This window comes from Pseudomonas sp. KCJK9000, assembly GCF_046230725.1.
Classification (GTDB): domain Bacteria; phylum Pseudomonadota; class Gammaproteobacteria; order Pseudomonadales; family Pseudomonadaceae; genus Aquipseudomonas; species Aquipseudomonas promysalinigenes.
Map to the genome: position 1 here is coordinate 1 of NZ_JBJJLN010000007.1, position 56090 is coordinate 56090.

Genomic DNA, 56090 nt, shown 5'->3' on the forward strand with positions numbered 1-56090 from the left:
TTCGGCGTTCGCTGAACTACCGCGCGCTCAAAAGCAAAAGCAAAAGCAAAAGCAAAAGCAAAAGCAAAAGCAAAAGCAGAGGAGGGCAAAAGCAATGCAACAGCAGGGCAAAACAAGGACAAATGCCTATGCAGGAGCGTGGGCGATAGTTGACCACCTGCCACCCCCCGCGTAGCCTTGCTGCTTCGAGGTTCTTCGGCCAGGCCGAAGCTAAGACGGGAACGCGGTTGAAGCCGCGGCTGCCCCCGCAACTGTAGGCACCAACAATGGATCGACACAGCCACTGCGCCAATGCGCGGGAAGGCGTCCATCCACCACTAAGCCGTTCGCACGGCAATGGTACGGTGCAAGCCAGGAGACCTGCCTCGTTCACGATTTCGACTTTCAACCGGGCGGGGTGATCCGGTGGCGAACGAGCCCGGCCAGCCTGGCCTGCGGCTATCGTCCCGTGTGCCCGCGCTAACCTGCCAAGGGCAACACGACATGAAAACACTGGCCAAGCTCCCCGTCACTATCGTTACAGGCTTCCTCGGCTCGGGCAAAACCACGCTGCTGCGCCACATGCTCGATAACGCCCAAGGCCGCCGCATCGCGGTCATCGTCAACGAGTTCGGTGAGCTGGGCATCGACGGCGAAATCCTCAAACAGTGCAGTATCGGTTGCACCGAAGAAGAAGCCAGCGGCCGCGTTTATGAGCTTGCAAACGGCTGCCTGTGCTGCACGGTCCAAGAAGAATTCTTCCCCGTCATGCGTGAGCTCGTGGCGCGTCGCGGTGACCTTGATCACATCCTCATCGAAACCAGCGGCCTGGCCCTGCCAAAGCCGTTGGTACAAGCCTTCCAGTGGCCAGAAATTCGCAATGCCTGCACCGTCGACGCGGTCATCACTGTGGTCGATAGCCCAGCCGTGGCCGCTGGCACCTTCGCTGCCTACCCAGAACAAGTCGATGCGCAACGCAAGCTCGACCCCAACCTCGATCATGAGTCGCCCCTGCACGAATTGTTCGCCGACCAGCTGGCCAGCGCTGATCTGGTGGTGCTCAACAAAGCCGACCTGATCGATGCCCAAGGCCTGGCCAAGGTCCGTGCCGAAGTGGCCGAGGAGCTGCCGCCAGCGGTCAAGGTCATCGAGGCCAGCAGCGGCCGCCTGCCGCTGGACGTGTTGCTGGGCATCGGTGCGCAGTCAGAAGTGCATATCGATGGCCGCCGCACGCATCACGACTCGCACCATGACGGCGACGACCATGATGACCACGATCACGACGCTTTCGATTCGATCTCCATCGACCTGCCCGAGGCGGACGAAAGCTTGCTTCTCGATGCCTTGACCCAACTGGTAGTCGAGTTCGGCATCCTGCGTGCCAAAGGCTTCGCGGCCATCCCTGGCAAGCCAATGCGCCTGCTGGTGCAAGGGGTCGGTACACGCTTCGACAAACATTTCGACCGTGCCTGGCGCGCCGACGAGCCCCGCATCACGCGTTTGGTATTGATCGGTCAGGACCTCGACGCAGGGCAGCTTGAAGCTCGCCTGCGCAAGGCGCTGGGCGCCTGACCCATGCACCTGCTGCGGACCCAGCCCGGTGGTTTCGTACCGGACGACAGCATCGCCGATCTCGGCCAGACGCCCGCTGAGCTGGTGATTCTCTGTAGCGGTGATTCGCACTTGGCATTGCTTGCCGAAACCGCTGAGCAGCTACCTGACGACTTTCCAAGCATGCGTCTGGCCAATCCGATGCAGGTGCAGAACCATGCTTCGGTCGACCTGTATGTGGATCGGGTGCTGCGGCATGCCAAGCTGATCCTGGTATCGCTGCACGGAGGCGTCGGTTACTGGCGCTATGGTGTAGAGCAGTTGGTGGAACTTGCCTCGCGCGGCGTGCAATTGATTCTGGTGCCTGGCGATGATCGCCCGGACCCAGAGTTGACCGGCCTGGGTACGGTCACCGGCGAGGCGGCAGAGCGCCTGTGGCACTATTTGCGTCAAGGCGGCAAAAGCAATGCGGTTAACTTGTTCCACTGCTTGGCCAGCCAGTGGCTGGGGCGCGATTATTCATGGGACGAACCCCAGCCTTTGCCGCGCACTTCGGTGTATCACCCAGGCAAACCAAATGCCCGGCTGGAAGACTGGTACAGCCACTGGGCCACGGACTACCCGGTGGCACCATTGTTGTTCTATCGCTCGCACCTGCAAGCTGCCAATACCGCATTCATCGACGTGTTCTGCGAACGTTTGCAGGCGGCAGGCCTGAATCCGTTGCCCATCGCGGTGGCCAGCCTGAAGGACAGTGCCTGCCTGGAGCAGGTCGAAGCCTGGCTGGACGAAGTGGCCGCCGAGGTGTTGATCAACACCACAGGTTTTGCGCTGTCCAGCCCGGAGCGCCCCAATCTGCGCCCGTTACGTCGAGATATTCCGGTGCTGCAAGCCATCTGCGCCCAGGACAACCAGCCTGGCTGGGAAGCCAGCGAGCAAGGGCTGGGTGCCCGCGACCTGGCCATGCACATTGCTTTGCCGGAACTGGACGGGCGCATCATCACGCGCCCGGTGAGTTTCAAGGACATGGCCTGGCGCAGTGAGCGCAGTCAATCCGATGTGGTCTGTTACCGTGCCCACCCCGAGCGCATGGACTTCGTTGCCGAACTGGCGCGCCGCTGGGTAGAACTGGCGCGCTTGCCCAACGGGCAGAAGCGGGTGGCCCTGGTGTTGGCCAATTACCCTACACGTGATGGCCGCATTGGCAACGGCGTTGGCCTGGACACCCCGGCAGCCGCCCTGAACATCCTTAAAGCACTGCAAGCCGAGGGTTACCCTGTCGCAGCGCTGCCCGACAGCGGTACGCAACTGATTCATCAGTTGCTCGGCGGGGTGACCAATGATCTTGAGCATATCGACCAGCGCCCTTGCGCCCAGAGCCTGAGCCTGGCGGACTACCAGGCGGCGTTCGCGCGCCTGCCCGAGGCCAACCGCCAAGCAGTGCTGCAGCGTTGGGGAACACCCGAGCAGGACCCCATGTACCGTGGCGGACGCCTGATGGTGGCCGGCTTGCGCTTCGGGCTGACGTTCGTGGGCATTCAGCCTGCTCGCGGCTACCAGGTCGACCCAAGCGCCGTTTACCACGACCCGGACCTGGTGCCACCGCACGGCTACCTGGCGTTTCACTTCTGGTTGCGCCATGCCTTCGCCGCCGATGCGGTCATCCATGTCGGCAAGCATGGCAACCTGGAATGGCTGCCAGGCAAGGGCGTCGGCCTGTCCGCCCAATGTTGGCCAGACGCCTTGCTCGGGCCGCTGCCGAACATTTATCCGTTCATCGTCAACGATCCGGGCGAGGGTGCGCAGGCCAAACGTCGAACGCAGGCGGTGATCATCGATCACCTGATGCCGCCGCTGACCCGTGCTGAAACCTATGGTCCACTTCGGCATCTGGAACAGCTCGCGGACGAGTTCTACGAAGCGCAATTGCTTGACCCGCGTCGGGCGCGTGAACTGCAGCGGGACATTCTTGAATTGGTCAAAGCCAACCATATTGACCGCGAGTTGCAGCTCGAAGGCCAATTGGACGATGCCGCGCTGTGGCTACCACGCCTGGATACCTACCTGTGCGACCTGAAAGAGTCGCAGATTCGCGATGGCCTGCATATCTTCGGGCAGTCGCCCCAGGCGCGTCTGCGCATCGATACCTTGCTGGCCCTGTTGCGCGTCGAGCGTGGCGATGGCCGGGGCGGCAATGCCAGTTTGTTACGTGCGCTGGCCAAAGCTTTTGAGTTGGGCTTCGACCCTCTGGACAGCGACCTGGGGCAAGCCTGGTCCGGCCCACGCCCGGCATCGCTGCAGGCTTTGCTCCAGGGCGTGTGGCGTACCTGCGGCGACACCCGTGAGCGCCTTGAGCTGTTTGCCCTGCAGATCATCGAGCAGGCACTGCACGGCAGCGTTGCACTGCCCGCTGGGGACCAGTGGCAGTGCGTGAAGCAGGTGATTGCAACCCTGCAGGCGCAGGTCGCACCGCAACTCGATGGGTGTGGCGCGGCCGAGATGAACGGCCTGCTGGCTGCACTTAGCGGGCGCTTTGTCCCTGCAGGCCCCAGCGGCGCGCCAAGCCGCGGTCGCTTGGACGTGTTGCCCACCGGGCGCAATTTCTACACGGTCGACGTGCGCAACCTGCCAACCGCGACAGCTTGGCGCCTGGGGTTCGCCTCGGCCAATCTGATACTGGAGCGGCACCTGCAGGACCATGGCGATCATCTGCGCCAGCTGGGGTTATCGGTGTGGGGTACGGCGACCATGCGAACAGGCGGTGATGACATTGCCCAGGCCATGGCCTTGATGGGCGTGCGCCCGGTCTGGGCGTCGGGCAGTCAACGCGTGGACGACTTCGAAATTTTGCCGATAAGCCTACTGGACCGGCCACGCGTGGACGTTACCCTGCGGGTTTCAGGCTTTTTCCGCGATGCCTTTGGCAACCTCATACGGCTCTTCGATGCAGCAGTGCAAGCGGTGGCGGCACTGGACGAACCCGATGATCTGAACCCGTTGGCCGCCCGCGTGCGTCTCGAGCGCGCCAGCTTGCAGGCCCAGGGGCTAGATGCCGAGCAGGCAGCGCGCCAGGCGGGTTGGCGCGTGTTCGGGGCCAAACCAGGCGCCTACGGTGCCGGTGTACAGAACGCCATCGATGGCCGCCTGTGGCACGGCCGTGAGGACCTCGCCGAGGTTTACCTCAATCACGGTGGCTACGCATACGGGGGCAGTGATGAGGGCACCCCGGCGCGTGCCGAGTTCGCCCGTCGCCTGAGCCAGGTTCAGGCGGTATTGCAGAACCAGGACAATCACGAACACGACCTGCTTGACTCCAACGATTACTATCAATTCCAAGGTGGCATGCTGGCAGCCTCGGAAACCCTCGCTGGGTCAACAGTCGCAAGCTACCACGGTGATCACAGCCAGGTTGATCGCCCTCGTATTCGCACCCTCAAGGAAGAACTCAACCGCGTGATCCGTGCCCGTGCACTGAACCCGAAATGGATCGACGGGGCCAAACGTCATGGTTACAAAGGGGCATTCGAAATGGCCGCGACCGTTGATAATCTGTTCGCCTTTGATGCCACCACCCACCTGATCGACGACCATCATTACCAGTCGCTGGCCGATGCTTATGTGCTAGACCCAGCGACCCGCGATTTCATGCGTGAGCACAACCCTGAGGCGCTGCGCGACCTCACCGAGCGTTTGCTCGAAGCCCAGCAGCGCGGGCTTTGGCACGACCCAGGTGAGTATCGCGAGGCCCTTGAGGAGCAATTGCTCGACGGCGAGGAACAAGCTTGAAATGAGTGACCCCCAACAATTTCCATTGGCAGCCGTAGTTGGTGCCGACGCGCTCAAGCTGGCCCTGTGCCTGACTGCTATCGACCCCAAGATTGGCGGCGTGCTTATCGAGGGGCCGCGCGGTATGGCCAAAAGCACGCTTGCCCGCGGCCTGGCCGACCTGCTCGATGAAGGGCCGTTTGTCACCTTGCCCCTTGGGGCGACGGAAGAGCGGCTGGTCGGTACCCTGGACCTCAACGCTGCGCTTGGCCAAGGCCAGGCGCAGTTCTCGCCCGGCGTGTTGGCACATGCCGATGGTGGTGTGCTGTATGTCGATGAGGTCAACCTGCTGCCCGATAACCTGGTGGACCTGTTGCTGGATGTGGCTGCCAGTGGCACCAACCGCGTCGAGCGCGACGGGATTTCTCACCGGCACAGTGCCCGTTTCGTGCTGATCGGGACCATGAACCCAGAGGAAGGGGAGTTGCGCCCACAGTTGCTCGATCGCTTCGGGCTGAATGTGGCGCTGCAAGGCCTGCCAGCGCCGCAAGAGCGTCAACAGATCATTCGTCGGCGGCTGGCCTTCGACAATGACCCGAAGGCGTTTTGCGAGCAATGGGCTAGCGCCCAAGGTCAATTGCGCAGTCGCTGCCAGGCGGCGCGCCAGGCCCTGGCAGCGATCGCCTTGGATGATCAGGCATTGGCCTGGATCACCGAGCGCTGCTTTGCAGCTGGCGTGGATGGCCTGCGTGCCGACCTGGTCTGGCTGCGTGCAGCCCGAGCCCATTGCGCCTGGCGCGGCGGGCAGGTGATCGAGCAAGCCGATATTGACGCTGTGGCCGAGTTCGCTCTGCGTCATCGGCGCCGCACGCCGCCTGATGCGCCGGCGGCCTCAGGCGCGGCGCAGCCGGGCGGTGACAGTGTCGGCGAGGGTGGTCAAGGGGACTGGGGGGCGATGCCTGCGCAACCGGTGAGCAGTGGAGCGCGGCGAGAGGTGCCTAATTGGGCAAAAAAGCCCTAAGCATCCGCCAACCTGCTGTGGCAGTGGCGGATGCCATGCCAGGCACCGGTAAACTTTCAGGCGCTAGAGGCGGACGAACGCGACAGGCCGGGTCAGGTCGGGTGGCTTGGTTACCAACATTGCTCAGGGGGCGCCCCACCTCACGCCAGGACATTGTCTGGCAACAGCGCCTGGGCCGCACCAATGAGTTGTGGTTAGTGATCGTCGATGCCTCGGCATCGACCCGGCGCCATCAGGCCCTGGCGCAGGGCAAAGGCCTACTGGCCGAACTGTTCGACCAGGCTTACCGTCAACGTGCCCGTCTGGCTCTACTGACTGTCAGTGGGGGGGCTGCGCAATGGCAGCGTCACGGCCTCAAGGCGTCAGCGAGCCTGCAGCCATGGTTGCAGGCCCTCGGCGCCGGAGGCGGCACGCCGTTGATCGCAGCCTTGGAGACAGGCCGGCTCTGGCTGCTGGCCCGGCAAAAAGCCCATGGCCATGAACTGCAGCGTTGCATCATCCTTACCGATGGCCGGCTCAAGCGCTGGAATACCTTGCAACCCATGCCGTGCGCGACTGTGTTGGTGGACATGGAATTGGCGCCTGTGCGGGTGGGCCGCGGGCGGCAGATGGCCACGGAACTTCACGCCGACTATCAGCACATCGAGCAATTCAAGGTGCTGGTAAGTGTTAAGTGATTGGCGCGTGTGCGGCACTTTGTCGCAATAAGGAAGTTGCCAGAACGGCAGTTGGGAAGTTAGACAAGTGCGTGCAGGGCACGCACTTGTGCTCAAAGCGCGAAATTACTTCGGCATCGACCAAGGCTGCAGGTCGTAACCTTTTTGTGACAGCTCTGCACGCACTTCCTCAATCAAGCTGGCCCATTGGGCAGGGTCAGAATAGATACGCGATGGAACTTGCTTACTGCCAATTCGGGTGCTGGTGCGGTCGATGACCGCCAAGCTCAGCTCACCGGTTCCGTTGGGCGCATCCCAGGCTACACAGTGGAAGGGCTCGAAAGCATGGTCGGCAATCAGCAGTGCTTCGTTGACACGGAGCGGGGCATTCATGGTTCGGTCTCTCTATGGTCCCAAACATCTAAATAGGGCCGCGTGACTGCTACGTCGCTACCGGTTTATCGCGATCCGCAGTGCGGGGTTATTTGTACTGATGCTCCAAGTTGGGGGTGGAGTCACACAGGCGGTGTAAATTTTTTTGAGTCCTGCGCAATTTCTTGCCTGCGCCGCCTGTGACGCTGATGAATTTGAAAAATTCCCGAACCCACCCGGTGTGGTGCAAATCTGCAGACAGACGGTCGTTGGCACTTTCAGGTTCGTTGCTACTGTTAAATCGGCGCCGCAACTTGCTGTTTTCACATATAAAACCAACAATTGGCGCCAAGGAACGGTCATGCACGAGACTGCCGCTCTTCGTCGCCTGCTCATCGTCGACCCCTGTGACGACTGCCACCGTTTGCTACCAGCCCTGGAAAGTGCCGGTTGGGTAGTGCACACCTGCAGCCTGGACCAGGCGCTCGAGCACCGATGCGATATCGGCCTGCTGCGCCTTCAGGGCTCGCACCTGCAGCATTCGGACGCGGTCAAGGACATGATCAAACGCAGCAACACCGAGTGGATCGCCGTGCTCGATGCCCAGCAGCTGCGCATGCCAAACGTTGGGGATTTCGTCTGCGAATGGTTCTTCGATTTTCATACCTTGCCTTTTGACTTCTCCCGCGTGTTGGTAACGCTCGGCCGGGCGTTTGGCATGGCGCGTCTGCGCGGCCAAGGCACTTCAAGGGTGGATGCGTTGGAGCATGAACTGCTCGGTGACAGCCGCCCGATTCTGGAATTGCGCAAGTTGCTCGGCAAACTGGCACCAACCGAATCGCCAGTGCTGATCCGTGGCGAGAGCGGCACAGGCAAAGAATTGGTTGCGCGGACACTGCACCGGCAATCCCAGCGTAGCGAAAAGCCGTTCATCGCCATCAACTGCGGCGCGATCCCTGAGCATTTGATCCAGTCCGAGCTGTTCGGGCATGAAAAAGGTGCTTTCACAGGTGCACACCAGCGCAAGGTGGGGCGTATCGAGGCGGCGCACGGGGGGACGTTGTTCCTCGACGAAATTGGCGACCTGCCGTTGGAATTACAGGCCAATCTGCTGCGTTTTCTCCAGGAAAAGAACATTGAGCGTGTGGGCGGCAGCCAGCCAATACCGGTCGATGTTCGCGTGCTGGCAGCAACCCATGTGGACCTGGAAAAGGCCATTGAGCAGGGGCGTTTTCGTGAAGACCTCTATTACCGGCTCAATGTCTTGCAGGTGGTGACTGCCCCGTTGCGTGATCGGCATGGTGACTTGCCCATGCTGGCCAACCACTTTTCGCATTTCTACAGTTTGGAAACAGGCCGCAGGCCACGGACGTTCAGCGATCACGCCCTGGCAGCGATGGGGCGGCACACCTGGCCGGGGAACGTTCGCGAGCTCGCCAACCGGGTCAGGCGCGGGCTGGTGCTGGCTGAAGGGCGCCAGATAGAGGCTCAGGACCTGGGGCTGGAGGGCCTGACGCATGACGACCAGCCTCTGGGTACCTTGGAGGATTACAAGCACCGGGCCGAGCGCCAAGCGCTGTGCGACGTCTTGGACCGGCACAGCAACAACATGAGCATCGCTGCCAAGGTGCTTGGAGTATCACGGCCAACGTTCTATCGGCTGTTGCACAAGCACCAGATTCGGTGATCAGCTCGATTGCGCAACCTGCCCGTCGTTCATTTCCTCCAGGGCTGCGTCCTCACCAGGTAACGCGGTGATCACGCTGAAATCACTCACCTCGACTTTGCCGTCACCATAACCCAGCAAATGGAAGGAAAACGCATTGCGTTTGATTGGGTTGTCAAAGCCAAATTCGATCTCCAGCGGCTTGTCGGCCGTGACCTCGATTGCCTCAGGCAAACCCAGCTGCACATCCTGTTCCCGTTCCTTGGCTTTGAGCTGGATGTACGCCGCGTGCTGCCGGTCCAATGCGCGTACCTTGACCTTTACTCGGGTATGCGAGCCCTGGGGCATTTCCAGGTATTGAGCGCCAATCAGGTTATCTGCCCAGTCGTTGGGAATGTGCGCCTGTAGTTGGATGGCAGTGGGGCCACCAAATTGATAGCTAAGGTTCTGCGGCGTCTGCAACAACGAATGATCGAGCACATCGGCCAGCGCACTTACCTGTGCACCGAGGGTGCTGTCGCCGAGCCCAAGGTATTTGGCCTGATCAGCGATGAAGCCCGAGCTTTGATAACGACGGCAGCGCTGCTGAAAATCGCACTCGGTCAAGACACCCTTGCCATCGTGATAGCGCAGCATGGCATTGGTGTAGGCAATCATCTCTCGACCGCTGTCGTAGTCGCGGAACAACGAGCGCCCGCCAAGGGCGACGGGGATTGGCAGAGCAAAATAATCGAGCAATGAAGTGGCCAAGTCGATGTGGCCATAGGTCCCGCGCTTGATAGGTGGCAAGAGCGACTGCTCGGGGGCCAGGGTCAAGTTGAAGCCCCACGAAGAAGCCAGGCGCACGCCATCGATCCCGTGGGATTCATCCGAGGTCACTACCACCAGTGTGTCCTTGAGTACGCCCTGCTGCTCGAGCTTGTCGAGAAACGCCCCCACCGCGTCATCCAGGTAAGCGACAGCAGCTTGTTTAGGGTCAGGGTAGCGCTGCAGGTAGTGATCAGGGGCTGAATAGGGCTGGTGAGTACCCACCGTCAGCAGGGTGAGCATCCAGGGGCGGGCCTGTTGACGCAGCTGGCCCACATAATCCAGGGCGCCTTCGAAGAAGGCTCGGTCATCCTTGCCCCAGAGGAATTTCAGGTAATTCTTGTTGCTGAACCACTCCACCCCATGCACCGCATCGAAGCCGATATGCGGCATGATGCGGTCCTTGGCCATGAAGCGCAGGCCTGCGCCCTGCAAGTAGTGGGTAGTGAAGCCGGCCTGGCGCAGCTGCGCAGGCAGGCAGGCCTGGTTGCGCTGATGCAGGGTAAGCAGCTCGACACCTTTGGGTGTGCCATTGGCCAGTTTGTCGTAGTCGCCGCATAACATTGCATACAGGCCGCGAATGGTCTGGTGCGAGTGCAGCACGTAGTCTGGGGTGTTCATGCCGCGTTCGGCCCACTGGCTGAGCTTGGGCATCAAGTCGTGGTCGAACCGACTGTGCAGCGCCTGGCGGTTGGGACGCACATACGCGCCGGGGATGCCTTCGAGCGTGATGACTAAAAGGTTGCGGGCCTGCCCAGGCGTTGCCAGCAGTTTCTGCCCACTCAAGTCGTGTTCGGTTAGCCCGGCGCTGGGTAGCGGTGTAACGCTTGGGGCGTTGCCTGCCCAGCGCTCGGCATGTCGCTGTAGGTTGCCGGCGGCGGCCGATAGCAGTTGATGAGGCAGGTTGTATTGGCGCCACTGGTCGGCATCGCTGGGCACCATGCGTTCGCCAGCCCAATGAATGGCGAACAGCAGTGCAGGGATGGCCCAAGCCCGTCGCGGCAGGTTGCTGCTCGGTTGCCCACGGCTGTGCCAGACACTCGCCAGCCAGAGCAGCACGCCACCGGCCAGTAACACGGCAACCCAGGAATGGGCCAGACCGCTACCCGTGGAGTTTTCCATGAACTGCGGATCGAACAGATAACCCAAGTCAGCAGTGGTCGGCAGCCTGCCAACAGCGCTGACCAGCTCGGAAGAAGCCACCCACAGTGCGCACCATGCCAACAGAACCGGCAGCGCTAGCCACCATCGGCGGCGATGCAGTAGCAACACCAGCGCACTGCCCAGGGCCAAGTCCGAGAGGAAGCCATACACGCTCGACCAGCCCAGCAGAGCGCGTATCAGCAATGGGATCACCAGCACCAGTGTGGCCAGGGCGACGAGCCGAGTGCGTGGTGGGCCTTGCAGGTTTTTCACGAAAACTTTCCTTATTGACATGAAATCGTCACGTATTTGTGCGCGATGATAACAGGCCGATAACGGCAAAGCCGTGGGCTACAAAGTTGGTAACCATTTGGGGCGCGATGCGCCCCAGTTCTCAGAAGTAGTACGGGAATTTCAGGCTGAAGGAAAAGTCCGGGGCGTCATCGGTCAGGCCAATCGACAAGTTCGGCACGATCGTGAGGTTATTGGACGCAGCAAAGGTCAGGCCGACGTTGAAGTTGGCCGCGTTGTAGTCGCTGTTGGTGATCGATTGCCAGTCTCCACCGTCGGGTTTGATCTTGCTCTTGCGGGCGAATTGATCGGTCACCGAGAACGACATGCTCATCTTCTCGTTGAGGGCAAAGGCGATACCGCCGCCGATTTGCCATGAATCGCCCAGTTTCACATCACCCGGCACCTTGGTATTGACCTGTGGGCTTATATCGCTGAACGAGTCCTGCATGTTGTAGGTGTACGAAAGGCTACCGAAAAGCACGGCCGGGTCGAACGTCTTGATCAGCGAGATACCCGGGGTAATGGCCCACACACCGTTACCGGTAGGCAGGTCATCAGGTACCGACAAGTTGTCGTTGCCCGGCACCGGCTTGAGTTTGATGCCATAAGGGTCTTTGCCGGTTGGCGCCTTCACCCGCAACGTGGCAACGGCGTCTGGCCAGCTCTCAGACTCGTCGATGAATTTGTAGGCGATACCAAAGTTCACATCGCCGATGGTCGGATCACGCGTGACCGAAGCATCGGACGTGACTCCGGCCGCACCACCCGCGCCACCGGAGGAGTAAGTGGAGTCGCGGTAGACGACGGGCACGTTTATATCGAACTGCCAGCGCTGGTCGACGTTGTACCGCGCGGTCAGGTCAAGGGTCCAGTTGTCAGCCTTGATGCGGTCGATGTTGATATTGCCGAGAAAAATGGAATCCAGTGCCAAGAAGCCGTTGAGCACCAGCGCGCGGGTATCGTAATGGGTGTAGGTGAGCCCGGTTTCGACGCTGAACTTTCCACCGCCGAAGAAGCCACTGGCCTCGTCATACAGGTTGGACACGCTTTGAGCCGGTTCGGAATTGTCTTGCAACGACTGCCCATAGGAGCTCCCGCTGTTGCCAGGGGTGCCGGTGGCCACGGTCTGGCCGCCCTTGACGCCCTCGGCAGGGGACTTGGTCAGGCGCCTAGGTGCTGGCTGGGCGGGAGCTTCTTCGACCTGTTTGAGCCGCTGCTCCAGCACCATCAGTGCATTCTGCTGCGCTTCGTAGCGCTGTTTGAGCGCAATGAGTTCCTGTTTGAGTGCTTCGACCTGAGGGTCGGTTGCCGCCTGTAGCAGAGTGGCCGGAGCCAATGTTGTCAAACAAACGATAACTCTGAACTTCGACATGCGGTGCATGGATTAGCCGTCCCTTATGACTACATAACGATGAGACTTGAGCGTAGTTCAGTATCCGAGATTGCGAAGGCCTTTGAGTTGATCCAAGTTGGTATTTATCGAACCTGCCACTGGCGCATTGTCACGTAACACGACGTTGAGTGAAGTCAAGTTGCTGACACGGTTGCTCACGCCCAGCAGCGTGGTGTTCTGCATCAATCCCCCTTGGCCAAGGCTTTGCATAGAGCTGCCTTGGTTGCCGTTGGCAACGATGTTCATCTGCACGCCAGAGCCGCTGGACGACACGCTCAATGAGCCGGCGCCGTTGCTGCCTGTCAGTGTCGAACCCGCCGTCAGCGCTTGGCCCTGGGGCTGCACGGCGGGCGCTTCATTGCCTTTGGTGACGTTGATGTCGACATTGTTGCTGGCTGCGTTGAAATCACCTGCAGCGCGTACAACCTGGGTCACCCCTTGGGTCGTATTCAGGCCATTACCACCCGTGACGGTGCCGGTGCCGATGCTCGAGGCATTGCCGTTGCCTTTTTTATCGATCATCGAGACATAGAACTGCGGTTTTATGGTCGTTTGCTGAACTTGCATCGCCGACGTAGCCCCAATCACCTCGCCATTGGCGTTCTGCCAGGTGCTGGTCATGACGATGCCAAAACTCACGATTCGCCCTGGCATCACGTAACGGCCACGCAGGCTGGCCAGTTCCTGATCTTTCAATTCGACTGGTTTGAACGTTTCGCCATGGGTAGGCAGGCTGGCGGCCAGGCAAACCATTGCCAGCCACAATGAAGTCTTCATGGGGTTCTCCCGGAGCATGCGCCCTGTTGATGTGCAACAAGGTCATTAGAAGAAGTCGCTTTGAATGAAACCGAAGTCCATCAATTCTGCGTCCTGAACCGGGGTGAAGTTGCTGATGCGGTGTTTCGCGCTCAGCGGCAGTGGCGGGTCGAGCAGAATATTGTTCTTGTCATAACCTTGGCCAATCACCGCGAAGATGATGCCATTCCAACCTTTTACGAAGTCGTCGATCCTGAAGCGTTTATGGCCCAGCACCGGGTCACCGATGTATACCCAGCCTCTGTCGACCTTCTGCATGACCACGAAATGCTTGTAGCCGCGGATGTCCATCAGCACGACCACTGGAATGCGTATGCTGTTGAGGGTTTCTGGCGCCACTTTGTAACCACGGGCACGCATGCCCAGGCTCTCCACGTATTTTTTCATGTCGAGCATGGAGAACCCTTGGGTACGAACCAGGTCTTCATTGGCATGGGCGAGCATGCCCTCGATCACCTGATGCTCATCCACGTCCAGCCAATAGGCCTGACGCAGGATGGTAGCCAAGGATGCCGCGCCACAACTGAAGTCGGTTTTCTGCGGTACCAGGTCGGCGAATTTACGTTCGCGCACGCTCTGGATCGGTTTGTAGACCACTGCACCACCTGGCAGTACGGATAACGGCATCTGCGAAGCTTCGCTGACACTGGCGATGCACAGCAGAAATGCCAAGGCGATAATGCGCATGTTCGACGCCCCCTGCCTTTTTCTTGTTAGAGGGAGGCCCCCGCAGGGGCCTCCTGAGCACAGTTGTCACATCGAGGTGTTGGAGATGGCCAGCGAGTTGCTTTGCTGGTTGCCCACACCCGCTGCCACGTTCACGCCCAAGTTGCCGCTGCCACCGTTCACCGAGCCACTGAGGGTAGCGGTGTTGGTCACAGGGTTGGCCCAACCGGTCGGAGTCAGCACTTGGAACGACACGGTGTTGCTCAGGGCATACTCGCTAGACTCGCTGAAGCTCTTCGAAATGCTGTCCGAGGACTGCGAGGCTTTTTCGCCAGCTTTTTCGTAGGCCGAAGCACTGGCTTTTTCCCAGGCCGATTGGTTGGCCTTCTCATAAGACGTATCGCGAGACTTGTCATAAGACGAATCATGGCTGCGGTCATAGGAGGAGTCATAGGCTCTGTCGAATGAGCTGCTGAGCGACTTGTCGAACGACGAGTTGCTAGCCGACTCATGGGACTTGTCAACCGATGCGTCCAGCGAGGCGCTGAGCGATGCGTCGAAGTCCGAGCTGCGCGAACGCGTGAAGTTGCCGAAGGTTTGCGACGACGATGCGCTGCCATTGGCGCTGGCATCGAGCGAGGCGCTTACCGTGGTGTTGGACGACGAACTGTGATTGTTGCTGGCACTGCCATTGGTAGCGTAGTTGTTCGACCCGCTGGCGCTCATGCTGTTGCTGCCACTGGCGCTGCTGCTGTTGGAGCCGCTGGCGGTCATGCTGGTCGAACCGCTGGAGCTGTTGCTATGGCTGCCGCTGGCACTGGCGCTTTGGCTGCCCGAGGCGCTGTAGCTGGAGCTGGAGCTCTTGTCGACGCTGGCATCGAACGAACCACTACGCGAAGCCGAACCACTCGAAGACGTGGTGAGGGTCAGCGTATCTACCCGATAAGTGCGATCGGCAGCGTTGTTGACCTGCAGGCCAGGGCCGTACTGGTTGGCGGTGGCAGTGGCAGAGGAGTTGCCGATAGGTGCCGAGTTGTTGGCGATCGCCATGCTGTTTTTCTGCTGGTTGAGATCGCCGCCGGCCACGTTGATGCCGATATTGCCACTGCTGCCTTCAGCCGAGCCGCTCATGACGGCGGAGCTTTGAGTCGACCAGTTGTTCACCGTGTTGTTGTTGCTGCGCTGGGTGATCTCGGCAGTGGCGGTTGAGGTGCCAAAGACGAAGCTGTTGTCGATCGCCGCATTGTCCGACGAGGTGTTGGCGATAGCCGACGCGTTGGCCTGCTGGTTGCCGTTACCGGCCGCCACGTTGACACCGACGTTGCCACTGGCGCCAGCACCGGAGCTGCTCATCTCGGCTTCGTTGATGGTGCCTTGGTTGTTGATGGTGTTACCGTTGCTTCTCTGACCGTCATTGGCGTTGGCAGTCGCATCGGTCAGCACGGCGCGTGCAGGTGGGGTGTAGTTGTTGTGGTTGTTGTAACCACGGCGATTGTTCTGATCCGCTTGTGCAGCAACAGCCATGACCGCAGCAATTGCGAAAACCAGAGGCTTGATTGCCATCGAAGGTTTCATGGTGTTTCTCCGTCTTTAGGTTAAGTGTTGTTCTTACCTGTTTCCCTTTGGGTCAATTCGCGACCCTTACGCTCAGGGTGTTAGCCGTCTGGTTGCCCACCCCGGCGCTCTGATTCAGCTGGATGACCCCGCGGCTGCCGGTGAATGCCTGGTCACCAGTGGTGACTTGGCGATAGCCAGGTGAGGTATCAGATGGATCGGAGCTGTTGATCAGCGCCACGTTTTGTTGCAGCAGGACGCTGTCATCGATGCTTTGCGGTTGTGTACTGATGCTGATGCGCAGGGCATTGGCCTGCTGGGTCGCGGCGCCGGCGCTTTGGTTGACCCCCAGTGCGCCACTGCCATGACTGAACGCGTTGCCCTGGATACTGGCGCTGGCGCCCATGTTTGGGTCGACGATGGAGAGCTGGCGTTGGCGAATTTGCGTGGTCGCCGTGGCTTGGTGGCCTGTGGCGATGGCTCTGGCGTTGGCTTGTTGCTGGCCATCGCCTGCGGCTTGGTTGACGCCGAAGTTGCCTTGGTACTGAGCCCCGGAACTGTCGATATTGGCGTCGTTGAGCACGGGCACCGGCGATTGCGCCAGCGCCGATGCGCTAGCGGCAAAAGCCAAGATGAACAGGGTCTGCCTCATTTCATTTGCCTCCAGTGAGGATCTGCAAGGGCGCAAGACCGCGCTGGACGCTCGAGTTGACCATGTTGGATATACCGTTGCCCGAGCCTGTACCACGGCCGGCAGCCTGGTTTGCCAGTTGGGTCTGGTTGCCTATAGGGCCGCCGAGGTTGTCGGTTTGTTGGGTGACCAGCGAGGAGATTCCCGTGCCGCTTGTGATGCTGGCAAAATCCCCATCACTGAGCTCGTTGGTCTGCCTGAGCACGTAAGCAGAGGGGTTGGCATTGGCGGTGGTAGGGTAGGGGTCAGGTGCCAGAGGCGCGCGGGTGGCGATGCGCGGTTGCACGTCGCGGGTGATGACGATGATCCCGTTGTCGGCTTGTGCAGGCAACGCCGAAGCCATTGCACAAGTAATCAGCAGCAGGCCATAAACGCGTCTATCCAGTTTCCCCATGACGGCTACTCCTTCCTCGAACGCTGGTCTTGTTCAGCGATGCGAGGGAGGAGAGCGAAAGCCGTGCCGCTTTTTGCTAACGCTTATGAATCAAATGCTTGAGTGAATAGCCTGAAGCACGCATCGATGTTGTGTATCACCCTTGAGACAGACATTGAGGTTAAATGCCTGGGCGCGTAGATCAGATCTGTTCAGGCACCGCACCGGCGGAATGTCTCATAACCTTGACACTGCCCAGGCTCAAGGCTGGCAGCCTACAGATACAGCCACTTGCATGACTTGAGTGTGTCATGGGCTTAACACTCAGTGGGGCAGGTTGGCATTTTATCTTCGAGCAGACGCTCAACCGCCCGCAAGGCATTGGCGCTGCGTTGCGGCCAGTCGCCGTCGATAATTTCCACGGTTTGCCTATGGTGCAGCAGCCAGCGGTGGCTGTCCTCAAAAAAAACCTGTCTGTCGGCAAGGTCTGGCTGACTGCGCTGACCATCAGCGACCCAGCCCACCCCTTGAGGGCTGAGCAGCAGATGCAAATCGTAGTGCCGTTCTAGCAAGGCATGTTCCAACCAAGGCGGGCACGCGCCGAACAGCGCGCGGCTCCAGAGCATGTTGCTGAGCAGGTGGGTATCGAGAATCAGCAGCTCAGGCGCCAGCATCCGGGCCCGGTCTTCCCAGTCCAGTTGACCGCGGGCAATGGTCGGCACGTCGGCATAGCAGGTGTCCCGGCACTGCTGGTCGATGAAGTGACGGACGTATTCGGCTACCACAACGCCGCCGAAATGCGCTTGGATCTCGCCGCTCAGCCAGCTCTTACCGGTCGATTCGGGGCCGCACAGGACCAGGACTTTCATGCCGGCACCAATGCTGGATCGCGGCGCCATTGCAGCCAACCGCGTACTGCGATCAAGGTCAGCACGCCGAAGAACCCGGCCGTGAAATACAGCTGTTGCTGCAGATACAGGCCTACGTAAACGATATCGACCACGATCCATAGCGGCCAGCACTGCACTCGTTTCTGTGCCATCCACAATTGCGCGACCAGGCTGAAACCGGTCAGTGTCGCATCCAGCCAGGGGGCGGCAGCATCGGTCCAGCCAGCCATTGCAGCACCCAGTACGCTGCTAAGTCCCAGGCCAGCCATCAGGCCCCACAACAGCTTGCGCAGCGGCAGGTGCGAGACCCGCCGGGCCTGCTCGACCCGGTCGGGGCGTTTCCACTGCCACCAGCCGTAAAGCTGAAGTACAGCGTAGGCCAACTGAAGTAGCATGCCTGAATAGAGTTTGACCTCGTAGAACAGCCAGCCGTAGATCAGCACCATGATCAGGCCGATTGGCCAGCACCAAGCGTTCTGCTTGACGGTGAGCCACACGGCGGTAACGCCGAGCACGGCGGCGATGAGTTCGAGGCCGGACATCGGCGATCCTTGGTTGGCAAAGGGCGGCGATTGTAGCCTGTGGCGTGCGTGAGTTGTAGCGTGTAACGAGCACCGGCCGTGTCACCGGCTGGTGCCCAAGTGTGGTTCAGAGGCGGAACTGACGCAGCAGTTGCTGCAGCTGCTCGCTCAACTGCCCCAGGGCGACACCCGCGTCGCTGGACTGACGCGCCGCCTCGGCAGTCTGTTGGGATAAGCCTGCGGTATCCAGCACATTGCGGTTGATTTCCTCGACCACGTGGGATTGCTGCAACGTGGCGCTGGCAATCGAGGCGTTGAGGGCAGTGAGGCTGTGCAGCGCCTGGCTGATCGCGTCCAGGCTGGTGCCGGCCTGCTGAGCTTGTTGCACGGTCTGGCGCGAGGCCTCGCTACTGGTGTCGATAGCTTTGACCGCCGCGTCTGACTGGCTTTGCAGCTGCTCGATCATGGTGTTGATTTCGGCGGTCGACTGTGCCGTGCGTTGGGCAAGCAGGCGCACTTCGTCAGCGACCACGGCAAAACCCCGGCCCTGCTCGCCAGCCCGAGCGGCTTCGATCGCAGCGTTGAGCGCGAGAAGGTTCGTTTGCTCGGCAATGGCGCGGATAACCTCCAGTACACCGCCGATTTTAGTGCTATGCGAAGCCAGGTCGCGAATGACCTGCACCGCCTGGTCGATGGTCGCCGACAGGCACTCGATCTGCTGCAAGCTACCGTGAATGGCCTGCTGGCCATGCTCCACTTGCTGCTGGGCCGCGCGCATCTCCCCAGCGGCCTGCTCGGCAGTCTTGGCCACGTCTTGCACGGCGTAAGTCACCTCATTGACCGCTGTAGCCACTTGATCCATCTGCATCGACTGCTGAGCACTGTGGTGTTGTGCAGCACCAGCACTGTCGCCGACGTGCCCGGCGGACTGTGCCAAAGCATGTGCGGCGCCCTGAAGCTGACCGACTACCCCCTGCAGCTTGCCATTGAATTGGTTGAAGTGCTGGCCCAGGTAAGTGATTTCATCCCGGCCATGGGTGTCCAGGCGCCGAGTCAGGTCGCTTTCGCCGCTGGCGATATTGCCCATGGCCTGCACGGCTTCTTGCAGCGGGCGAGCGATGCTGCGGGCGATCATCAATACCACCAGTGCCATGAGCACTGCGATGGCCAGCCCGAGCAACGAAGCATCGCGTAACTGGCGGGCGAATTCGGCCTGAACGTCGTCGACATACACGCCAGAGCCGATGATCCAGCCCCACGGTTCGAACAACTGTATATAGGAGGTCTTGGCCACCGGCTCGCTGGCACCCGGCTTGGGCCAACGGTAGTCGACCGGGCCGGCACCGTGATTGCGGGCCAGCGCCACCATTTCATTGAATACGGCAAAACCGTCCGGGTCGCGGATCGCGGAGAGGTCTTGGCCATCGAGCTTGGGGTTGGCCGGATGCATGATCATCTTTGGCGACAGATCATTGATCCAGAAATAGTCGTTGTGGTCGTACCGCAGTGCCTTGACCACTTGCAGCGCCTGCTGCTGAGCCGCTTCGCGGGTCAGCGTGCCGGTCGTTTCGAGGGCTTGGTAATAGGCCAGCACCCCAGCGGCAGTCTGCACCACATGACGTGTCTTCTCCGCCTTGGCCTGGTACAGATCGCCGTGTATCTGGCGCAGCATCAACAGGCCGAGCAACACCAGCATGCCGACTGCAACCACCAAGATCAGCCACAAACGGCTGCTGATCGACATCGATCGCAATGCCTTCATCGAACCCACTCCTGTTGTTCTTGTTATTCAGGTGCATCCAAACATGCTTTCCAGGTGACAGGCACCCGACTAATGGCTAAGTGCTAGTTATTGACTACTCTGCCACAGGCTCACGCGAGTTTGTCATGCCCCTTAGCTAGGATTTCGGCCCGGCGAGATGAAACCTTTAATTCTGTAGAACTTTTCCGCTGGCGTTTGTCCCACATGTGCCTGTAAAAAGGCCGCGCCGCGTGCGGTGACAAGCAAATCAAGAAAAAACAGGCCTGCTGCCAGCAGTGCCTCATCGGGGGATCGATGGATTTTTGGACTGCCTTTCAGGCAATCATTCTAGGTGTGGTCGAGGGGCTGACAGAGTTCCTGCCGATTTCAAGTACAGGTCACCAGATCATCGTCGCCGACCTGATAGGTTTTGGCGGGGAACGAGCCATGGCATTCAATATCATCATCCAGCTGGCGGCGATCCTGGCAGTGATGTGGGAGTTGCGCCGCAAGATCCTGGATGTGGTGATCGGCCTTGGCAATCAGCCGAAGGCGCGCCGCCTCACGGCAAACCTGATGTTGGCATTTTTCCCTGCTGTGGTGCTGGGAGTATTGTTCGCCGACCTGATCCACGAGTACCTGTTCAACCCAATCACTGTTGCCGCGGCATTGGTGATCGGAGGCGTAATCATGCTTTGGGCCGAACGCCGTCAGCACAGCGTGGCGGTCGATCATGTCGATGACATGCGCTGGACGCATGCACTGAAAATTGGCTTCGTGCAGTGCCTGGCGATGATACCTGGCACCTCGCGCTCCGGTTCGACCATCATCGGTGGCCTGCTGTTTGGCCTGTCGCGCAAGGCCGCCACAGAATTCTCGTTTTTCCTGGCCATGCCAACCATGGTTGGTGCGGCGGTGTACTCAGGCTACAAATACCGTCACCTGTTCGAACCCAGTGATCTGCCGGTGTTTGCCCTTGGCTTCGTGACCTCGTTCATTTTTGCCATGATTGCTGTGCGGGCGTTGCTGAAATTCATCGCCAACCACAGCTACGCGGTATTCGCCTGGTATCGGATTGTCTTCGGGTTGCTGATTCTGGCCACGTGGCAGTTCGGCTGGGTCGACTGGTCAACGGTGCACAGCTGACATGGCGCGCGTTCAGAACACCGCACCACGCCGTAGTGAGCAGGCAACGGGCGTTAGCCATGCTCGGCTGAAATGGTTGCTTTGGGGCTTACTGTGCCTGTTACCCGGCCTTGGCGCGGCCTCGATGGCCTTCGATGGCCATGGCTGGGTGCCCTTGGCGTTGTATCCACTGGTCAGTCTGATCAGCCTGCTGCTTTACTGGCATGACAAACGTCAGGCCCGAGGCAATGCTTGGCGCACGCCGGAAAAAGTGTTGCATGCCAGCGAGCTGCTGGGGGGGTGGCCTGGTGCACTGATAGCTCAACAGTTGTTGCGCCACAAAACGCGTAAAGTGTCTTACCAATTGGTGTTCTGGATCATCGTGCTGCTGCATCAAGTGTTGTGGCTGGACTATCTGTTCCTTGGCAGCCGTTTCCTGCCCTTCAACTAGTCAACCTAGCAGGGCCGCTTGTTGACGCTTGGGCAGCCGCCGTACCACCAGCTGGTGCGAGCGCTGCAGCAAGTCGCACAGCTCCTCACGGCCCATGGGATAGGGCGGTTGCATGCTGATCCACTTGGCGCGTGCCAGGTAAGGGGCTGGGCGCACGCCAGGGCGGTCGCAATAGCCCAGAAACAACTCGTCGGCCACCTTGAACGACAACCCTGCTCCGGCCAGGTCGAGCACTGCGAACATCTTGTTGCCGGCCACGGAAAACACCCGGATGCCGCCCCATTTGTAGTCCTCTCGAGCACCTGGCAGGCCCAGGCAGAAGGCTGCCACCTGTTGCGGGCTCATTTGCGGCTTAGACATAACGCTCCCCGCAGGCTTCGAAGGATAACGCCAAGTGGTCGATCCATGCCCTTACGGCAGGTAACAGTCCACGACGATGAGGGTAGACTGCCTGCAGATAGCCGCCAGGTAGGGACCAGTCAGGTAACAGCCTCACTAGCTCACCGCGTTCCAGTTCCGCTTCGCAGAACATGCTGGGCAGTGCCGTGAAACCTAGCCCGGCGCGCACTGCGGCATTGCGCACGACAAAGTCATCAATGGCCAGCCGCGGCTCCAGCGCGATGTCCTGACGCTGACCGTTTGGCCCAAGTAACTGCATGTGCACCAAGCGATCAGCCTCGGCTGCACCAAGCACAGGCAAACTGGCAAGGTCGGCGGGGTGGCGTACGTGATCGGCGAAGCCTGGCGCTGCCACCAGCTGCATCTGTGCCTGGCGCAGGCGACGGGTGACCAGTGCTGGGTCTTCGTCGCCAAAGTCGCGTACACGCAAGGCGACGTCGATACCTTCGGATATCAGATCGACACGCCTGTTCAGTAGCACCATGTCCAGTTGCACCTGCGGGTAAAGCTTCAGAAACCCCGCGATCACATCCGGCAGAAACGCGTGGGCCAGTGCCACTGGGCACGACACGCGCAAGCGCCCACGCGGCTCGCTGCTCATGCTCGCGACCACTTCGTCGGCGGCTTGGGCCTCCAACAGCATGGCCTGGCAATGACGCAGGTAGCGCTCACCTACAGAGGTAAGCTTGAGCTGGCGGGTTGTGCGCTGTAGCAACCGGGTGCCCAGGCGTTCTTCCAGTTCTGCGATACGCCGTGACAGGCGCGACTTGGGTATACCCAGCTGGCGCCCGGCGGCAGCGAAACCGCCGGCTTCGACTACCTGGGTAAAATAGAAGAGGTCGTTGAGGTCTTGCATGGCCGATCCACTGTTCCATTGATGGGACAAACTAGCGTATTTTTCGCTACTTTTCAGCCATTGAACCTCCCGGTAGGATTCTCCTCATCGTGATCGCCCACTGCTGCGGTCTTCAATCACAGGAGAGTCCCATGAAACTGTTGCATATCGATTCGAGCATCCTGGGCGACAATTCCGCCTCTCGCCAACTGAGCCGTGAAGTGGTGCAGGCTTGGAAAGCCACCGACCCAACCATCGAAGTGGTGTACCGGGACCTGGCAGCCGATGCCATTGCTCACTTTTCTTCCGCCACACTGATGGCTGCCGGCACCCCCGAAGAAGCCCGTGATGCGGCCCAGGCCTTCGAAGCCAAGCTCAGCGCCGAGACGCTGGAAGAATTTCTCGCCGCCGACGCCGTGGTGATTGGCGCACCCATGTACAACTTCAGCGTACCGACCCAGCTCAAGGCATGGATCGACCGTGTTGCCGTGGCCGGCAAAACGTTCCGCTACACCGAAGCAGGCCCCGAAGGCCTGTGCGGTAACAAAAAAGTGGTGCTTGTTTCCACCGCTGGTGGCTTGCATGCCGGCCAACCTACCGGGGTTGGGCATGAGGAGTTCCTCAAGGTGTTCCTCGGCTTCATCGGCATCACCGACGTTGAAGTGGTCCGTGCACACGGCCTGGCCTATGGCCCGGAGCAGCGTACTCAGGCTATCGATGCCGCGCAAACGCAGATCGCGGCCGAGCTGTTTGCTGCGGCCTGATCATCCTGTGACAAGAGCCGGCAGGCGCGACTTGCGCCTGCCGGTTTTTTTCATTCATGTTTCATCTGCCAGCCGCCTGGCTGATCCTATGCTCAAGCTATCCTGATGCCTGTTGCGCGATAGCTTACCGATGAACACTTCTCGTTACTTGCTGGCATTTCTGCTCAGTGGCTTATTGGGCCATGCCGACGCTGCGTCTTGGGTTGCCGGCCTGCACCATATGACGCTGGACGACCCGGTCGACGCAAGGCCCATGCAGGCGCTGGCGTTCTATCCCTCCAATGGCACGCCCCGCGCTATTCGCATCGATGGTTACCCGATCGAGGTTGCCGAAGAAGCGCCGGTAGCGCTCGGCCAGTTTCCGTTGCTGGTGTTGTCCCATGGCAATGCTGGCAGCCCGCTGGCCCTGCATTACTTGGCTACCGCCTTGGCCCGGCGGGGCTTTGTCGTGGTGGCTGTGGTGCACCCTGGCGACAATGCTCGCGACCACAGCCGCCTTGGGACCCTTAGCAACCTTTACGGCCGCCCTCTACAGGTCAGCGAGGCGATCACGGCCACCCGCGAAGATACCTTGCTCGGCCCTTATCTGAATGACGGCAAGGTCGGTGTGATTGGTTATTCGGCCGGTGGCGAAACCGCGTTGATCCTGTCTGGGGCTCAACCAGACCTCGAACGCCTGCGCCGCTATTGCCTGGAGCGCCCAACTGACGCCGACGCCTGCAAGACCCATGGCGTGCTCATCGCCGACCGCAGCGAGCTGCAACCTAAGGCCGATGCGAGGGTAGGTGCGGTGATGCTGATGGCGCCGCTAAGCCTGATGTTCGGCCGCCACGCCCTGGCAGGGGTGAAGGTGCCAGCGCTGATCTATAGCGGCGACAGCGACCAGCTGGTAGCTGTGGACCGTAATGCCGAGCAATTGGCGCAAAAGTTGCCGATTGCACCGGACTACCGTGTGCTGGCCGGTGCCGGGCACTTCGTGTTCATGGCCCGTTGTGACCAACAGCAGTGGCTGCGCATGCCGGCGTTGTGCAAGGACGCCGAGGGCGTAGATCGGCGGCACATTCACCACTCCCTGCAGCGCGATACCGCAAACTTCTTCACCCAGACCCTGGGCGCTCCAGAGCCCGCGGAGCGTTCAGCTGCGACGGCTGCGGCGCGCCAGTAACATCGTCAGGCCAACTCCAGCCAGGGCCAGCAGGGCAGCCACGCAAAAGATCGAGGCATAGCCAAGGTGCACAGCCACCGCGCCCATCACTGGGCCGGCTATGGCCAGTGCCATGTCGAAGAACACCGCGTAAGCGCCTAGTCCGGCGCCGCGGCTGCTGCTCGGTACCGGTTTTATCGCTTCGACCCCAAGGGCCGGATACACCAGCGACAGACCAAAGCCGGTCAGCCCGGCACCGACCAGCGCCCAGGCCGGTGAGGGCGCCAACCACAGCAGGCTCAGGCCCAGCACCTCCGTGGCCATGCAGGCCATGGCCACGTTGAAGCCGCCAAAGCGGTTGACCGCATTGACGAACAGTAGGCGGGAAATGATGAAGCACAGCCCGAAAGCGCTAAGGCACCAGGCTGCGCCAACCCAGCCACGTTCCAAGTAGTAGAGCGTCACAAACGTAGTCAGGGTGCCGTAGCCGATCGACGCCAGCGTAAGGCCGAGCCCACAGGGGGCAACGCGTAGGAATGCCGACCAGAACGCCAGCCGCTCCCCCCGTGTAACCACTGCGTCCGGGCGTGTGCGTAGCACTAGCAAAGCCAGCAATGCCAGCACCAGCAGAGCCGGGCCCAGCACGCTGAAATTCAAATCGGCCACCGCCAGCACGCCCAGAGGTGCGCCGATGGCTATGGCCCCATAGGAAGCGATACCGTTCCACGAGATCACCCGCGCGGTGTGCTCGGGGCCAACCTGGCTGATACCCCAGCTCAGGGTGGCAACCCCGATGAGCCCCTGCGCCAGCCCAAGCAAAACGCGGCCACCGAGCAGCAGCCCCAGGCTCAGCAGCGGTAGCTGAAGCGACCAAGCCGAAAGCAGTGTCAACACACCACAAGCGCCGATGGCGAGCAGGCCATAGCGAATCGCCCGTTTACCACCCAAGGTATCGGTCACCCGCCCCGCAAATGGGCGGCTGAGCAAGGTGGTCAGGTATTGCAGGCCAATGGTCACCCCGGCAATGACCGCGCCAAAGCCTAGTTGGTCATGCACATAGCTGGGCAGTACCGCAATCGGCAGGCCGATGCACAGGAAGGCAATGAAGGTGTAGAACACGATCGACAGAATCTGCACAGTGACGGTGAACGTGCTACTGGCGGGGGCGGGCTGTTGCGCGGTCATGGGCTCATTCGCGGACGGGCGGGCGTGGGCTAATCATGGCCGTTGGGCGAAGGAAATGAAAGCAGGCTAACTAATTAATCGACCGGATGTTCGATCCTAGGCCGTTCGGCCCTGAGAGGAACGGCCGGGATGGTGGCCCCGGCCGGCCCAGGTGACTTAGACCACCACGCCCTGGCTGCGCAGGTAGTCGTCGTAGGTCCCGCTGAAGTCCACCACACCGTCGGCGCTCAGTTCGATGATACGGGTCGCCAGTGAGGAAACGAACTCGCGGTCGTGGCTAACGAACAGCAAGGTACCGGGGTAGTTCTCCAGCGCCAGGTTCAGGGCTTCGATCGACTCCATGTCCAAGTGGTTGGTCGGCTCGTCCATCACCAGCACGTTCGGCTTTTGCAGAATGAGCTTGCCGAACAGCATACGGCCTTGCTCACCACCGGAAATCACCTTCACCGACTTGAGAATCTCGTCGTTGGAGAACAGCATGCGCCCGAGGGTGCCCCGGATCACTTGTTCGCCGCTGGTCCACTGGCCCATCCAGTCGAACAAGGTCATGTCGTCTTCGAAGTCATGGGCATGGTCCTGGGCGTAGTAGCCTACCTCGGCGCTGTCGGTCCACTTCACTTCGCCTTTGTCCGGGGTCATTTCACCGACCAGCGTGCGCAGCAGGGTCGTTTTGCCGATGCCGTTGGGGCCAATGATCGCCACGCGCTCGCCGGCTTCGATGGTGAAGCCCAGGTCTTTGAACAACACCTTGTCGTCAAAGGCTTTGGCCATCTTCTCGACGGTGACTGCCTGGCGGTGCAGCTTCTTGGTCTGTTCGAAGCGGATGAATGGGCTCACCCGGCTCGACGGCTTGACTTCGGCCAATTGGATCTTGTCGATCTGCTTGGCGCGCGAGGTTGCCTGCTTGGCCTTCGAGGCGTTGGCCGAGAAGCGGCTGACGAAGGTCTGCAGCTCGGCGATCTGGGCTTTCTTCTTGGCGTTGTCCGACAGCAGTTGCTCTCGCGCCTGGGTAGCAGCGGTCATGTATTCGTCGTAGTTGCCTGGGAATACCCGCAGCTCGCCGTAGTCCAAATCGGCCATGTGCGTGCACACGCTGTTGAGGAAGTGCCGGTCGTGGGAAATGATCACCATGGTGCTGTTGCGCGCGGTGAGAATGCTTTCCAGCCAGCGGATAGTGTTGATGTCCAGGTGGTTGGTGGGTTCGTCCAGCAACAGTACATCCGGGTCAGAGAACAGCGCTTGGGCCAGCAGCACGCGCAGCTTCCAGCCTGGCGCCACTTCGCTCATCGGGCCAAAGTGCTGCTCCAGGGGGATCCCCAAGCCCAGCAAAAGCTCACCGGCACGGGATTCGGCGGTATAGCCGTCCATTTCGGCGAACTCGGTTTCCAGCTCGGCGACGGCCATGCCGTCTTCTTCGGTCATTTCTGGCAGCGAATAGATACGATCACGCTCAGCCTTGACCTTCCACAACTGACCATGGCCCATGATCACGGTATCAATCACAGTGAAGTCTTCGTAGGCGAACTGGTCCTGGCGCAGCTTACCCAGGCGGGTGTTCGGCTCGAGCATGACCTGGCCTGCGGACGGCTCAAGATCGCCGCCGAGGATCTTCATGAAGGTCGACTTGCCGCAACCGTTGGCGCCGATCAGGCCATAGCGGTTGCCGTTGTTGAATTTGACTGAAACGTTTTCGAACAGTGGCTTGGAGCCGAACTGCATGGTGATGTTGGCGGTAGAGATCAAGTGCTTGTCCTGCGGGGGTTCCAGAGGTGTATTTAGGCCCTCTCGTCATTTTTGGGCCAATTCTGGGCCAATTCGACTCGGGGCGGCAGCTTCTCCAGCTCCCTCCAATCCGAGGAGGAGCTGATCCATTTCGCGTAGGTAGAAAGCAACATCTCGACGCTATGGCCAAGCTGGTTCGCGATGAACGCAGGGTTCATCCCAGGCATGAGGCACATGGTTGCGTAGGTGTGGCGGATGTCGTACTGACGGCGTTCACGGATGTTCAGCGCCTTGAGCGCCGATTTAAAGTGGCGGATTGTAACACTTGGCTCGTTGATCCACAGCCTACCTTTGCTCGGTTGGAACACAAAAGGGCTAATTGGGTGGGCTGATTTGGATGCCATGGGTCGAAGAGTCGCCATCTGCTGGGCCTGGGTGATGGCGTTGAGCGCGCGCTCGTTGAGTGGCACCTCCCTGTGATGCTTAGTCTTCGTGCGTTTCTCTGGTGCGAGGTTGCCTCTGTGCGGCGTCTCGAAATCGGCCTCCACTAACGACTGCTATCGACCATTGGAGTCGCTGGAGCCGTCTAGGAAACCATGGGCGATTCAACTGACCGGTTGCAGGCGAAGCATTCATCGAATGTCCAGCACTCGATCCAGCGAACAGCTTCCGCCCCCTCTGCCGATCAGCAACAGCAGCAGGCCCGCCCAAACCAAATGGGTGGGCCAGGCGTCCGGGTAGACGAACACCTCTATTACCGTGGTCATGCCCAGCAACGCTAGGGCCGATAGGCGGGTAAACAGGCCCAGTACCAACAGCATCGGGAAGAAGTGCTCCGCGTAGGTTGCCAGGTGCGCGGCGATGTGCGGTGGTAGCAGCGGCAACATGTACTCGGTGCGGAACAACTCGTAGGTGCTCGGGGTGATGCTCAGGAGGCCCTCGACCTTGGTGCGACCGGAAAGAAAGAAGGTTGAGGCAATCCCGAATCGCGCTACCAGGCACAGAAGCGCGTCGCTGAGCCAGTGCTGCAGTAATTCGGCTAGGCGATTCCAGCGCCGGCGCAGGCCGCTGCCGTGAAGGTGGGGGCGGGCGATATCCATGGTGGCCTCCTCAAGTGAGGTTGATGGGACGGAAAACCCCGGCACCGAGCAGCCGGCCGAGCAGGTCGTGAAAGTCCAGATCGGGTTGCGTCGCGAGCGCCAGGGCCGAGGCCCGGTCCAAGTCGTTGCCGGCCGCGCAGGCGTCAAGGAAAGCACAGCCGCCTGCCTCCAGCGCATGCCAGGTGACGCCTTCGGCATGGCCGACGAGCAATGCGCCCTCGCCCCGCCAGGGTAGTTCCTCCGGTATCGGCAGGGCCTCGCGGTTGTAACGCCAGATGCTGTAGATCGGTTGCCCGTTGAACCAGCCCCAGCGCACGCAGGTGCGCGGCTCCAGGCGGCAGGCGGCGAGGTCACACGCGCTCATGCCGGCGAGGCTGGCCAGTTCCAATAGCGCTTGCGCAGGGGCGGCGAAGGCCTCGTTCCACAGTCGGTCCAGGCGCGCCACAGGGCCAAGGTAAGGAAGCTCCCGCGCGGGTTCGAACGCTTCGAGGAAGTCTGCGAAACCCTCACCGTAAAGAATCAGCCTGACATCGCAAGGCGGCGTCTCGCGAGCGTGGATGGCGGCCGCGGCACGTAGCCAGTCTTTCCCGACCAGGCGTTCGATGGTCGGGAAGTTGTCGCACAGCGCATCGACGCAGCCCTTGAGCACGGTGTTGCGATACACCTCAAACCCCGACTGCGCGGTTAGGCTTCGCAGCGCCGGGACAGGGCGCCGATGGAGGGCTTCGACGAAGGCGTCCTGGAATGCACCGAGTGCGGTCTTCATGGGGTCACTTGAGCCAGGTTGAGGATCGCCTGGGCGCGATGGCGTTCGGCCTGCAGGACGTCGAAGGCTGGCAGATGGTCGTCACGCTCGATCAGTGTTGGTATTGGACCAATACGCTGAATGAGATGCTCGTAGAGCGCCCAGACCGGTTCGGCGACAGGTGCGTCGTGGGAGTCGATCAGCAATTGGCCACCCTCATCGTGACTGTGCCCGGCCAGGTGGATTTCGAGAATGGCCGCCGCGGGGAAGAGATCAAGATAGCGCATGGCATCGAAGCCTAGGTTGTGTGCGCTGACGTGCACGTTGTTGACGTCCAGCAGCAGGCCACAGCCAGTGCGCAGCGCCAGTTCCGTGAGGAATTCGATTTCACCCCAGTCGTGGCCCTCCAGGCGCACGTAGTGGCTGGGGTTCTCGATGGCGATGCGCCGGCCCAGAGCTTCCTGTGTGCGCTGGATGTTCTCAGTTATGCGTGCCAGGGCAGCATGACTGCGCGGGAAGGGCAGCAGGTCCGGGTGATACTGGCCGCGCCAGCTTGACCAGGCCAGGTGCTCGGAAATCAGCAGCGGTTGCACGCGCTCGACCAACACGCGCAAGCGTTGAAGGTTTGCCTCGTCAGGTGCGGCATCGGCCGCCAGGGACAGCGAAACCCCGTGCAGCGACAGCGGATGCCGCTCGGCGATCCGCTCCAGCCAAGCAAGGCGGGGACCGCCGACCATGTAGTTCTCCGGATGCACTTCGAACCAGAGACCTTGGCCAGAGCAAGCCAACGCCTGGGCGTAGTGTTCGCCTCTGAGCCCCAGCCCGGCGCCAAGTTGATGGAATGCGCTCATGGTCGGCGGCCTTGGCTCAGGCTTTGCTTGGGGTCAGCGAGCCCATGCCATTGGGCGTCTTGATGGTGGTGCAGGTGCCGGCCGGAACGTTCTTCCAGTGCATGCCGTCGTAGTCCTTCTTGGCGCTGCCCGCACAAGTTGTACCCGCACCTGCCTTGCAGTCGTTCTTGCCGGCCTGGGCGACGCCGTAGCACTTCTCCATGGTGGTGCCATTGCTGGCCTTGGTGTTCATGTCCTCGGCCAGAGCGTTACCGGTGATGGCGGCAAGGGCAAGGGCGGCGGTGATGAGGGGCAGGGTTTTCATAGTGCGGTCTCCGGTTCGAGTAAGGGGCCGCGGAAGGATCCGTCGGCTCGATGAGTAGTTCGCCAGCAGCTGCGATCCGGTTACAGCGCCTTAAAATTTTTTGAGATTTTTTCGCTGCGGCCCTAACGTATTGAACGAATACCTGTTTTCCGCATGCCAACGGCACGCCAGTTGGCTTGGATAAGGGCGGGACAGAATTCATTTACGGTGTAACCAGGACGGCCGATGCAACGAACTACCAGCCAGGAGGTGCTGATCGCGCGTGAGGCTCAGCTGCAGGCGTTGCTGCTGCGTGGCCTGGACGGTGACGGCAGGGCGTATCGCGAGTTCCTCAGTGCGCTCGGCTCGCACTTGCGAGCTTTCCTGGGCCGGCGCCTGAGCCAGCGCCCCGACGAGGTCGAAGACCTGCTGCAGGAGGTGCTGCTGGCGGTCCATAATGCCCGCCACACCTACCGCGCGGACCAGCCTTTGACTGCCTGGGTGCAGGCCATCGCGCGCTACAAGCTGGCTGACCACTTCCGCGCCTTCGCGCGCAGGGAGGCCCGCCACGATCCGCTGGCGGACGACGAGGGAGAACTGTTCGCCGTTGAGGATGGCGAACCCGCTCAGGCCAGCCGTGATCTGGGCAAGCTGCTGCGCCAGCTACCCGAAAAGCAGCGCCTGCCGATTGTTCATGTAAAGCTCAATGGCCTGTCGATTGAGGAAACTGCCAGTCTGACTGGGCTATCCAGCTCTGCCGTGAAGGTCGGCATCCACCGTGGGCTCAAGGCCTTGGCGACTATCATCCGAGAATTGCGAAACGATGAAGACCAATGAACTGATCGACCTGTTGAGCGCCGGTGAGGGCGCGGTTGACCGACACCTCTCTGGCAAGCGTTTCGCCATCGCCTTGGGGGTCGGCGCCTTGGGCGCGTTGCTGCTGATGGCGGCAATTTTCGGTGTGCGACCTGACCTGGGCGAGGTCGCACGCACCCCGCTGTTCTGGGCCAAGGTTGCCCTACCCGGTAGCCTTGCCCCACTTGCCCTGTGGCTGAGCAGCCGCCTGGCGCGGCCAGGCGTGGGTGGTGGTGCAGCCTGGTTGCTGCTGGTGCTGCCCCTGCTGCTGGTCTGGATCGGCGCAGCGGTGGAGCTGGCTGCAGTACCTGCTGACGTCCGCGCCGACCTTATTCTTGGCAAGACCTGGCGCACCTGTGCGCTGAATATTGCGCTGCTCTCGGTGCCGACTTTCGCCGGCACGTTCTGGGCGCTGCGCGGTCTTGCGCCAACCCGCCTGCGCCTTGCCGGCGCGGCGGGAGGGCTGCTGGCGGGGAGCACGGCGGCGCTTGCCTACTGCCTGCACTGCCCGGAGATGGGCATTCCATTCTGGAGCGTCTGGTATCTGCTTGGCATGTTGCTGCCGACAGCCATGGGCGTGCTGCTCGGACCTCGCTTGTTGCGCTGGTAGCGCGGCGTTTCCGGTCTAGGTAGGACCCGCGCAAGCCGCGGTGCGCTAGGGTTGTCGCAGGTGCGGGACGATTCGGCGATTCATGCGGCCAGCATGTCGTCCCTATGGGGCGGCCTAATTGCATGAGCCTTGAATCGCCCCTGGTTTCGTAGACATTTGAATGGCTACAAAGGGTCAATAAGCGTCTCAAGATTGGGTAAACCATCCTTGTCCTACTTCACATGAAGGACAAGCCATGAACGCTATTACGAGCAGCAGCCATCAGCCTTGGAGCAAGGAAAATTGGTCGGGCAGAAACTCCCGCTCCGACTGCAAGATATCTGGGCCATTCGGGTGAGGCTCCAAATCGCGGAGGAAACCTGTGATTTGGCACTTTTCGATCTGGCCATCGATCGCAAGCTACGAGCGTGCGTTCTGACCAAGCTTTGCGTACACGACATTGCTCATGGGGAGCACGTGTCATCGCGAGCGATAGTGATGCAGCAGAAAACTCAACGTTGCGTACAGTTTGAAATTACAGACAGCGTCCAACGACGTTCGAGGTATGACCGTCGCGACTCGACCCAAAGCAGCCCTTCACAAAAGGCCGCAATGGGTCACTGGTCATAGCTGATGAGCAATTGGCGCTTTCTCTCGGCGATTGATGCGGTGGAACTCAACCCGCTTACTCGGCAAGGTTCAGTAGGTCTCTGCATCATCAGGTTGCGCAGCTAAGCCCATCATATTCCTTTACGATTGTCGGTTATCGTATGGTGGATTTGCCAATGATGGATCAAACGGCCATGAGCGATACCCCCCACACTGCCCGCAACCACTGGACTGTTTTCTTAATCTTTCTGCGATTGGGCCTGACTTCTTTTGGTGGCCCAATCGCTCACTTGGGGTACTTCCGAGACGAATTCGTTGTGCGTCGACAGTGGCTAAGTGAGCGCAGTTATGCGGATTTGGTCGCCCTTTGCCAGCTTCTACCAGGGCCTGCTAGCAGTCAGGTAGGCATCGCGCTTGGGCTGTCTCACTCGGGCTATGGCGGCGCACTGGCTGCGTGGATGGGATTCACCTTACCTTCCGCGACTGCTCTGATCCTCTTGGCCTTGGGCATCGCCAGTTATGGCCATGCCGTGCCCACTGGCGTGCTGCACGGCTTGAAGGTGGTTGCCGTGGCGGTGGTCGCGCAGGCGGTATGGGGTATGGCGCGTAATTTGTGCCCTGACGTGCCGCGTATATCCATCATGGCGGCAGCGACCTGCTTGGTGCTGATCATGCCGTCCGCCTTAGGGCAAATGGGCGTCATTGTTATCGCCGCGACCATTGGTCTGTTGCTGTTCAAGCCCCTGCCGGACGAGTCCCATGATCCATTGCCCATTAGCATCCGGCGGCGCGCTGGCCTATTCTGGTCGGCCCTGTTCTTTGCTTTTCTGATCGGGCTGCCGCTCCTGGCAAAGTTGTTCCCATGTCAGATGCTGTCGATGGTGGACGCTTTCTACCGTACCGGCTCGCTGGTCTTCGGTGGCGGGCATGTAGTGCTGCCGCTATTGCAGGCTGAGGTCGTGCATTCTGGTTGGGTCGACAACGATATATTCTTAGCTGGCTATGGCGCAGCTCAGGCAGTCCCTGGCCCGCTATTCACCTTCGCAGCATTTCTCGGCGCCTCAATGAACCAGGCACCCGGCGGTTGGCTTGGAGGCCTGATCTGCTTGCTGGCGATTTTCGCGCCTTCTTTCCTGCTGGTGGTCGGAGCTTTGCCGTTCTGGGAGCGTCTGCGTCGCAACAGCCGCACCCAAGCGGCACTGCTGGGCATCAACGCGGCTGTGGTGGGGCTGTTGCTTGCCGCCCTATATCAGCCGGTATGGACGAGTGCGATTCACGCCCCAGAGGATTTTGGTCTGGCCATTGTGGCACTAGTTGCGTTGATGTTCTGGAAGTTGCCGCCGTGGCTGGTTGTACTCGGCACTGGCGTGCTGGGCGGGCTCTTGAATACCGCTGTGTGAGGCTAATTGCTGAATGTCCGCAATTAGCCGATTACTACATCTCGCCAAAGGCCGCTATGGTTCGATAGTTGCCTTTCACCGCTGACCTCACTGCCTCGTTGTTTGGACGCTCGTACGCAGTCTGGAAAGCTGTTGGGCGGCACCGAAAATACGCCTGGGTTTCCACCTGAAGTCATGGCCCAATCCTTGGGCCAATGTATGAGTTGTGGTGCGGTGATGAGAGGCTGGAACCCGCGAAAACAGGCACTGCACACCGCTCAACACCGCGAAAATAATCGTGTGGTGATGTTGGCGGTGGAGATCAAAGAGCTTTTCCAGCCCGCTCCAGTCGGACGGGCATACGTCGACAGCGTCTGCACGCTGTAACCCTGCTGTTGAGCGATAGATGCGGGCTTGTTTACGCAGATTGTCGCATGGGTAACCGTACCCTGCCTTTTGGTGGAACGTTTTGGCCGACAAGCTTCTCCTCCAAGTCGGAATGGAACCAACGTAACGACTGCCAGACCGGCTTGAACCAAAAGCGTTACCGATAGGCATTTGGGCGGCGAACGCAAGGAAGCCGGAAATTTTTACAGGGGAAGTGGCGGGCGATTGCAACACGAAGAGCGCCAGTATTGGGCCCGGGATCACTGTTGTGATAAAAGGGCCAGCGACCGTGCGGTAAATCGCAAAGGTTGGTCAGGCATCATGCATTGGGATGTCCTTCTACGACCAGGCGTGAGCCATCTCTGCCATTTGGCGTATTCGGCAACGTGCCGGCGCTGGCCGATGATTTGACCCCCTATAAAATGCGGGTCATTATTGGTAGTTGAGAGTAAGCGTATAATTACTTGAAAAGTTTCCAACCGGTTGAGTGCTTGCGCCATTCAAACGTGGAGTGAAGCGCAGGCGCAGTGAGTTGCTGCCCGATTTAAAGCTAAACGTGCGCGCGGCAGAGAAATCCACGGGCTGACCTGTGTCTGCCCAGCAGCTTACCATGGACAGTCCGCTCAACGTGGTTGCTGAAAGGCCTGATGTGCTATTCATTATGCTTTGACTCGGTGTCAGCTTGGCTGTTACCTGGACGTCTTTTTTGCAGGAAACAGCTATGTTGGCTGTTTGATTGGCTGTGGAGATGTCGCTGCCTGAGAAAGCCCCGAGATATAGATTTACCGCTGCCTCAGAAACCAGGTCGCATGCCGGGCTTTCCACCGTATAAGTAATAACACCAGCATTGACTTCATCTGAATACTGGGGGGCTGATCTATGGGTGCCGAATACCTGCCATTTGAACTCATAGTATCCCGGCTCAACTCCTGCCTCTAGCTTGAATGTGACACTTGAATAAAAGCGCACATTTTGCTGAAGAGACCTGCATGCCCCTAATGGGCAGACATTTCCCTGAGTGCCGAAGCCGCCTTGCATCAGCTGCGCTCCTTTGACGGTTATGGATTTAGCCTGCGGCGCGGGCACCCCGGGGTAGGTCGTATAGCCAGACAGCTGGCTGAGATTCATGTCGAATGGATAGGTGAAGGACATGATGCAACTGATGTCGATTGTAACGGTAATTTCCTGCCCTGCACTTACTGTCCCTACTCGCCAGATTTCTCCACCCGAGTAAGGGCGCGTGCATCTTGCCCCCCCTTGGATGGCCAATGCACTGGTGGAAAATAGGCTGACTGTAATACTCATGCAAATTATCAAAATCCGCCAAAATGCACGGAATCGCCTATTGCTGCGTAGGGTTGACATTTCAGGTCCTATTTGAATATCTGTGTTGCCCAGCTAGGCAGTCGAGTTACTGAATTTAAAAACTCAAAGATAGCCTGTAAAGCAGGTCCGGTCGCGTGAATAGTACCCACAGCGCAAGCGTGAATATCTCAAGGCTAATGAAGTGACGACGGCAGGCGAGGATGATGCTGTGTTACAAAAAAGCAGTACTGCCCAGGGTTAGATCTATCGGCGACGGCACAGCAGAAACAGGTAATCGCGCGGTGGGTCTCAGTGCTGATGCGACGGTTCTAGCCGAGATTGGCATCTATTCCAAGGCGGTTTGCTTCCATTTTCAAAATAATTTTCCCGACATCTTTATCGCCATCGTGCAGACGATCGAAAAGCTCGGCAAAAACAAACAGCATCAAGTATTGGGCATTGGCAGGTGAGTGCTCTTCGAAAGATATACTTTCCGATTTGAATTTGTTGTTTGCGGTTGCCTCTGCCTCGTTGATGAGTGTCAAGACCTTGAGAATCAAGTCCCGCTCTACGCAGCGAAGCGTTTGAGCAATGATTTTTCTATTTTCCCTGGAAGTGTGCGACACGTTCAGCTCCTCGATGGTTAGTCAAAAACTTGGGTGAAACCCTTGCAGTGCAAATGGCTAGCAGTGATGAATCGCCCAGATGATCTCGCGCCGGCGTGCCGTTCGAAATTGCTAAATTCACCGGTTCGATAACTAAGACCTGAACGTTACAGCCGCGCCTCGTTTGACACAATAAGACACATCTCAAACATACCGCATGGATTCGGCGCTTGTGCCGCGGCGCGTCCGACAGGTCACGTTCCTCGACCGTACCCAAATCTCTCAACACCTCGTCTCGCGCCGAGGCATTGCAATGATCGCAGACCTCGATGAGCACATCGATTTCCGGTTTCGCCGCGAGACCTGGAACAGAGGTGCTTCCAACGTGGTGTATCGAAATCAGCGCCTCGCCAAAGGCTGAAGCGATGAGTGTCTTGTCTGCCAAAAATCGAAGCGGCCATGCGGGGTCGTAGGGAGTGATCTTGCTGGTCAGTACCATGTACCTTCCTTGGCGGGAAATACTCGAAGTCGAGAACTGTCTTAGCGCTTGCCCTATTTAGCATGGCTGATTAGCACCTTCGATCAATACGCCAGACGACGGATCGGCACGCTACCGCGTTTGTACTGCTGGTAGGCGGTGAACGGCAAGATAATCGTATCGGCAACTCCAGAGGCTGCCATGTCAATCAGGATAGGAAACGGCGCCCAATGTGCTCCCGTTCGTTGCGGCCCATTTAAGTTGCAATACTGATAAGCGACGCCACTGTATGCCCGACTAAGGGTATGACAATTGGTCTGCCATTTCGCCAAGTCGTCAACGGCTTTAGATTCGTCCGATACCGTGTGCACCGTGGCACAGCCACTCAGCAATATCGTTAGCGCCACGCCACTCCATAGCTTGCTCATTCGAAAACTCCATTTGATGTAGCCAGATCATAGCATCTCGATGTCCGACGGTGCTCGCTGGGGCCGCTCGTTCCCCGACGCAAAAAAAAGCTCCATCAGCCGAGAGCCGGGCGCGTTACCTGAGTTATCCTTCTGGGGCAGTAACGCCACAGATAAATTCATCGGACCCAAGCCGGTGCGACCCAAACTCGACGACATAGTCGTTACCACGTCGCTGTGCCTCGGCCCTGGCGGTTTGCTGGTCGGCATAGATGTCGACGAAATGCCAAGGATGAATCGCTCGTAGCACACCCCATCCGAGGACCCAGCCTGGATTATCAGGATCACCAGGAAGGTTTTTTGCAAGGCTTCGGATACTCATGCCTTTCTCCTTCAAACCTATCACCGCTACTAATGGTCGGTACCCGCTGGCTTTTGCGGGCATGCCTTGGCTTAACAACTGTAAAGAAATGGCAAAATTTGCCCAGGCTTGCTGTTTAGAAATTACGCTCTGCGGCACAGCCCTGCCGTGCACTAACCGGGGCTGTGATTCGTAACTTTTGCAGTCGTGTAATGAGGTTCAAGCATGTCGTGCGTGCGATCATGACCGTAGCAATGGTATCGATGCTTACAGGTTGCTGGATGTTCATGCCGCCAGGCGGCGGTGGGCACGGTGGCGGTCATGGGGGCCGGGCATGATGGGCGAGGGGCCTGGCGGCGGCCACCGCTGATCCTGAAATGTTCAATTGACTGATCAGTGATCAAGCTTATGGCGATTCGCTGGTCTGGCAATCAGCATCATCAAGCAGCCTTTCTGGATTGAAGAAGAACGATGCAATGATCACCGCGCTGACAACGCCCATTGCATCGGCGAGCAGCAGGAGAAATTCGCGCCCCTCTCCCAAAATCATTGTATGACTGAGCGCCAGGCTCGCGCCATGCGGGAAGGCGGCAATGCTGAGCAAGGCGACCGCCAACGCGGTTGACAATAGCCGCGTGTAGGTCCTCCCGAATGCTGACATGTAAGCCCAGAATATAAAGATGCTGCACACCGCCAAGGCGGTAGATGTTAAGAACTGGGTAAGTATTTCCAGCCACCACACCATGGCGTTCTCCTGAGGTCATGCGGGGGTTCTTATGCATGAGAATCATGGAGCGAAACAAACGTTCCGCTGGCAAAAAAAATTACCTCAAGCCTGTGCACAGGCCTGAACACGCTCGCTGGCGTTATAGCCAAAAAACCTAGAGCGCCCGCTTCTTTGCGCAGTAACATAGGCCGATAAGAGCTCAAAAACGGGTTGTGGCTTGGCAACGCATTCTCGAGGGGGTAATTGGAGCGTGTCGCGTGAAAAGCTCAAGCGTATTTGCAGGCGCAATACTGTCGACCACCCTCACTGCGTTGTCCTTGGTTGGATGCGCCCAGAACCCTGATGTACGGGCAGGGCATGATTTCACCTCTGGTTACACGCAGCGAAGCCCACAGGCCTATCTGGGGTGCGTCAAAGGTGAACTCCCGAGTAACGTGAAAACCTACCAAGTCGCTACCGGAGATTCGCTCAAGCTTTATGTTCAAAGCATTGACCCCGATAAGGCCGACGGCTTGATCGAACTTCGAGGAACAGGGAACCAGCACGCGTTTACTGCCTACCAGCGTGACGCCTGGTATGACCATGGCCGGCTACTCGATGCAGCCTTGATGTGCAAAAGAGTCTGAGGCAGCACCTGCATACACCAAAAGCCCGCATCAGTAAGCGGGCTGTTTGCATTCAGACTGCTTCAGGCCCGGCTGGGTCTAACGTAGACTTCGGATTCTGCGTGAGATTGTTCAGCCCGCGACTTTAGTGGATTACGTCGCAGCACCTATCCCGGATACAATGACCCACGTTCAAGACGGGTTAAATGAAAATGCCAATTTTTCGCATCTTTGTTATTTCGGCTCTCACAGCTGGCCTTGCTGCCTGCGCCAATCCAGGCAAGCCCACCGCAAGCAAACTCACGGCAAAATCCCCGCAAGATTACGCTGCTTGTGTCCTGCCGAAGTGGCAAGCCGTCTCTGCGCAAACCACGCAGAAGTCGATCAGCCACGGTTATCGACTGACGGCGCCCAGCGCCGTAGCCTCGGACGAGGTGTTGGAAGTAGTGGAAAGCCGTGAAGGCAGCCGAGCAACGTTCTACAAAGGGAGCTTCCTGTCCACTGACAAGCTACGCTTGGCTGCCAGAGAGTGCTTGTAGTAACCGGCTGCGTAGGAAATGCCGATGTCCAACGCCTTCACGTTCATGTCGTCGCCAGTCGGCACCCTTACTTTGGTGGCACGGGGTGAGCGGCTTGGCGCCGTGCTGTGGGAGGCCGAGCGGGAGAACCGCGTCAGGCTGGGCCAACTGCACCGCGATGACCAACACCCCATGCTCCGGGAAGCGGCCCGGCAGTTAGGCGAGTACTTCGCCGGCATGCGCCAGCGATTCGACCTGGCACTGGAGTTCGCCGGTACCGATTTCCAGCGTCGAGTGTGGACGGCTTTGCTTACCATTCCTTTCGGCCAGACGCGCAGCTACAGTGACATCGCCCGGCAGATCGGCGCTCCCCAGGCAGTGCGCGCGGTGGGGGCGGCCAACGGGCGTAATCCGATCTCGATCATCGCCCCTTGTCACAGGGTGATCGGTGCGTCCGGTAACCTGACCGGGTTCGCCGGAGGGTTGCCGGCCAAACAGTACCTCTTGGCATTGGAAGGGCGACAGACCTTGGCGCTGGATCTGTAGTGCACAGGTGTTACCTAGATTTCCAGCGGCACCGCGCGTGCTGTATTACTTGCGACGTCCAGCAGGATCATGCCCTCTGCTTTGTCAGTCAGTGCCGCCAGCAAATTGCCGTGGCGGTCCCATGCCGCAGAGCCTCCCGCACCGACGAATGAGTCGCAGGGGCCAACACAGTTGGCCATCAAAACCGGCATGCTAACGGCTCGGGCCACTTGCGGATAATGCTCGTGGCCCTCGCGGATTCCTTTTGCGGTCTTGGCAACACTGACCAAGTACAGCTCGGCGCCCAAGCGATGGGCGTGGGCAGCATGGTCGATGAACATCGACTCGTAACAGATCGCCGGGGCAATGGTCAGTGGCCCCGCATCGAACACCAGGGGATGATCCCCCGGCGCGAAAAACGGCCGCTCATCCTCGTGCAGGCGCTGCTTGACGTAGGCCAGGACGGGCATGCCTGGGCGCAGGATCGGCATGCCGATGCGGATACCCTCTGCGCTGGGCAACGGTAGCCCCACCGCGGCACTGATTGCCAGCTTGTCACACAGTGCCTGCAAGGGTTCCAGGCGAGCGCAAGTCAGCGGCAGTGCGACCTGGCGCGCCAGGGTCGGCTCGTAGCCGGTCAATGACAACTCTGGGAAAACCACAAGCTCGATGCCAAGTGACGCCGCTTGCTCTATACAACGCATATGGCGGAGCAGATTGCTCGCCAGGTCGCCCTTGCGCGACGCCAGTTGTACGGCGCAGAGTTTCATGGTGCGTGCCTTCCAGGGTGCCAGAATGGCCGAGCATACCCCCCTCTGGCTGAGCTGCACCAGTAGAGCCCCGCGCCAGTGGTCGTACCCAATCGTAGCTGCCGTGGCCAGTGCCATGAGCATGCAGGCCGAGCATCGAATCGCAACCTGGACCTGCGCAGGCAAGCGAGCCTGTGCCATGCTGTTGGCAAATGCGCGCGTGCCGATGGCTACGCCGGACAACCCAGGCAGTAGAGGAGCAGGGCGATGAGCCGGTTTCGGCGGGTAGCCGCCAACAGTGCAGGACGGGATTTGGCCGTGGGCGATATCCATGGGCATTTCCCAAGGCTTGAGCAGTGCCTGCAGGCCGTGGGCTTTGACACCAAAGTGGACCGCCTATTCAGCGTCGGCGACCTGGTCGACCGCGGGCCGAACAGCGAAGCATGCCTCTGGTGGCTGTCTCAGCCTTGGTTTCACGCGGTTCAGGGGAACCATGAGGCACTGGCGATCAGTTACCTGCACGGCGGGCGCCTGGACCTGGACATGTACCGTGCAGCGGGTGGGGGTTGGTTCATGGATATGCCTACCGAGCAGCAGGCGGTGTTCGTTGAACGTTTCATGCAACTGCCGCTCGCGATGGAAGTCCAGACCGAAAGCGGCCTGATCGGCTTGTTGCATGCAGACACCCCGTTCAATCAGTGGCAAGCACTACGCGATAGCCTGCTATTCGACGACGACCCGACGGTTCGCCAAGTGTGTCAGTGGTCGCGTCAACGCCTCAAAGATGGCAACGATGAGGTCGTACAAGGGGTGCGGGCTTTGTTGGTGGGCCATACACCCGTGCTGCAAGCCAAGCAACTTGGCAACGTCTGGCACTTGGATACCGGCGGTTGGGCAACCGGGCATTTCAGCCTGATGGACTTGGCCAGCCTGCAGCTGATCAGCGCCACTGCAGATGAATCAAAAGCCCCAGGGCCAGCAGGATGAGCATGCACCCGGCCACTCGCTCCAGCCATGGCAGAGCACCGGCGAAGCGCTTGAGCAGCCGCTGGTTGCCAATGGCGCCGGCCACCAGCAGGTCCCACAACAGCACGATGGCGAACATCCACGCGCCGTAAAGCCACTTCCAACCTGTGCTGGTGCTCGCGACCATGCCCGCCAGGCTGGCGTAGAACAGCGCGTTCTTTGGGTTGAGTGCGCCGCAGACAAAGCCCATGCCCAGCGCGCGTCCCCATTCTGGGATTGCCCCCTGAGTAGTAACGGCTGTCAGCTCGCTGCTGCCCGCATGGCGCAAAAACAGCACACCGATATAGAGCAGGTAGCCGGCCCCGCCCAGTTGTACGGCGGTGAACAGCGCACTGCCTTCGCGCAAGATTGCCAGCCCGGCAAACGCCATGGCAATGAACAACCCATTGGCCAAGGCAATACCGAGGCAGGTGCCACTGGCCACCCGCCAACCTGCCGATATCGAAGTGCGCGCCACTAGAAAAAAGTCAGGCCCCGGTGACAGGAGGGCGAGGAAGTGGGCGAGGGCGACTATCAAGAACTGTTCCATCAGGGCTTACTCATGGCTAAAGCCGTAGTCTGAGTGGTAGCCCTGAAGCGGTATTGAAGATTATTGCGCTTGACGATATTGCCCCGGCGTCACACCAACGTGGTGTTTGAACACGCGCTGGAAATGGCTCTGATCGGCAAAACCCAAACGGTAGGCAACCTCTGCCAACCCCAGCCCTTCACGCAGCAATAACCGGCCATGGTTGATCCGCGCGTTCAGCAGATAAGCGTGGGGCGTCAAGCCGGTCGCTGCCCGGAACGCGCGAATCAATTGATAGCGGCCCATGCCCACTTGGTTGGCCAGATGCTCAAGGCTAAGTTGCGCCAGATCCTGCGCTTCGATGTACTTGATCAGGCCGTGTACGGCGGGCTTCGTCAACTCAGGAACCGGCGCCGCCGGGCACGCTGGCTGCGCGGCAAAATCGTGATCGCCCAGGAATGCCACCAGCGCCGCCCCCTTTTCGGCAACGCTCGCTGCAGAGAACAGCAGCGCATTGAGTTCGCAAAAGTCACGATACAGCGCAGGCTCGCGGCTTACCCGTGCTGGTGCGCCGGGCTGCGCGGCTGCCAAACCTGACTCCAGGCGCATCTGCGCCAGCCAGATAGCGTCGATGTGAAGCATCTGGTAGCTCCAGGCTTGGCCCGGTTGCGGGTTGCAGGCATGGACCCGCTGTGCCGGCACCAGGACCAGAGTACCAGGGCTCAGGCGCTCTTCCCCCTCGCCAGCGCCAGTGAAGCAACTGCTGCCGGCATCCACCGCGCCAATGGAGAAAGTCGGGTGGCTATGGGCTTTGTAACAGGCGCGGCTATGGCAGGCACGCCGGGCTTCTAGCCACGGCAATGCCGGGTCGCGCCATAGCACAGAGCGGGCAGCGGGCATGGCAAGTTCCTTGATTGGCAGCGCAGCTTAGCAGCGCAGAGCCGGTGGCCGTACAGTTTTTGTCGGTGGCTGTACCTTGACCCAACACCACCGTGCATCGACAGTAACGGCGCCTTGTCTGGAGAACAAAATGGACCTGCCAAGCCTGTTGCTATTCCTCCCGGCCTGTTTTGCCCTGAACATGGCGCCGGGGCCGAACAACCTGCTGTCACTGCACAATGCCAGCCGCTTTGGCCTGCGCACCGCTTGTGTAGCCGGGGCCGGGCGCATCCTGGCTTTCAGCGGCATGATCGCGTTAGCGGCAATGGGCCTTGCTGCGGTGCTGCACACCAGCGAATACCTGTTTCTGGCGATCAAGGTAGTGGGCGCGGCCTATCTGTTCTATATCGCCTGGCAACTCTGGCGCGCCCCAATTGGCGAGGCTGTTATGCCGGGCGATCAACCGCGTGGTACGTGGCGCCTTGCTCGTCAGGAATTCTGGGTAGCGGCGGGCAACCCGAAGGCCATTCTGATTTTCACCGCCTTCCTGCCGCAGTTCGTTTCGGTCGGCAGCGCCACTTCGGTGAGTGAACAGTTCCTTTGGCTCGGCGTGCTGTTTCTGCTGCTGGAATGGGCGGCGATTGCCATCTACTCGGGGCTCGGTGCCTACCTGCAGCGCTGGTTCTGCCAGCCGCGCTCACGTCGGCTGTTTAACCGGATAAGCGCTTCGCTGCTCGGCTGTGCCGGCCTCGGTTTGCTGGCATCGCGGCGCTAGAACTCCCAACGCACCCCCAGGTTCACGCCGCTGGCCTGCTGCTGGCGGCTGTCGAGGTTGCTTGCGTAGTGCACCCCCGCGTGCATGCTCAGCGCACTGCTTATCTGCGCTACGAGCCCGCTTTCAACGCGCAGCGAGCTGGACCGATAGTCGGTTTTGATGCTGTCGACGTTATCGAAGGTGAGGGTGTCGCGCCCACCGTCGCTGTGCCACACGTCAAACTGCACATACGGCTGCAACAAGCGCCCATTCGCTGTGTGATAGGTCCCTTCTAGGCGCACGCCAAGCCGGCCGGTGATTTCCACCTGGGCGTCGTGGCTGACCCGCGAGACACTGTCGCTGGCACTGTCGAGCAAGACTTTCTGAGCAATCAGTTGGGCTTGGGGCTCCAGAGTCCAGCGTTCAGCCACGCGGAGCGGGTAACCGGCTTCCATAGACGCGCTCCAGGCGTGGCCGTCGATGTTCAAACGGTCGCCTCGGTTGGAGCGCGCGCGGCCTTCGAGGTGGGTATACTGCAGCACCGCATCGATGTAAGCCCCGCGTGGGTCGATGAGCGTCCAGTAGGCGCCGACACTGTCCCCGGTCAGGCGCAAGTCGCCGACACTGCGGCCATCCTCGGCCAGCGCGAAACCTTTGACATCGGCATCCAGCCGGCTGTGACCGACGTAAAGGCCCAGATGCTGGCGATAATCACTGTCGCTGGCCTTGGCATAAAGATCCTGGCCCACCTTGAAACCATACAGGTCCCCATCCAGGCTCGGGCTGACGGTGCCGCTCCACCCTTGACGTAACCCTTGAGCGTAGGCTTGACCCCAGCTGGCAGGCAGCGCGCCCTGACCGTTCATGAGCCGCTGGTCACCTTGACGCTGATGGAAGGTGCCAAGTGCCTGGCGGGCGATGACCGCCGCTCCCCGTGGTGCTGCGGCATACACCGGCACCTCGGGGCGATACAGGGGCAGGCTGGTACTGGCAATGGGAGCGGGTAGTTCAGCTTGGCCAGGCGCTGGGGCAGCCACTGGAGGTGTTACTGCTGGCTCGACCTCAGGCTCGGTAGGGAAGGAAGGCTCCGAGGGCTGTGAGGGCTGTGAAGGCTGTGAAGGCTCGACAGGGTCCTGAGCCGGCACTGTGACCAAGGTCGAACGCAGGTACCAGCTGTTTTCGCTGCCTGCGGTCACGCCGCCTTTGAACAGCCTGTAGTCGTAGGCGCCCGCTGACAACGTTTGGGTCTGGACAAAGGCGGTCGCGCTGCTGGTGGCGCCGTCACGGGCCTCGACGACCAGTATGCCGTTTTGCTGGGTGGCGGCACCTGTACCAGCCAGGTTATTGACCTGCAGTAGGGTACTTCCTGTGATGCTGCCACGGCTGACCACCAAGCGGTCGGACGCGGCGTCGTCGCCAGCCAGCACACTGTTGACCCGCAACAGGCCACTGTCACCTTGATAATTGCCGATGATATTCAACCGCCCCTGAGCATCCTGGCCTGCGCTCAAATCGATGGTGCCTGCATTGCGGACATTGGCCTGCCGTTCGAAGATCAAAGGCGCGACGGTGCCCAGGCGCGAAACCAGCGCACTCGTGTCATCGACTACCAGGGTGCCAGTGTCGCTGTCCGCATCGCCCAGGACAAGGGTGTCGTCCAGCGTCAGGCGGCTGCCCTGCTGCAGCTCGATCGCTTCGAAGTTGAGGTAGCGTGCGCCACCTTCGAGGGTGCTGTTGATGAAGTCCAGCCGGTCGTTACCAGCATTGCCATCGAGCGTGATGTTCAAGGTTTGCGAAGTCAGGTTGCTGATGCTTACCTGATCGTCGCCCAGGCCCATGTCGACACGCCCGCCGATGGTGCCGCCTGACCAATTGAGTGTGTCGTTGCCCGCGCTGGCGAGCACGTTGCCATTGAGCATGCCCCCACTGATGGTAATGCTATCTCGCCCGCCACTGGTGCTGATGTTGCCGCCGATGGTGCCACCGCGCAGAATGATGGTGTCATTACCGAACCCGCTGACCAGGTTGCCGTCAATCAGGGTTTCGACCCCTGAATCCTGAGACATCTCGAAGTAGTTGTCGGCTAGCTTTAGGTCGACCCTGCCAATCCGCCCGCCTGCAAAGATGGCGTAATCGCCATCTTCGAATGCGCCAACGATTCGCCCTCCGGACATGTAGAACGTGTCGTAACCTTCCCCTTGATTGAGCGACTGCACGGTGCCGCCGAGCATCTTGAAATCATCGATCGCGGCGCTTTGGGCGATAGCGCCTAAATTGTCCCCTGGCCCGACCTCCAGCGATTGAGCAGCTACCGCAAGAGGCAAGGTGAGCAGGCTGAAGGCGACAGGCAGCAGGTCATGGCAACGCATCGGCAGGTCTCCTTAGTCTGCGAAGAAGCCACTACCTGAAGCGGCACTTATGTACCGTTTCGGCCCTGCCTGTGTTTTTAGGTAAAAGGTCGTAACAAGACAACTGGCAAAAATGTCAGTGGGCACATAGCCATCAGTCGCGGTAGAAAGTTTGAACCAGGTGGTAACCAAACTTGCTTTTGATCGGCCCGTGGACCACCCGCAGCGCTTTTTTGAAGATGACCTGGTCGATCGAGCCAACCAACTGTCCAGGTCGCACTTCGCCCAAGTCGCCGCCGCGCTTGCCTGAGGGGCAGATGGAAAACTTCTTCGCCAGCACGTCGAACGCCTCACCGGTGGCAATGCGCTGCTTGAGCTTCTCAGCTTCTTCAGCAGTCTTGACCAAGATGTGACGGGCTTGAGCTTTCATGGGGCACCTGTGCTTGCGGGGCAAAAAGGGCGACATTATGCCTGATCGAGCAGCGCCGTGCGGTCACGCAACCGCCCCAACGCTTGCGGGTTGGCCAGGGCATCGGGGTATTCGCAGCGATTGCCGGTTAACGGCGTTACGGATGGCCAGTTTGCCTTTCACTGGGCCAACCAGCCTCCATCGACGTTCCAGGCAGCACCGCGTACTTGGCTACCGGCCTCGCTGCATAGGAACAGTACCAGCTCACCAAGGTGCTCGGGTGTGACGAAGGCGAGCGAGGGCTGCTTCTCAGCCAGCAGGTCGTGCTGGGCTTGCTGCGGGTCCACGCCATCGGCGGCGCGGTCATCGATCTGCTTTTGCACCAGCGGCGTCAGTACCCACCCTGGGCAGATGGCATTGCAGGTCACGTTGCTGGTGGCGGTTTCCAAACCCACCACCTTGGTCAGGCCGACAACGCCGTGCTTGGCGGCGACATACGCTGCCTTGCCCGTAGAGCCAACCAGCCCATGCACCGAGGCAATGTTGATGATTCGTCCCCAGTTACGGGCGCGCATACCTGGCAGGGCGAGGCGAGTACCATGAAACACTGCCGAAAGGTTCAGGGCGATGATCTTGTCCCAGCTCGGCACTGGGAACTGCTCCACTGCAGCCACATGCTGTATGCCAGCATTGTTGACCAGGATATCGACCCCGCCAAACTCACGCTCGGCCTGGTCAAACAGTGCCTCTATCTCTGCAACCTGCGACAGATCCGCAGGATGGTGAATGACTTTAACGCCGTGCGTGGCGATCTGCGCGGTGGCCCAAGCAGGGTCGCCAAAGCCGTTGAGCACGATATTGGCGCCGGCGCGGGCCAGCACTTGGGCGATGCCAAGGCCGATACCACTGGTGGAACCTGTGACCAGTGCAGTCTTGCCTTTCAAACTCATGGAAAAACTCCTCAGACGATACCGGTGGCGTAGAAAATGGCGATGACGATGATGCCGCCAGCGTCCTGATCAGGGTAATACCGAAATGTCCTTAACTAGCTACGGGGGTCGAACGCTTCGCGCAGGGCATCGCCAATGAAAACCAGCAGCGAAAGCATCACCGCCAACGCAAAGAACGCGGTAAAGCCCAGCCAGGGCGCCTCCAGGTGCTGTTTGCCTTGGGTTACCAACTCACCCAAAGAGGCGCTGCCGGCGGGCATGCCAAAGCCAAGAAAGTCCAGCGCCGTCAAGGTCGTGATAGCCCCGGTAAGCATGAACGGCACGTAGGTCAGCGTTGCGTTCATCGCGTTGGGCAGCACGTGCCGCAACATCACCTGGGTATCCGGCAACCCCAAAGCGCGAGCCGCCTTTACGTACTCAAGGTTACGCCCCCGCAAGAATTCAGCGCGTACCACGTCGACCAAGGTCAACCAGGAGAACAGCGCCATGATCCCCAGCAGCCACCAAAAGTCCGGCTCTACGAAACCACTGAGGATGATCAACAGGTACAACACAGGCAGCCCCGACCACACCTCCAGCAAGCGCTGCCCGAACAGGTCTACCCAGCCGCCGTAATAGCCTTGCAGAGCACCGGCGCCCACCCCGATCAGCACGCTGATCGCTGTCAGGGCAAAGGCGAACAGCAGTGAAGTACGCGTGCCGTACAGTACCCTTGCCAGCACGTCGCGGCCCTGATCGTCGGTGCCTAGCCAGTTGCTCGGGCTAGGTGGGCTGGGCGTGGGCACTTGCAGGTCGTAATTGGGGGTATCGGCGCTGAACGGGATAGGCGCGAACAACATCCAGCCGCCCTGACCCTCGATCAGTTGGCGCACATAGGCGCTGCGGTAGTCTGGCTGAAACGGCAATTGGCCGCCGAACTGCTGCTCGCTATAGCGCTTGAGTGCCGGCACGTACAGCTGGCCCTGGTAACTGAGCAAGAGCGGTTTGTCGTTGGCCACAAGTTCCGCGCACAGGCTCAGCAGCATCAGGCCGGCAAACAGCCAAAGCGAAACCCAGCCCAAGCGGTTGCGGCGAAAGCGCTGCAGGCGACGACGCGAAACCGGCGAGAGCATCAGTGCGCCCTCGAGTCGAAGTCGATGCGCGGGTCGAGGACCGTGTAGGCCAAGTCACCTATCAGCCGAAACAGCAGCCCGGCGAGGGTGAAGATGAACAGTGTGCCAAACACCACCGGGTAGTCCCGTGACACGGCGGCCTCGTAACTCATTCGGCCCAGGCCATCGAGTGAGAAGATTACTTCGATCAGCAAGGAGCCTGCGAAGAATACGGTAATCAGCGCCTGCGGCAGCCCGGCCAGTACCAGCAGCATGGCATTGCGCAACACATGCCCGTATAGGACCCGGCGCTCGCTCAGGCCCTTGGCGCGAGCGGTGGTCACGTATTGGCGGGAAATTTCGTCGAGAAACGCGTTTTTGGTCAGCAGTGTGAGCGTGGCGAAGCCGCCGATTACCAGCGCACCCACCGGCAACACCAAGTGCCAGAAATAATCGGCCAGCTTGCCTAGCAGGCTCAGTTGGTCAAAGTCTTCCGAGACCAGCCCACGTACCGGGAACCAATTGAGCGAAGTGCCGCCGGCGAAGAGTACGATCAGCAGTAATGCGAACAGGAAGGAGGGCAGGGCATAGCCGACCACGATCAGCGCACTGCTCCAGGCATCGAAGCGGCTGCCATGGCGTAGCGCTTTGCGGATACCCAGGGGAATGGACACCCAATATGTGATCAATGTGGCCCACAACCCCAGTGACAGCGTCACTGGCAGCTTATCGAGGATCAGGTCTGTGACCTTGGCTCCGCGAAAGAAGCTTTGGCCAAAGTCCAGTCTGGCGTACTGGCCAAGCATTAGCCATAGGCGCTCGGGAGCGGTCTTGTCGAACCCATACTGGCGCTTGATTTCCTCGATGAGCTTCGGGTCCAGGCCGCGGGTGGCTCGGGACTCGCCGTGAACGACCTCGGCCCGAGTGCCGGGCGCGCCGCCACCCAGGCCCTGAAGGCGTGCCACTGCCTGCTCGACCGGGCCACCGGGCGCAGCCTGAACGATGGCGAAGTTGACCAGCAGGATCGCCAGCAGGGTGGGGATGATCAGCAGCAGACGCCGCAGGATGTAGCTGGTCATGGCTTCGCCTTGCGCCGTTTGGCCATCTCTTCGTTGGTCAGCGCGGTTGGGCTGATTTCCCACCAGCTGTCCAGCCCTTCGTCATAGGCAGGCTGAATGTTCGGTATGCCAAAGCGGTTCCACCATACGGTCGAACTCCCTGGCGGGTAGTAGTTAGGGATCCAGTAATAGTTCCATTGCAGCACCCGATCCAGAGCATGGGCATGGCGTAACATGTCGGCCTGAGTATCGGCGCGCACCAGCCCATCGATCAACTGGTCAACCACCGGATCCTTGAGCACCATCAGGTTGTTGGACCCCGGATCATTGGCAGCTGCCGAACCGAAGTAATTGTAGAGTTCTGTGCCCGGCGACAACGTCACGCTGTAGCCAGTGACGATCATGTCGTAGTCGCGAGCCATCAATCGATTCACATATTGCGCCGAATCGACGTTACGGATATTCAGCGTGATACCAATCTGTGCCAGGTTGCGCTTCCACGGCAGCAGCAACCGCTCCATGCCCGACTGCCCGTTGAGGAAGGTAAACGTCAGTGGCTCGCCTTGGGCGTTGACCAGGCGATCGCCTTCAGGGTGCCAGCCGGCTTGTTGCAGCAACGCCAGCGCTTGCAGCTGCTGGGGCCGAACGATCCCCGAACCGTCGGTTACCGGTGCGCTGAACACGCGGTTGAACACTTCGTCCGGCACCCGCCCGCGCAAGGGTTCGAGCAGCTTGAGTTCGGCGGCGTCCGGCAGTGCCCTGGCAGCCAGCGGGGTATTGGAAAATACGCTTTGCTGACGGATGTACAGGTTACGCATCATCTGCCGGTTGCTCCACTCGAAGTCCCACAGCATGGCGAGCGCCTGGCGTACCCGGCGGTCCTTGAACTGCGGCCTGTCGAGGTTGAACACGAAACCCTGGGCCGGCTGCGGCTTGGCCGGGCCCAAGTGCGCGCGCTGCAGGCGGCCATCATCCAGTTGGGCCCCGTTGTAGCCCAAGGTGTAGGCAGTGGCGGAAAATTCGCGGTTGTAATCGTAGCCTGCGCCTTTGAGCACCTGGCGCGCCACTTCGGTGTCGCCGAAGTACTCGATACGAATGCGCTCGAAATTGTAGCGCCCGCGGTTGACCGGAAGGTCTCTGGCCCACCAGTTCGGATCACGCTCGAAAGTGATACTGCGCCCATTATCGATGCGAGCGATACGGTATGGGCCACTGCCAACCGGTTTGTCGAAACCTGCACCGTTGGCGAAGTCGCGGTTGGCCCAGTCGTGGGCGGGCATTACCGGCAAGCTGGCCAAATCCAGGGCCAGAGTGCGGCTGTGGGGCCGCTTGAAATCGAAGCGCACCTGCTGTGGGCCCTCGATTGTGACCTGAGCCACATCGGCGAATTGAGTACGGTACTTGAGGCTGCCCTCGGCCATCAGCTTATCGAAGCTGAACCGCACGTCTTCGGCACGCACCGGCTTGCCATCGGCGAAGGTCGCTCGCGTGTCGATCTCAAAGCGCAGCCAGGCATCATCCGGGCCACGCTCCATGCGTCGGGCGATCAGACCATAAACGGTGTAGGGTTCATCGAACGAACGCTGCGCCAAAGGCGCGTACAACCAGCCATCGACCTCGCTGACACCGATGCCTTTGTCGATGTAGGGCAGTATGTGGTCGAACTGGCCGATCTCGATGGCCGAGCGGCGCATCAGCCCACCCTTGGGCGCGCTGGCGTTGACATAGTCGAAGTGGTGAAAACCCTCGCTGTAGCGCGGCGCGTCACCATAGACGGTGAGGGCGTGTGTCGGCGCTGCCTGGGCTATCGAGCCCAAACACCAGGACAACGCCCCAACGATGACGCGTAGGAGCGGGTTCACCCGCGATAAGGCTGAGCCAGGCACGTGTATGGGCTGCCTGGAGCTTTTCGCCGGTAAGCCCGCCGCCACACAGGGCATGATGATCAGCAGATCAGTCCTGGCGGCTAGTGACTTCCAGCAGGTGGTAGCCGAACTGGGTTTTCACCGGGCCCTGAACGGTATTGACTGGGGCGCTGAACACCACGGTGTCGAATTCCTTGACCATCTGGCCTGGGCCGAACGAGCCCAGGTCACCGCCCTGGCGGCTGGACGGGCAGGTGGAGTTGGCCTTGGCGATTTCAGCGAAGTCGGCACCGTTTTCAATCTGGGTTTTGAGTTCGTTGCACTTCTCTTCAGTGCTGACGAGGATGTGACGTGCGGTAGCGCGTGCCATGGGGTACTACTCCTTGGGGGTAAAAACGGCAAGCCTAGCGCACTTGGCCAGTGAATGTCTCGTTGCGCTCGGGGGCAGCATTATTGCGACAGACTCGCGCACCGGGTAACTGATATTTCTGCCAGTTGTTGGTGTCGTTGCCGGTTCCTAACCTGAGGCGGCACTTCCATCAATGCGCCAATGCGCAAGGGGCACCTCCATGGTTACCGCAGAGAGTCTCAAAGACCCGGTTTTCAGTGCAGCTGACGTCGTGCAGGATGATTCTGATGGCACGACGAGCGTTAAAGCCTCGCTCGATGTTTTTGCCAAGGCGATGAAGAACAAGTACCCAAACGACCCGGCCGGCAAGGCTCCACGTCCCATGGTCTACGACGCGCTCAACGGGCTTTCTACTGCGGATCAGGGGATCAGCGGTGCCTTGCTTGAAGAGGATGACGATGGCTTGTTGGTCATTGTCCCAGCTTATCCGGGCATGAAGGATGGCCATAGCTTACGTTTGGCTTGGGGGCTGGCCATCGTTGCAAGCGCCAAGGTGACCGAGGCCGATGTGGGGTCTTATGTGAGTATCCGCGTGCCCCCTGAAAAAGTCCCCAAGGGCCAAAGCCGTTTACGCTATTACGTCACCACAGGTTTGAAAGTGTTCATGACCTCTCTGGAGACCATCACCTTGTTGCGTATGGGCCAGCCAGGCGTGCTTGGCGCTCAGGGCGTAGATGAGGAATTGGCCGCGCCTGTTGTCGAGTTGCCGGCATCCAAGGTGGTGGGGCCTGCGCAAGCCAAAGCCAAGGTCAAAGTGCATATCCCGGCTTACCTCAACAAACAGAATCTTGACCGGATTACCCTGTTCTGGGGCGACCAGACGATCGAACACGTGGTGACGGTGAAGAGCAAAGCCGATGAAAGTACGCCGGTGATCATCGAGGTGGATGAGAGCGTGATCAAGGCGGCAGGCGATAGCGAATTCTTGCCGGTTTACTACTTTGTGACCGACGAAGTCGGCAACGAGTCCGAATGGTCAGCCGATGCGCTAGTCAACGTGAAGGTGCAGCCAGTAGAGTTGGCAGCCGCCCCTGTATTGCTGGACCGAAATGGTAGCGTGAATACTTCTGGTCTGGTGGACTTGGGCGATTTGGGCGCGGACCACCTTGCGGTGCAGGCTAAGGGTGACTTCAAAGCCGGTGACAGCATTGTCCTGAACTGGACGGGTTTGAGCGACGCCGGCCAATCGCTAGCGAAAGTTTACGGCCCTCAGGTATTGGCCAAAGACAGCACTGCGCTGACTTTCAAAGTGCCAATCGATGTACTTGCCGCCCTGACCGGCGGCAGTGCGCGGGTAACTTACACACTCACCCGTAGTGGCGTTAGCAGCACGTCAAAAGTCGCTGTGGTCGATATTCAGGGTGAACCGATCGGGCTACCGGCACCTGTCCTGAACAAAGACAAGAACCTGGATCACTGGATCGAGGCCGATCATGCCTTTGTTCATGTGTTGATCCCTATTGAAGCTGCTCTGCTGGAAGAGGACGAGGTGACTGTGCATGTAGTGGGTACCGCCTCCGATGCCAGCGTCAAGGCCTTGAGCAGCAAGATGTTCCGTATGACCGCTAAACGGGTAGGAAAAGTGCTGCCCATCAATTTAAAGGGTGCAACGTTCATCAAGCCTTTCGACGGTGGCTGGGTGGATGTGTCGTATGCAGTCAAACGCGGCGCGCTCGTGATGCGCTCTGAAGTGGTCAGGTATTACCTGGGCGAACCTGCCAGCACGCTGGCTGCACCGACGACGGACCCGCTACTGGCCAAAGGCGTGGTTGACCCAACGCTGCCAGAATATGAATACGACATGCAGATCGTCATCCCTGCCGACCAGGTAACACCGACTCCCTGTACAGTGACCTTGTACTGGGAAACCTCCGATGGTGAATACTACGAGGACGAACAGGTGCTCGAAGCAGGTGATGAAGTGAGCCCGTTCATGGTGCCTGCTGAACACCTTACTTACAAAGGCGATAAACCGAACAAGGTGTGGGTCTACTACGTTGTCGATTGGGAAGACAAGCCCAGCAAGGCTTCAGAAGACTTCGAGTTCAGTATCGGCACCCAACAGGCCGTGGCGAAATTGCCACCAGCGCTGAGCCTTCCCGGAGTCAAAGGCGGCAACCTGGACCTTGGCAAGGTCGCTACAGGTGGGTTGGTGGTAGAGATACCGCAGTATGAAGGCATGGCGGTCGGCGACAAGATACGCATCAAATTTGATAATTTGACCGTCAAGGAGCACACGGTTGCAAGTATAGGTAAACAGACCATCAACCTGACCTCAGCTGACCTTACGCCGGTAAGCGGTCTGAAAAACGCGGTGATGACCTACGAGGTGGAGCACTATCCCTCGGGTGCAAAAACAACATCCCAACCGATGCCCGTGGGGCTTTCCGGACAGCTGAAAATCCCCAGCTACAACCGCACTGAAACGTTCGGAACTGGAACCGGGCATTCTTCAATGGTTCGGGGTAAAGAATATAAATACCCTGCTGCTGATGTACGACTTGACAGTGGTATGGGCTGGATCATGTCCACGCGCGAGGCGATACACTTACCTGTAAGCGGATGCGTGATAGCCGGGCATTTCGGTAGTACTGTGAGTTTCTTCCTTAAAAACCCCGTCACCTCATTCTCTTTTGATTTCACCACGGTTTCAGGGAGTGAGGTGAGAATTATCGACGACGCTGGGAAGGTCATCGACACGCTGCCGATGCCTACACCGTCCGCGTCTCCGCCCAAAGGCTATACAGTCTATACGACTCGCTTCACCTACTCGACCACAGGGGCTGCGGTCTCGCATTTTCAGGTCGTGAATATGAGTAAAACCAGAAATACCATTTATATAGACAACCTGCGCTATTGACCTGAGCTTTGGCTTGGGGGCTGTGCAGTCGCGTATGTAACTGTCTCGTTGCAGTCTGCTTTGCAACGAGACAGTTATTCCAACTAACGCCGGATGTTCAGCAAGGGTCGTTATCGCTTGGCCGACCCAGTCTCCAGCTGGCATTTGGCATGCATCAGCAGGTGTTCAGTCGCAGCCCAACCCAAACAGCCGTCGGTGATTGAAACACCATACTCGAGCGCCCCTTTTTCCAACGCCTGACAGCCATCGAACAGATGCCCTTCAAGCATCACACCGACTATGCAACGGTCACCTGCAAGACGCTGAGCCAGAACGTCCTCGAACACAGCTGGTTGGCGGGCAGGGTCTTTGCCGCTGTTGGCGTGGCTGCAATCGACCACCATCCTTGGCTGCAAGCCGGCCTTCACCAGACCCTGGCGTGCCTGGGCAATACTGTTGGCATCGTAGTTCGGGCCCTTGTGGCCGCCACGCAGCACCAGGTGCGTATCCGGGTTGCCCAACGTCTCGATGATCGCCGGGTAGCCTTGGGCATCCATGCCGAAATGGCGGTGCGGTGCGGCGGCGCTGCGCATGGCATCGCATGCGATGCCGATGCCGCCGTCGGTGCCATTTTTGAAGCCCACCGGCAGTTCCAGCCCGCTGACCATTTCACGATGGATCTGCGACTCGGTAGTACGTGCGCCAATTGCGGCCCAGGCCAGCAGGTCGTCGAAATAGCCAGCGGCCATCGGCTGCAGTAATTCCGTGGCGATCGGCAGGCCACGTTCGAGCATGCTCAGCATCAAGCCGCGGGACAGGGCGATGCCGGCATGCATGTCGTCACTGCCGTCCAGGTGCGGGTCGTAGGCCAGGCCTTTCCAGCCCACCGTAGTGCGAGGTTTCTCCACGTAGGCGCGCATCACTAGCAGCATGTGTTCATCGACCTTACGGCTCAATGCGGCCAACCGATCGGCGTATTCCAAGGCCGAGCGCGGGTCGTGGATAGAGCAGGGGCCAACGATCACCAACAGGCGCTCATCGTGGCCCTCGAGGATGGCGCGGATGGCCTGGCGTTGATTGTGGACTTGCTGGGCGAGTTCAGTTTGCAGCGGCATCTGCTGTTTGAGCAGGTGCGGGCTGGGCAGGCGCTGACTGACAGTGGTATTGGCAGCTTGTGGCTGGGACAGGTTCAGTGCGAGGTTGGAGGCTTGCATGGCTTGTGTTCCCTGGGCGGACGGCGGGTTCTGGCCCGCGCTGTCGGCCCTATCGAGGTGTTCGACTATTCGTTGACTGATGCGCTGCAGCGTTGCCACCGATGAGCGACCGATCGGAGGCGGCAGGCTGGCCCGAAC

Annotated in this window: 55 protein-coding genes, 2 pseudogenes and 1 riboswitch; of the genes and pseudogenes, 19 read left to right on the forward strand and 38 right to left on the reverse strand. The window is 59.8% G+C overall.

What is annotated here, in order from left to right:
* Window positions 1–171 precede the first annotated feature (171 nt).
* A riboswitch (cobalamin riboswitch) is annotated at window positions 172–383 on the forward strand.
* 100 nt (window positions 384–483) lie between these two features.
* The 4 genes from cobW to ACK59H_RS04945 are packed head-to-tail and all read left to right on the forward strand — an operon-like array spanning window position 484 to window position 6993.
* Window positions 484–1551 carry a cobalamin biosynthesis protein CobW gene (cobW, locus tag ACK59H_RS04930; RefSeq protein WP_060477301.1) on the forward strand — a complete coding sequence of 356 codons (1068 nt, stop codon included), beginning with the start codon at window positions 484–486 and terminating at the stop codon, window positions 1549–1551.
* A 3-nt stretch (window positions 1552–1554) separates the two neighbouring features.
* Window positions 1555–5316, forward strand: a complete 3762-nt coding sequence (gene cobN, locus ACK59H_RS04935) for a cobaltochelatase subunit CobN (protein WP_060477302.1) — start codon at window positions 1555–1557, stop codon at window positions 5314–5316.
* Between the two features lies 1 nt (window position 5317).
* Complete coding sequence (locus tag ACK59H_RS04940; protein WP_060477303.1) at window positions 5318–6316, forward strand: ATP-binding protein; 999 nt, start codon at window positions 5318–5320, stop codon at window positions 6314–6316.
* Window positions 6317–6351: 35 nt separating this feature from the next.
* Window positions 6352–6993 (forward strand): VWA domain-containing protein, encoded by a 642-nt coding sequence (locus ACK59H_RS04945; RefSeq protein WP_060477391.1) that lies wholly within the window; start codon window positions 6352–6354, stop codon window positions 6991–6993.
* Between the two features lie 105 nt (window positions 6994–7098).
* On the opposite strand, the gene ACK59H_RS04950 is transcribed toward ACK59H_RS04945, so the two are convergent.
* Window positions 7099–7365 carry a hypothetical protein gene (locus ACK59H_RS04950; protein ID WP_060477304.1) on the reverse strand — a complete coding sequence of 89 codons (267 nt, stop codon included), beginning with the start codon at window positions 7363–7365 and terminating at the stop codon, window positions 7099–7101.
* Window positions 7366–7705: 340 nt separating this feature from the next.
* Here ACK59H_RS04950 and ACK59H_RS04955 point away from each other — a divergent pair, with 340 nt between their 5' ends.
* A complete protein-coding gene (locus ACK59H_RS04955) occupies window positions 7706–9031 on the forward strand; it encodes a sigma-54 dependent transcriptional regulator (RefSeq protein ID WP_060477305.1) in 1326 nt (441 codons plus the stop codon).
* On the opposite strand, the gene ACK59H_RS04960 is transcribed toward ACK59H_RS04955, so the two are convergent.
* The 11 genes and pseudogenes from ACK59H_RS04960 to ACK59H_RS05010 all read right to left on the reverse strand — a co-directional run.
* Window positions 9032–11233 carry an LTA synthase family protein gene (locus ACK59H_RS04960; RefSeq protein WP_409264282.1) on the reverse strand — a complete coding sequence of 734 codons (2202 nt, stop codon included), beginning with the start codon at window positions 11231–11233 and terminating at the stop codon, window positions 9032–9034. It lies immediately after the preceding gene.
* Window positions 11234–11354: 121 nt separating this feature from the next.
* The gene (locus ACK59H_RS04965; protein WP_060477306.1) at window positions 11355–12635 is read right to left on the reverse strand and encodes a hypothetical protein; all 1281 of its coding nucleotides are present in this window, start codon (window positions 12633–12635) and stop codon (window positions 11355–11357) included.
* 48 nt (window positions 12636–12683) lie between these two features.
* Window positions 12684–13424 carry a hypothetical protein gene (locus ACK59H_RS04970; RefSeq protein WP_060477307.1) on the reverse strand — a complete coding sequence of 247 codons (741 nt, stop codon included), beginning with the start codon at window positions 13422–13424 and terminating at the stop codon, window positions 12684–12686.
* A gap of 45 nt (window positions 13425–13469) precedes the next feature.
* Window positions 13470–14150 carry a C39 family peptidase gene (locus tag ACK59H_RS04975; protein WP_060477308.1) on the reverse strand — a complete coding sequence of 227 codons (681 nt, stop codon included), beginning with the start codon at window positions 14148–14150 and terminating at the stop codon, window positions 13470–13472.
* Between the two features lie 66 nt (window positions 14151–14216).
* A complete protein-coding gene (locus ACK59H_RS04980) occupies window positions 14217–15704 on the reverse strand; it encodes a heme utilization protein (protein WP_409264283.1) in 1488 nt (495 codons plus the stop codon).
* 52 nt (window positions 15705–15756) lie between these two features.
* Window positions 15757–16335, reverse strand: coding sequence for a hypothetical protein (locus ACK59H_RS04985; RefSeq protein WP_060477310.1), 579 nt, complete (start codon window positions 16333–16335; stop codon window positions 15757–15759).
* A 1-nt stretch (window position 16336) separates the two neighbouring features.
* Entirely contained in the window at window positions 16337–16768 is a 432-nt protein-coding gene (locus ACK59H_RS04990; protein WP_060477311.1) for a hypothetical protein, read from the reverse strand.
* A gap of 296 nt (window positions 16769–17064) precedes the next feature.
* Complete coding sequence (locus tag ACK59H_RS04995; RefSeq protein ID WP_060477312.1) at window positions 17065–17616, reverse strand: AAA family ATPase; 552 nt, start codon at window positions 17614–17616, stop codon at window positions 17065–17067.
* Window positions 17613–18179, reverse strand: a complete 567-nt coding sequence (pnuC, locus tag ACK59H_RS05000) for a nicotinamide riboside transporter PnuC (RefSeq protein WP_060477313.1) — start codon at window positions 18177–18179, stop codon at window positions 17613–17615. The genes ACK59H_RS04995 and pnuC overlap by 4 nt, the downstream gene beginning before the upstream one ends.
* 106 nt (window positions 18180–18285) lie before the next feature.
* Window positions 18286–19026, reverse strand: coding sequence for a methyl-accepting chemotaxis protein (locus ACK59H_RS05005; protein WP_409264298.1), 741 nt, complete (start codon window positions 19024–19026; stop codon window positions 18286–18288).
* Window positions 19027–19158: 132 nt separating this feature from the next.
* A pseudogene (locus ACK59H_RS05010) lies at window positions 19159–19920 on the reverse strand (cache domain-containing protein); the annotation flags it as partial.
* Window positions 19921–20214: 294 nt separating this feature from the next.
* On the opposite strand from ACK59H_RS05010, the gene ACK59H_RS05015 reads away from it, so the two are divergent.
* Entirely contained in the window at window positions 20215–21045 is an 831-nt protein-coding gene (locus ACK59H_RS05015; RefSeq protein WP_409264284.1) for an undecaprenyl-diphosphate phosphatase, read from the forward strand.
* Between the two features lies 1 nt (window position 21046).
* On the forward strand, window positions 21047–21475 hold the full coding sequence (locus ACK59H_RS05020; protein ID WP_060477316.1) for a DUF1294 domain-containing protein: 429 nt from the start codon (window positions 21047–21049) through the stop codon (window positions 21473–21475).
* Here ACK59H_RS05020 and ACK59H_RS05025 read toward each other — a convergent pair whose 3' ends face one another.
* Window positions 21476–21835, reverse strand: a complete 360-nt coding sequence (locus tag ACK59H_RS05025; RefSeq protein WP_060477317.1) for an MmcQ/YjbR family DNA-binding protein — start codon at window positions 21833–21835, stop codon at window positions 21476–21478.
* The gene (locus ACK59H_RS05030) at window positions 21828–22730 is read right to left on the reverse strand and encodes a LysR substrate-binding domain-containing protein (protein WP_409264285.1); all 903 of its coding nucleotides are present in this window, start codon (window positions 22728–22730) and stop codon (window positions 21828–21830) included. Before ACK59H_RS05030 ends, ACK59H_RS05025 begins: the two co-directional genes overlap by 8 nt.
* Window positions 22731–22861: 131 nt before the next feature.
* Between ACK59H_RS05030 and ACK59H_RS05035 the strand changes: the two genes are divergently transcribed.
* Window positions 22862–23473, forward strand: a complete 612-nt coding sequence (locus ACK59H_RS05035) for an FMN-dependent NADH-azoreductase (protein WP_060477319.1) — start codon at window positions 22862–22864, stop codon at window positions 23471–23473.
* A gap of 130 nt (window positions 23474–23603) precedes the next feature.
* The gene (locus ACK59H_RS05040) at window positions 23604–24638 is read left to right on the forward strand and encodes a dienelactone hydrolase (RefSeq protein WP_060477320.1); all 1035 of its coding nucleotides are present in this window, start codon (window positions 23604–23606) and stop codon (window positions 24636–24638) included.
* Here the strand turns inward: ACK59H_RS05040 and ACK59H_RS05045 are convergent.
* The 7 genes from ACK59H_RS05045 to ACK59H_RS05075 form a co-directional block, all read right to left on the reverse strand.
* Window positions 24609–25802 (reverse strand): MFS transporter, encoded by a 1194-nt coding sequence (locus ACK59H_RS05045; RefSeq protein WP_060477321.1) that lies wholly within the window; start codon window positions 25800–25802, stop codon window positions 24609–24611. The genes ACK59H_RS05040 and ACK59H_RS05045 overlap by 30 nt on opposite strands.
* Before the next feature lie 156 nt (window positions 25803–25958).
* Entirely contained in the window at window positions 25959–27545 is a 1587-nt protein-coding gene (locus tag ACK59H_RS05050) for an ABC-F family ATPase (RefSeq protein ID WP_060477322.1), read from the reverse strand.
* 32 nt (window positions 27546–27577) lie between these two features.
* Window positions 27578–28072 carry a tyrosine-type recombinase/integrase gene (locus ACK59H_RS05055; RefSeq protein WP_081016604.1) on the reverse strand — a complete coding sequence of 165 codons (495 nt, stop codon included), beginning with the start codon at window positions 28070–28072 and terminating at the stop codon, window positions 27578–27580.
* An 84-nt stretch (window positions 28073–28156) separates the two neighbouring features.
* Window positions 28157–28624, reverse strand: coding sequence for a DoxX family protein (locus tag ACK59H_RS05060; RefSeq protein WP_060477323.1), 468 nt, complete (start codon window positions 28622–28624; stop codon window positions 28157–28159).
* 10 nt (window positions 28625–28634) lie between these two features.
* Window positions 28635–29390 (reverse strand): DNA-binding domain-containing protein, encoded by a 756-nt coding sequence (locus ACK59H_RS05065; protein ID WP_060477324.1) that lies wholly within the window; start codon window positions 29388–29390, stop codon window positions 28635–28637.
* Window positions 29387–30220 carry a DUF692 domain-containing protein gene (locus ACK59H_RS05070; protein ID WP_060477325.1) on the reverse strand — a complete coding sequence of 278 codons (834 nt, stop codon included), beginning with the start codon at window positions 30218–30220 and terminating at the stop codon, window positions 29387–29389. Before ACK59H_RS05070 ends, ACK59H_RS05065 begins: the two co-directional genes overlap by 4 nt.
* 16 nt (window positions 30221–30236) lie before the next feature.
* Window positions 30237–30524, reverse strand: coding sequence for a DUF2282 domain-containing protein (locus tag ACK59H_RS05075; protein WP_060477326.1), 288 nt, complete (start codon window positions 30522–30524; stop codon window positions 30237–30239).
* Between the two features lie 225 nt (window positions 30525–30749).
* Between ACK59H_RS05075 and ACK59H_RS05080 the strand changes: the two genes are divergently transcribed.
* From ACK59H_RS05080 to chrA, 4 genes and pseudogenes are all read left to right on the forward strand, one after another.
* Window positions 30750–31340, forward strand: a complete 591-nt coding sequence (locus ACK59H_RS05080) for a sigma-70 family RNA polymerase sigma factor (protein WP_060477327.1) — start codon at window positions 30750–30752, stop codon at window positions 31338–31340.
* Window positions 31327–31968 (forward strand): DUF1109 domain-containing protein, encoded by a 642-nt coding sequence (locus tag ACK59H_RS05085; protein WP_060477328.1) that lies wholly within the window; start codon window positions 31327–31329, stop codon window positions 31966–31968. Before ACK59H_RS05080 ends, ACK59H_RS05085 begins: the two co-directional genes overlap by 14 nt.
* A 235-nt stretch (window positions 31969–32203) precedes the next feature.
* A pseudogene (locus ACK59H_RS05090) lies at window positions 32204–32499 on the forward strand (integrase); the annotation flags it as partial.
* A gap of 251 nt (window positions 32500–32750) precedes the next feature.
* Entirely contained in the window at window positions 32751–33956 is a 1206-nt protein-coding gene (chrA, locus tag ACK59H_RS05095) for a chromate efflux transporter (protein WP_060477393.1), read from the forward strand.
* 798 nt (window positions 33957–34754) lie between these two features.
* Here chrA and ACK59H_RS05100 read toward each other — a convergent pair.
* The 6 genes from ACK59H_RS05100 to ACK59H_RS05125 all read right to left on the reverse strand — a co-directional run bounded on the left by ACK59H_RS05100 (window position 34755) and on the right by ACK59H_RS05125 (window position 38223).
* Window positions 34755–35627 (reverse strand): hypothetical protein, encoded by an 873-nt coding sequence (locus ACK59H_RS05100; RefSeq protein WP_155500238.1) that lies wholly within the window; start codon window positions 35625–35627, stop codon window positions 34755–34757.
* A gap of 329 nt (window positions 35628–35956) precedes the next feature.
* Window positions 35957–36253 carry a hypothetical protein gene (locus ACK59H_RS05105; protein ID WP_060477329.1) on the reverse strand — a complete coding sequence of 99 codons (297 nt, stop codon included), beginning with the start codon at window positions 36251–36253 and terminating at the stop codon, window positions 35957–35959.
* Window positions 36228–36731, reverse strand: a complete 504-nt coding sequence (locus ACK59H_RS05110) for a GrpB family protein (protein ID WP_081016605.1) — start codon at window positions 36729–36731, stop codon at window positions 36228–36230. The genes ACK59H_RS05105 and ACK59H_RS05110 overlap by 26 nt, the downstream gene beginning before the upstream one ends.
* An 83-nt stretch (window positions 36732–36814) precedes the next feature.
* Window positions 36815–37138: a YceK/YidQ family lipoprotein gene (locus ACK59H_RS05115; protein ID WP_060477330.1), complete on the reverse strand. Its 324-nt coding sequence runs from the start codon at window positions 37136–37138 to the stop codon at window positions 36815–36817.
* 124 nt (window positions 37139–37262) lie between these two features.
* On the reverse strand, window positions 37263–37499 hold the full coding sequence (locus ACK59H_RS05120; RefSeq protein WP_081016606.1) for a hypothetical protein: 237 nt from the start codon (window positions 37497–37499) through the stop codon (window positions 37263–37265).
* Between the two features lie 385 nt (window positions 37500–37884).
* Entirely contained in the window at window positions 37885–38223 is a 339-nt protein-coding gene (locus tag ACK59H_RS05125) for a hypothetical protein (RefSeq protein WP_060477332.1), read from the reverse strand.
* Between the two features lie 239 nt (window positions 38224–38462).
* Here ACK59H_RS05125 and ACK59H_RS05130 point away from each other — a divergent pair, with 239 nt between their 5' ends.
* The 3 genes from ACK59H_RS05130 to ACK59H_RS05140 all read left to right on the forward strand — a co-directional run bounded on the left by ACK59H_RS05130 (window position 38463) and on the right by ACK59H_RS05140 (window position 39874).
* A complete protein-coding gene (locus ACK59H_RS05130) occupies window positions 38463–38831 on the forward strand; it encodes a hypothetical protein (protein ID WP_060477333.1) in 369 nt (122 codons plus the stop codon).
* 191 nt (window positions 38832–39022) lie between these two features.
* Window positions 39023–39349, forward strand: a complete 327-nt coding sequence (locus ACK59H_RS05135) for a hypothetical protein (protein ID WP_060477394.1) — start codon at window positions 39023–39025, stop codon at window positions 39347–39349.
* 24 nt (window positions 39350–39373) lie between these two features.
* Entirely contained in the window at window positions 39374–39874 is a 501-nt protein-coding gene (locus ACK59H_RS05140; RefSeq protein WP_060477334.1) for a methylated-DNA--[protein]-cysteine S-methyltransferase, read from the forward strand.
* A gap of 14 nt (window positions 39875–39888) precedes the next feature.
* Here ACK59H_RS05140 and ACK59H_RS05145 read toward each other — a convergent pair whose 3' ends face one another.
* Window positions 39889–40623 (reverse strand): carbon-nitrogen hydrolase family protein, encoded by a 735-nt coding sequence (locus ACK59H_RS05145; RefSeq protein ID WP_060477395.1) that lies wholly within the window; start codon window positions 40621–40623, stop codon window positions 39889–39891.
* Between the two features lie 246 nt (window positions 40624–40869).
* Here ACK59H_RS05145 and ACK59H_RS05150 point away from each other — a divergent pair, with 246 nt between their 5' ends.
* Window positions 40870–41589, forward strand: coding sequence for a metallophosphoesterase (locus tag ACK59H_RS05150; RefSeq protein WP_060477335.1), 720 nt, complete (start codon window positions 40870–40872; stop codon window positions 41587–41589).
* On the opposite strand, the gene ACK59H_RS05155 is transcribed toward ACK59H_RS05150, so the two are convergent.
* Window positions 41543–42157 (reverse strand): LysE family translocator, encoded by a 615-nt coding sequence (locus ACK59H_RS05155; RefSeq protein WP_060477336.1) that lies wholly within the window; start codon window positions 42155–42157, stop codon window positions 41543–41545. The genes ACK59H_RS05150 and ACK59H_RS05155 overlap by 47 nt on opposite strands.
* Window positions 42158–42217: 60 nt before the next feature.
* Window positions 42218–43036 (reverse strand): AraC family transcriptional regulator, encoded by an 819-nt coding sequence (locus tag ACK59H_RS05160; RefSeq protein WP_060477337.1) that lies wholly within the window; start codon window positions 43034–43036, stop codon window positions 42218–42220.
* Window positions 43037–43166: 130 nt separating this feature from the next.
* Here ACK59H_RS05160 and ACK59H_RS05165 point away from each other — a divergent pair, with 130 nt between their 5' ends.
* The gene (locus ACK59H_RS05165) at window positions 43167–43790 is read left to right on the forward strand and encodes a LysE family translocator (RefSeq protein WP_060477338.1); all 624 of its coding nucleotides are present in this window, start codon (window positions 43167–43169) and stop codon (window positions 43788–43790) included.
* Here the strand turns inward: ACK59H_RS05165 and ACK59H_RS05170 are convergent.
* From ACK59H_RS05170 to ACK59H_RS05200, 7 genes are all read right to left on the reverse strand, one after another.
* Window positions 43787–46138, reverse strand: coding sequence for an autotransporter outer membrane beta-barrel domain-containing protein (locus tag ACK59H_RS05170; protein WP_060477339.1), 2352 nt, complete (start codon window positions 46136–46138; stop codon window positions 43787–43789). The genes ACK59H_RS05165 and ACK59H_RS05170 overlap by 4 nt on opposite strands.
* Window positions 46139–46271: 133 nt before the next feature.
* Window positions 46272–46547 (reverse strand): peptidylprolyl isomerase, encoded by a 276-nt coding sequence (locus tag ACK59H_RS05175; RefSeq protein WP_060477340.1) that lies wholly within the window; start codon window positions 46545–46547, stop codon window positions 46272–46274.
* 158 nt (window positions 46548–46705) lie between these two features.
* Window positions 46706–47476 carry a 3-hydroxybutyrate dehydrogenase gene (gene hbdH, locus ACK59H_RS05180; protein ID WP_060477341.1) on the reverse strand — a complete coding sequence of 257 codons (771 nt, stop codon included), beginning with the start codon at window positions 47474–47476 and terminating at the stop codon, window positions 46706–46708.
* A gap of 95 nt (window positions 47477–47571) precedes the next feature.
* Window positions 47572–48588 carry an ABC transporter permease gene (locus ACK59H_RS05185; RefSeq protein ID WP_060477342.1) on the reverse strand — a complete coding sequence of 339 codons (1017 nt, stop codon included), beginning with the start codon at window positions 48586–48588 and terminating at the stop codon, window positions 47572–47574.
* On the reverse strand, window positions 48588–49646 hold the full coding sequence (locus ACK59H_RS05190; protein WP_060477343.1) for a microcin C ABC transporter permease YejB: 1059 nt from the start codon (window positions 49644–49646) through the stop codon (window positions 48588–48590). The genes ACK59H_RS05185 and ACK59H_RS05190 overlap by 1 nt, the downstream gene beginning before the upstream one ends.
* A complete protein-coding gene (locus ACK59H_RS05195) occupies window positions 49643–51571 on the reverse strand; it encodes an extracellular solute-binding protein (RefSeq protein WP_081016607.1) in 1929 nt (642 codons plus the stop codon). The genes ACK59H_RS05190 and ACK59H_RS05195 overlap by 4 nt, the downstream gene beginning before the upstream one ends.
* Window positions 51572–51578: 7 nt before the next feature.
* A complete protein-coding gene (locus ACK59H_RS05200) occupies window positions 51579–51860 on the reverse strand; it encodes a peptidylprolyl isomerase (RefSeq protein WP_060477345.1) in 282 nt (93 codons plus the stop codon).
* Window positions 51861–52059: 199 nt separating this feature from the next.
* Between ACK59H_RS05200 and ACK59H_RS05205 the strand changes: the two genes are divergently transcribed.
* Window positions 52060–54759 (forward strand): hypothetical protein, encoded by a 2700-nt coding sequence (locus ACK59H_RS05205; protein ID WP_060477346.1) that lies wholly within the window; start codon window positions 52060–52062, stop codon window positions 54757–54759.
* 110 nt (window positions 54760–54869) lie between these two features.
* Here ACK59H_RS05205 and ACK59H_RS05210 read toward each other — a convergent pair whose 3' ends face one another.
* On the reverse strand, window positions 54870–55952 hold the full coding sequence (locus ACK59H_RS05210) for a 3-deoxy-7-phosphoheptulonate synthase (RefSeq protein WP_060477347.1): 1083 nt from the start codon (window positions 55950–55952) through the stop codon (window positions 54870–54872).
* Window positions 55953–56090: the final 138 nt, after the last annotated feature.

Bases quoted from the DNA above. Each gene is read 5' to 3' on its own strand.
- cobW (WP_060477301.1), top strand. From the start codon at position 484: ATGAAAACACTGGCCAAGCTCCCCGTCACTATCGTTACAGGCTTCCTC.
- cobN (WP_060477302.1), top strand. From the start codon at position 1,555: ATGCACCTGCTGCGGACCCAGCCCGGTGGTTTCGTACCGGACGACAGC.
- ACK59H_RS04940 (WP_060477303.1), top strand. From the start codon at position 5,318: ATGAGTGACCCCCAACAATTTCCATTGGCAGCCGTAGTTGGTGCCGAC.
- ACK59H_RS04945 (WP_060477391.1), top strand. From the start codon at position 6,352: ATGCCAGGCACCGGTAAACTTTCAGGCGCTAGAGGCGGACGAACGCGA.
- ACK59H_RS04950 (WP_060477304.1), bottom strand. From the start codon at position 7,365: ATGAATGCCCCGCTCCGTGTCAACGAAGCACTGCTGATTGCCGACCAT.
- ACK59H_RS04955 (WP_060477305.1), top strand. From the start codon at position 7,706: ATGCACGAGACTGCCGCTCTTCGTCGCCTGCTCATCGTCGACCCCTGT.
- ACK59H_RS04965 (WP_060477306.1), bottom strand. From the start codon at position 12,635: ATGCACCGCATGTCGAAGTTCAGAGTTATCGTTTGTTTGACAACATTG.
- ACK59H_RS04970 (WP_060477307.1), bottom strand. From the start codon at position 13,424: ATGAAGACTTCATTGTGGCTGGCAATGGTTTGCCTGGCCGCCAGCCTG.
- ACK59H_RS04975 (WP_060477308.1), bottom strand. From the start codon at position 14,150: ATGCGCATTATCGCCTTGGCATTTCTGCTGTGCATCGCCAGTGTCAGC.
- ACK59H_RS04980 (WP_409264283.1), bottom strand. From the start codon at position 15,704: ATGAAACCTTCGATGGCAATCAAGCCTCTGGTTTTCGCAATTGCTGCG.
- ACK59H_RS04985 (WP_060477310.1), bottom strand. From the start codon at position 16,335: ATGAGGCAGACCCTGTTCATCTTGGCTTTTGCCGCTAGCGCATCGGCG.
- ACK59H_RS04990 (WP_060477311.1), bottom strand. From the start codon at position 16,768: ATGGGGAAACTGGATAGACGCGTTTATGGCCTGCTGCTGATTACTTGT.
- ACK59H_RS04995 (WP_060477312.1), bottom strand. From the start codon at position 17,616: ATGAAAGTCCTGGTCCTGTGCGGCCCCGAATCGACCGGTAAGAGCTGG.
- pnuC (WP_060477313.1), bottom strand. From the start codon at position 18,179: ATGTCCGGCCTCGAACTCATCGCCGCCGTGCTCGGCGTTACCGCCGTG.
- ACK59H_RS05005 (WP_409264298.1), bottom strand. From the start codon at position 19,026: ATGCAGATGGATCAAGTGGCTACAGCGGTCAATGAGGTGACTTACGCC.
- ACK59H_RS05015 (WP_409264284.1), top strand. From the start codon at position 20,215: ATGGATTTTTGGACTGCCTTTCAGGCAATCATTCTAGGTGTGGTCGAG.
- ACK59H_RS05020 (WP_060477316.1), top strand. From the start codon at position 21,047: ATGGCGCGCGTTCAGAACACCGCACCACGCCGTAGTGAGCAGGCAACG.
- ACK59H_RS05025 (WP_060477317.1), bottom strand. From the start codon at position 21,835: ATGTCTAAGCCGCAAATGAGCCCGCAACAGGTGGCAGCCTTCTGCCTG.
- ACK59H_RS05030 (WP_409264285.1), bottom strand. From the start codon at position 22,730: ATGCAAGACCTCAACGACCTCTTCTATTTTACCCAGGTAGTCGAAGCC.
- ACK59H_RS05035 (WP_060477319.1), top strand. From the start codon at position 22,862: ATGAAACTGTTGCATATCGATTCGAGCATCCTGGGCGACAATTCCGCC.
- ACK59H_RS05040 (WP_060477320.1), top strand. From the start codon at position 23,604: ATGAACACTTCTCGTTACTTGCTGGCATTTCTGCTCAGTGGCTTATTG.
- ACK59H_RS05045 (WP_060477321.1), bottom strand. From the start codon at position 25,802: ATGACCGCGCAACAGCCCGCCCCCGCCAGTAGCACGTTCACCGTCACT.
- ACK59H_RS05060 (WP_060477323.1), bottom strand. From the start codon at position 28,624: ATGGATATCGCCCGCCCCCACCTTCACGGCAGCGGCCTGCGCCGGCGC.
- ACK59H_RS05065 (WP_060477324.1), bottom strand. From the start codon at position 29,390: ATGAAGACCGCACTCGGTGCATTCCAGGACGCCTTCGTCGAAGCCCTC.
- ACK59H_RS05070 (WP_060477325.1), bottom strand. From the start codon at position 30,220: ATGAGCGCATTCCATCAACTTGGCGCCGGGCTGGGGCTCAGAGGCGAA.
- ACK59H_RS05075 (WP_060477326.1), bottom strand. From the start codon at position 30,524: ATGAAAACCCTGCCCCTCATCACCGCCGCCCTTGCCCTTGCCGCCATC.
- ACK59H_RS05080 (WP_060477327.1), top strand. From the start codon at position 30,750: ATGCAACGAACTACCAGCCAGGAGGTGCTGATCGCGCGTGAGGCTCAG.
- ACK59H_RS05085 (WP_060477328.1), top strand. From the start codon at position 31,327: ATGAAGACCAATGAACTGATCGACCTGTTGAGCGCCGGTGAGGGCGCG.
- chrA (WP_060477393.1), top strand. From the start codon at position 32,751: ATGAGCGATACCCCCCACACTGCCCGCAACCACTGGACTGTTTTCTTA.
- ACK59H_RS05100 (WP_155500238.1), bottom strand. From the start codon at position 35,627: ATGAGTATTACAGTCAGCCTATTTTCCACCAGTGCATTGGCCATCCAA.
- ACK59H_RS05110 (WP_081016605.1), bottom strand. From the start codon at position 36,731: ATGGTACTGACCAGCAAGATCACTCCCTACGACCCCGCATGGCCGCTT.
- ACK59H_RS05115 (WP_060477330.1), bottom strand. From the start codon at position 37,138: ATGAGCAAGCTATGGAGTGGCGTGGCGCTAACGATATTGCTGAGTGGC.
- ACK59H_RS05120 (WP_081016606.1), bottom strand. From the start codon at position 37,499: ATGAGTATCCGAAGCCTTGCAAAAAACCTTCCTGGTGATCCTGATAAT.
- ACK59H_RS05125 (WP_060477332.1), bottom strand. From the start codon at position 38,223: ATGGTGTGGTGGCTGGAAATACTTACCCAGTTCTTAACATCTACCGCC.
- ACK59H_RS05135 (WP_060477394.1), top strand. From the start codon at position 39,023: ATGCCAATTTTTCGCATCTTTGTTATTTCGGCTCTCACAGCTGGCCTT.
- ACK59H_RS05140 (WP_060477334.1), top strand. From the start codon at position 39,374: ATGTCCAACGCCTTCACGTTCATGTCGTCGCCAGTCGGCACCCTTACT.
- ACK59H_RS05145 (WP_060477395.1), bottom strand. From the start codon at position 40,623: ATGAAACTCTGCGCCGTACAACTGGCGTCGCGCAAGGGCGACCTGGCG.
- ACK59H_RS05150 (WP_060477335.1), top strand. From the start codon at position 40,870: ATGAGCCGGTTTCGGCGGGTAGCCGCCAACAGTGCAGGACGGGATTTG.
- ACK59H_RS05155 (WP_060477336.1), bottom strand. From the start codon at position 42,157: ATGGAACAGTTCTTGATAGTCGCCCTCGCCCACTTCCTCGCCCTCCTG.
- ACK59H_RS05160 (WP_060477337.1), bottom strand. From the start codon at position 43,036: ATGCCCGCTGCCCGCTCTGTGCTATGGCGCGACCCGGCATTGCCGTGG.
- ACK59H_RS05165 (WP_060477338.1), top strand. From the start codon at position 43,167: ATGGACCTGCCAAGCCTGTTGCTATTCCTCCCGGCCTGTTTTGCCCTG.
- ACK59H_RS05170 (WP_060477339.1), bottom strand. From the start codon at position 46,138: ATGCGTTGCCATGACCTGCTGCCTGTCGCCTTCAGCCTGCTCACCTTG.
- ACK59H_RS05175 (WP_060477340.1), bottom strand. From the start codon at position 46,547: ATGAAAGCTCAAGCCCGTCACATCTTGGTCAAGACTGCTGAAGAAGCT.
- hbdH (WP_060477341.1), bottom strand. From the start codon at position 47,476: ATGAGTTTGAAAGGCAAGACTGCACTGGTCACAGGTTCCACCAGTGGT.
- ACK59H_RS05185 (WP_060477342.1), bottom strand. From the start codon at position 48,588: ATGCTCTCGCCGGTTTCGCGTCGTCGCCTGCAGCGCTTTCGCCGCAAC.
- ACK59H_RS05190 (WP_060477343.1), bottom strand. From the start codon at position 49,646: ATGACCAGCTACATCCTGCGGCGTCTGCTGCTGATCATCCCCACCCTG.
- ACK59H_RS05200 (WP_060477345.1), bottom strand. From the start codon at position 51,860: ATGGCACGCGCTACCGCACGTCACATCCTCGTCAGCACTGAAGAGAAG.
- ACK59H_RS05205 (WP_060477346.1), top strand. From the start codon at position 52,060: ATGGTTACCGCAGAGAGTCTCAAAGACCCGGTTTTCAGTGCAGCTGAC.
- ACK59H_RS05210 (WP_060477347.1), bottom strand. From the start codon at position 55,952: ATGCAAGCCTCCAACCTCGCACTGAACCTGTCCCAGCCACAAGCTGCC.